We start from the raw sequence: 57,671 nt of genomic DNA on the forward strand, positions 1-57,671 counted from the left end.
CCAAAGTGTAGCAAATGGCAGGTCGCATGACAACGTAACTTGCCAGCACGTATTGCACTCAATATTGCCACTACAAAAAAATCAGAAGATCAGTTGCAAGTGCTTGATTTTGTTGAGGCCGGAGGCGAAAAAGGGCGAAAAATCGGGATTTGGTGTCGAACTCGGGCTTGCAGCTTTGCACGTCCTCAGACTCTCACTCTCGTTCGGTCCTTCACGGTCTCCATCCGGCCTTGTGGGCCTCGTACTGCCGCTACTACGACCTCTGCTGACTTCTCGCTCCGGCTCAAGCCGTCGCCCTTTCAGGCACAAGGCGAGATCTCCCCAGGTAAGGGTCGCACACCTTCATCGCACAACCGCCGCATTTACGCCACCTCGCCTTGGTCACAAGAGCTTTGCAGTAATGGGCCTGCTCGCCCTGCTTGGCAACGCCTTCTATACGGTTCTTGTTCATCGGCTCACGATTTACGCTCCACGCTTCCTTCCCACGCTCGGTCACCCTCACGCAGTTGCGCTTCGCTTTGCTCACTGTGACCAGCTCGCAGCGGGACTTGCACCCGCAGGTGTGCGCCCATGCTGGGCGCACCCCAAAAAGAAGACCCGCATACGCGGGTCTTCTTTTGTCATCTGCACACCGGTTTAAATGCCGATGGCACCCCCGTCTTTGCGTGTCACGATGAAGGTCGATGAACGAGGGCGCTTGGTCGAGCCTGTGGTTGTCTGGCTGTCAGGCCAGGCACTGGTCGGCGCAGCCAAACTGCCGTTTTCACCAGGGTGCTGCACGTTGCAGAACATGGTTTTACCGTCCGGCGTCACGGCCACACCCGTGATCTCGCAATCCTTGGGGCCGACCAGGAATCGGCGCACGGTGCTGTCTGTGGCGTTGGCACCTTTGATGGTGGCGGTACCGCCTGCTGCCGTGGCTTTACCGCCATCGCCCACTTTGCCCGGTACGGCGGCCAGCATCATGCAGTTGGTGACGTCGGTATAAGCCCCGTCATCGGTCTGGATCCAGAGCATGCCGCGTGGATCGAAGTACAAACCATCCGGGCTGGAAAAATCATTGACAGCCGTCAGGCCCGACAAGTTGACGTCTGCGGCTGCTTTTTCTTCGGCGGCAAACAGGTAGATGTCCCAGTCGAACTTGGTCGCGGCCACACTGCCTGCGTTCTCTTTCCAACGGATGATGTGACCGTGCGGGTTGCCCTTGTTGGTCTTGGTACTGCCATCGGCATTGGTGTATGTGTCGCTGTAGTAACGTGGGTTGGCAGCATCCGGCTTGAGCTGCACGCCCGTCGGGGTCGCTGCCGGGTCAATGCGGTTGCTGTTGTTGGTGAGGGTCATGTAGGCCTCGCCATTGAGAGGGTTCACGGCACCCCACTCAGGTCGGTCCATCTTGGTCGCGCCCAAGCTATCGGCCGCCAAGCGGGCGTTGATCACCACGTCGCCTTGGTTGGCAAAGGCATACAGGGCATTGGTGCTGTCCAGGCCGTTCTTGCCATGGGTCAACTCCAGCCAGGCACCCGTGCCATCGGCGTTGAACTTGGCCACGTACAAAGTGCCTTCGTCCAGGTATTTGGCGCCTGCAGCCAAGCCGCCATTGACATCGCTGGCGCTCCACAAGGCTTTGGAGACAAACTTGTAGATGTATTCGTTGCGCGCATCGTCGCCTTGGTACATCACGATGGGTTGTCCGACCACAGCGGGGGCAGGCCATGCGCCTTCGTGGTTGAAGCGGCCCAAAGCCGTGCGTTTGACGGGCACCGAGGTGTTGTTGAACGGATCGATTTCAACCACCCAGCCAAAGTTGTTGGCCGTGTTGCGGTAATCTTCTGCAGCGCTGGCACCCACTACAGACGAGGACCAGCGCACGAACAAGTCATCGCTACCTGCGGTGTCCCACTGGTAGGGGCTTTTGCGGTTTTCAGGCAAACCATAACGCTTGAGCGAGACCACATCCTTGGCGTCGCGCTTAACGTCATCACCAGCCGCCCGGCCCACCACGTTGAGCCAGTTTTCTTCGCAGGTCAAGTAGGTGCCCCAAGGCGTGTAGCCGTTGGCGCAGTTGTTGTTGGTGCCTCGGGTTTTGGTGCCATCAGCAGAAAATTTGGTTTTCAGCAGGTCATTGCCTTTGGCAGGGCCAGCAAACGCCATTTCGGTGGCCGATGTGATGCGGCGGTTGAATTTGGAGCCACGCACCATGCCCATGTCATTGCCAGTGGTGCGCTTGACTTCTGCCACGCTCACGCCGTGGGCATAGATTTCCTTTTCGACTTCACTGGGTACGCGAGCAGCACCAGCAGTCATGCCAGCCGGGTGCAGCGCATAGGGCTGAACCACATACTCATGGTTCACGCACAGCAAGCCACGATCCGATCGGTTGGCATCGAACTTGCCGTCTTCGGACAACCCAAAGAAATACATGCCATCGTGACCATCTCCGATGCGGCGGTTGTAAGAGTCGGCCGTTTCGCTGCCATCGTTTTTCCAAGATGCGTCGCCATAGTGCAACGGATCTCCCAACGAATGAAGAATGCTGACCTGGTAGCCCTCTGGCACGGTCACCACGTCATTTTTGTTCTTGGCCACAGCGGAAAAACCAAGTGCCAATGCCGAGGCAACGTCCGTGGCATCTGTACCGCCACAGGCGGTCAGACCGAACCCGCCCAGCAACGCGGTGGTGGTCACACCCACGCCACCTTTGAGCGCTTGGCGACGGCTGAGACGAACGGCCAACAAGTCATTCATGTGCAAGTTGGATGAAGCATTGACAACCGCGTTGTCGTCGTATTCGTTATGGTCGCTCATGAGCATTCCTTGAGTTGAAAAGATTAGATGATTGTGGAAATGCATGTTGTCATTGCTGTGAAAATCACATGAAGATTTCATGACACCCTTGGCCATCAGACGCGCTCACCACGCCCCCAAAGCACGGGCACAATGGCAACATGCAAAGACCCATTCCTTTCATTGCCCCTGAAGTGTTTGATGATGCCGATGCCGCCCTGCAGCGGGTGCAGGCCATATACGAGCAAAGCCTGAACCACCTGCGCGACGCGATGCGCCGCTATGTGGCGGGCGAGCCCATGGTGGACAAAATCCGCGCCTGCTACCCCTTTGTGCGGCTGCAAACCACCACCGGCTGGGTACCCCCCCAAAACCTGGAGGCCGAATGGTTGAGCTACGGCTTTGTGGCCACCGCAGGGCGCTACGAAACCACGCTGACGCGCCCCGACCTGTTTGCCGTGTACCTGCGCCAGCAGTTTGCATTGCTGCTGGCCAACCACGGCGTGGCACTCGAAGTGGGCACCAGCCAGTTGCCGATTCCGGTGCATTTTTCGTTTGCCGAGAACGACCACATTGAAGGCGAGATGAGCGCCGAGCGCCGCGCCCAGATGCGCGAGGTGTTTGACCTGCCCGATCTGACGGCCATGGACGACGGCATTGCCAACGGCACCTACGAGCCCGCGCCCGGCCAGTGCGCACCGCTGTCACTGTTCACCGCGCCGCGCATCGACTATTCACTGCACCGGCTGCGCCACTATTGCGGCACCAATCCGGCGCACTTTCAGAACTTTGTGCTGTTCACCAATTACCAGTTTTACATTGACGAGTTCATCGCACTGGGCCGCGCCGAGATGGCCAAGGCGGACAGCCCTTATGTGGCCTTTGTGGAGCCGGGCAACGTGGTCACGCGCCGCGTGGGCCTGAGCGCCCAAGCCGAAGACGCCTTGGGCGCGGCCCCGCCACGCCTGCCGCAAATGCCGGGCTACCACCTGGTGCGCGAAGACCACAGCGGCATCACCATGGTCAACATCGGGGTCGGCCCGGCCAACGCCAAGACCATCACCGACCACATCGCGGTGCTGCGACCGCACAGCTGGCTGATGCTGGGCCACTGCGCGGGTCTGCGCACCACGCAGCAGTTGGGCGACTACGTGCTGGCCCACGCCTATGTGCGCGAAGACCATGTGCTCGACGAAGAACTGCCGCTGTGGGTGCCGATCCCGGCACTGGCCGAGATTCAGGTCGCACTGGAGCGTGCAGTGTCCGAGGTCACGGGTTGTCATGGTGCGGACCTCAAACGACTCATGCGCACCGGCACCGTGGCCAGCACCGACAACCGCAACTGGGAACTGTTGCCCGACAACACACCGCAGCGCCGCTTCAGCCAGAGCCGAGCCGTCGCGCTCGACATGGAAAGCGCCACGATCGCCGCCAACGGGTTCCGCTTTCGGGTGCCCTATGGCACCTTGCTGTGCGTGAGCGACAAGCCGCTGCACGGCGAGATCAAGCTACCCGGCATGGCCAACCACTTTTACCGTGAGCGGGTGAACCAGCACCTGCAGATCGGCATCCGCGCATTGGAGTTGCTGCGCGCCGCAGGCCCGGCCCAACTGCACAGCCGCAAGCTGCGCAGCTTTGCCGAGGTGGCGTTTCAGTAAAACGTCTGCCGACTCTGCTCCCTCACCCCATCGCCAGACACCCGAAAGACAGCGGGGTCAAAGCCTCAACCCTACAATGGCATGATGAAAATCCTCTTCGTTGCCGACCCTCTTGAGTCCTTCAAAATTTACAAGGACACCACGTTTTCGATGATGCGCGAAGCGCAAAAGCGCGGCCACCAGGTCGTGGCTTGCGAGATGACCGATGTGCGCTGGCAGCAAGGCGAAGCGGTATCGGCGCAGGTGCGCGAAATTCGACTGACAGGCGACCCAACAACCTGGTTCACCGAAACGAGCACCGGCCGCGCCGCATTGAAAGAGTTTGATGCGGTGGTCATGCGCAAGGACCCGCCCTTTGACAGCGAATACTTTTACGCCACCCACCTGCTGGGTCAGGCCGAGCGCGAAGGCGCCAAGGTCTTCAACAGCCCGGCCGCGCTGCGCAACCACCCCGAAAAACTCGCCATCATGGAGTTTCCTCAATTCATTGCGCCGACCTTGGTCACGCGCAACGAGGCGGACATCCGCGAATTCCACGCCACGCACGGCGACATCATCCTCAAGCCCCTGGACGGCATGGGCGGCATGGGCATCTTCAAAGTCGGCGCAGACGGTCTGAACCTGGGCGCGATCATTGAAACGCTCAACCGGGATGGCGCGCAGACCGTGATGGTGCAAAAGTTTTTGCCTGGCATTGCACAAGGCGACAAGCGCGTGCTCTTGATTGGCGGCAAACCCGTGCCTTTTTGCCTGGCACGTATTCCGCAAGGCGGCGAGGTGCGTGGCAATTTGGCTGCGGGTGGCAAGGGCGTGGCCCAGCCGATTTCGGCACGCGACCGCGAAATCGCAGAAGCCTTGGGTCCGATCCTGTTTGCGCGCGGACTGATGCTGGTGGGCTTGGACATCATTGGCGACAGCCTGACCGAGATCAACGTGACCAGCCCGACCTGCTTTCAAGAAATCACAGACCAGATGGGTTGCGATGTGGCGGCGCTGTTCATGGACGCGGTGGAAGCTGCGCTTTAAGCGCTGCGCCTTGAAGCCCGGTCAACCCGTCTGTCGGACCTGAAGGTCCGACCTACCCTTTCAGATCGCCGTCTTCAAAGGTGTACAAGCGCCCTGGCTCAAAGGCCACCCAGGCTTCGTCGGTGGTCAGCGGGGCGGTGACCACCACCGCCACCCGATCGGTCTCACGGGTGTGATCGGCAAAATTCACACTCAAATCGTCATCACTCAACGTCGCCTGCGTGAATGGGTGTCTGCGCAACACATAGTGCAGGTTGGTGGTGGCATGCGCCCACAGCGCCTGCCCGTTGGACAACAAGAAATTGAAAGTGCCAAACCGGGCAATTTGCGGCACCAGCTCGCGCAAAGTCAATGACAACTCCGCCACGCTCGGCACGCTGGCGTGCGACTTGGCCAGCTCTTGCATAAGCCAGCAAAACGCACGTTCGCTGTCGGTCTGGCCCACGGGCTTGAAGCTGCCGTGCAGGCGCGGCGCGTAGTCCACCAGATTGCCGTTGTGCGCAAACACCCAGTATCGGCCCCAAAGTTCACGCACAAAGGGGTGGCAATTTTCCAGGCTCACCACGCCTTGCGTGGCCTTGCGGATGTGGGCAATGACGTTGCGGCTTTTGATCGGGTAACGGCGAATCAGCTCGGCAATGGGTGAGCTGCTGGCGCTTTGGTGGTCCACAAAGTGGCGCACACCCTGTCCTTCAAAAAAGGCGATGCCCCAGCCGTCGCCGTGGTGGTCGGTGTTGCCCCCGCGCTGCGCAAAGCCGCTGAAGCTGAAGGTCACATCGGTCGGGGTGTTGCAGTTCATGCCGAGCAGTTGGCACATGGTTCAGTCCTTGGCGGCCACAACCGTGGATTCGCCCATTTTCCACGCGGCCAGCAAGGCGAGCGCGGTGATCACAGCAAGGAATTCAAAGGTCTCGTTAAAGGCCCGCAGACCTGCTGCGCCGCCGGCCACGGACCCCACAGCCTGCTGCGAAGCGGCATGGACCGCCAAACGCCACTCCAGCACGATGGCGCAAATGCTCACACCGGCCGCGCCGCCCAGCATGCGGGCAAAACCGATCACGCTGGAAGCCTGCGGGATCAGATCCTTGGGCAAGCCACGCAAAGCGCCCAGATTGAGCGAAGGCAAGATGAAGCCCAGGCCAATGCGACCCAGGATCACCAAGAACCACAACAAGGTCAGGCCCGCCGCCGGGTGCACCAGCGGCATGAGCGCAAACGACAGCGCCAGCAAGGCCAGGCCCCAGCTCACCCAATGGGCCGGAGGAAAACGGTTGGACAAACGCCCCACCACCGCGATGGTCACGGCCAGCAAAATACCCGCCGGCAGCAAAGCCGCGCCAATGTAGGACGGCGACAAACCCAGGCCCATCTGCATGTAAACCGGCAGCAAATACGTGGAGCCAAACAGCGCGATGCCATAGGTGAAAGACACCAGCGACCCCATGGCGAAGTTACGGTGGCCAAACACCTGCAGGTTCATGAGTGGGCCGCGCGGCACCTGACGCACTGGCTGCGCTGTCATGCCCTGACGCGACGCTTTGTGTGCGGCAGTGCGACGGGCATGCCGGCGCGGCTGCAACAAATACCGCTGCCAGGCGACAAACACCGCCATGCCCACACCCGCCAGCGCCAGCAACACCACAGCCACCGTGTCGTCGTCACCGCGCAATTGCACCAAACCATTGAGCAGCATCAAGGTCGACGCGCTGGCCAGCGCCAGCCCGATCCAGTCCAGGCCCGGGCTGTCGGCATCGGCCTGCACACCGCCTGGGGCCGATGTGGGCACGTAGCGGCGCGACAGCCACAGCCCCACCATGGCCAGCGGTACCACCATGAAAAAGATCGAACGCCAGCCGAACACATCGACCAGCACGCCGCCAATGCTGGGGCCAATGGCCGGTGCCAGCACCACACCCATGCCAAACAAACTGCTGGCACGGCCCTGCTCTTCGGGTGCAAAAGCTCGCAAGATGATGATGGCGGGTATGGGTTGCACCACGCCTGCAGCCAAGCCCTCGGCCACGCGTGCGGCCATGACCAGCGGGAAATCGTTGGCAAAACCGCCCACCACGCCGCCGCCCAACAGCAGCCACATGCAGACCTCGTAAACCCGGCGATAGCCATAACGCGACAACAGCCAAGGGGTGGTCAGCATGGACACCGTCATCGCCACCATGAAGCCCGAGGTGACCCACTGCACCCGGCTTTGGCCCAGCGTGAAGTGCTGGCTCATGTCGGGAATGGCCACGTTCATGATGGTCGACGACATCACCGCCGCCATGGAGCCCAACATGACCGACAGCAGCAGCAACCAGCGATGGCGTTCGCCGTAGCGGGACCTGAGCGCCTGCAGGCTGTGGGGGTCTTGGGCCTGGGTCATGCGCCCTCGCCCTGGAGTTTGACTTTGGAGATGTCTTCGGATGCGGCCACACAAGCCGCGCAAATGCAGGCCTTGTGGCGCGCCTCTTCGGGCACTTGCTGGAGCAAATCGGCACTGAACTGCACGCGCGTGCACCAGCAGGGGGGCGCAGACGCGGCCTCGGCCTTGATCGTGGCGCTCGCCAATGCCATGGCACAAGCGTTGGACTGGCCACACAGGGGGCAGCGGCAAGGGTCAACAGCAGAACTTTGACGCATCATGGGCGTGGCACTCAATTTTTGCCCTGACGGCGACGCTGCGTATCACGCCAAAGGCGCGTCATCAACACCGCCATGGGCGCGTTGTGCAAGAAAAAATCAAAGATGTCGATGGGTCGGCTCAAGCCGCCTTCGGTGAGCATGCGCCACTTTTCGACCAGATGCGGCTCAGGCACAAAAGGTGCCCCTGCCAAATAAACAGCAATGGCCACCAACCACATCATGGGAATACGATCTATCCAGCGCATCGCGCCCTCCAAAAGCCCTATTTTCAGTCATCCTCGCTCAGCGGCTCAAGGCATCGGCAAAACATCGCCAGAAAGTACCGTAGCCGACCGCACACGGCTCCCGCAGGCCCATGCCGAATTGTTCATACGCCGAGCGGCGGTCGTTGCGCAGGCAGGTCTGGGGCAAGGCCGCCAGTTACAGCGCCGTCACGCGGTCCACCGCGTTGCGCGCCTGCTGGCGGTCGATCGTGATGAGGGTCACCGGGCCTTGCCGGGTCACCTGAACTTCGGTGGGTGTCATGGGCATGACTCAGGCGGGGTAAGCGCGTTGCAAGATGGCATCCACCGCCAGCGAATGGGTGTCGATGCTGCCCACCACGCGTCCCCATTGCGGATCGAAGCGCGTCTGGATGAAGGCATCGGCCACCGCCGTGGGCGCATGGCGCAACAACAAACAGGCTTGCGCAAGCAGCACCAGCCGCTCACAAAATCGGCGGCCCAGGGCTTCAAGCTGCTCGGGCGGCTCGCGCAGCATGGCCAGCAGGCTTTGCAGCGCCTCTCGCAAGCGCGTGTCGTCCCCCACACACTGCCCCAGGTCTAGCAGCAAGGCCTGGGCCAGATCAGGCTCCTTGCCAATGGCCCGCATCACGTCCAGACACATCACGTTGCCCGAGCCTTCCCAGATCGAATTGACCGGGGCCTCGCGGAACAGACGGCCCATGACACCGTCGTCCACATAGCCATTGCCGCCAAAGATTTCCATGGCCTCGCCAGTGATCTCCACCGCCCGCTTGCAGACCCAGAACTTGGCGGCGGGCGTCATCACCCGCTTCCAAGCTTTTTCTAGCGGGCTGTCATCGCGCTCGTAGGCCTGCGCCAGCCGCATCATCAGCACCATGTTGGCTTCGTTTTCCAGTGCCAGATCGGTGAGCACCGCACGCATCAGGGGCTGATCGACCAGCAGGCGGCCAAAGGCCTTGCGCTGGCGGGCATAGGCCAAGCCTTGCACCAGGCCCTGGCGCACCATGGCGGCGCTGCCGACCACGCAGTTCAGGCGCGTGTAGGTGGCCATCTCGATGATGGTGGGGATGCCGCGCCCCGGCTCACCCATCAGGATGCCGTGGGCATCCTTGAACTCGACTTCGCTGCTGGAGTTGCTGCGGTTGCCCACCTTGTTCTTGAGCCGCTGGATTTCAATCGGGTTCTTGCTGCCATCAGGCCGCCAGCGCGGCACGAAAAAGCAGCTGGGGCCGCCATCCGCCGTGCGCGCCACCACCAAGTGGGCGTCGCACATGGGGGCCGAAAAAAACCACTTGTGGCCGCGCAAAGTGAACTCGCGTTCGCCCTGACCTGTGGGCGTGGCGGTGGTGGTGTTGGCACGCACGTCGGAGCCGCCTTGTTTTTCCGTCATGCCCATGCCCACCCAGATGGATTTTTTGCGCTCCAGTGGCGCATCGCGTTCGTCGTGGTCGGGGCTGAGCAACTTGTCCTTCAGCGCGGCCCACAAGGCGGGTTCGCGCTGGACGAGGGGGATTACCGCCTGCGTCATGGTGGCAGGGCACAGCGTGCCCGCTTCCACCTGACCGTGCAGGTAAAAACCAGCGGCCCAGGCCGACCAACGCCCGGGGCGCTCGTCGGCAAAGGGCATGGCGATCAAGCCTTGACCCCGGTACAGCGCCATCAGCTGGTGCCAGGCGGGGTGGAACTCGACATGGTCCACGCGCCGCCCACGGGCGTCGAAGGATTTCAACTCAGGCGTGTGGCGGTTGGCCTGATCGGCCAGGGCATATGTCTCGGCTTGGCCCAGCGTGGCGCCATAGCGGTCCAGTTGGGGCACAAAAGCATCCGCCCCGGCCCGCGCCAGCGCTTCGCGCAAAGGCGTGTCGGTGGCCAGCAGGTTGTAGTTTTGCAGCTCGTCGAACTGGTTGGTGATCTCGTGGGTTTGCCAGGTCATGGGTTGCCTCCGTTGGGCCCTTGGGGCTTGTTTTGTGTGACGGTCAGTCTAGAGGAAACACCTGCGCACGGGGAGCGGGTTTTAACGGAGCGTGTGTGTGCCGATGCGCGCACCAAAGCGTCGGGGCTGAAGCCACCGACCTTTGGCCCGCCCTTGGCGTGAGCCCGCATTCACAAGGTTGATCTTTCGAGTTTTTATGCACACACACTTTCTTGGCATTGACATCGCCAAATCCAAGTTCGACTGCGCTTTGCTGCGCCCCGACGGCAAAGTTCGCAACAAAGTTTTATCCAACAACGCTCTGAGCTTTGCCCAATTGCTCGCCTGGCTCGATGCCCACGGCGTCCCCTCTGGCGAGCTGAGTCAGCTGCACGTTTGCATGGAAGCCACAGGCATCTATTGGGAGGCTTTGGCCGAGTTCCTGTGCGACCAGGGCATCGTTGTCAGCGTCATCAATCCTGCGCAAATCAAGGCTTACGGGGCCTCTCGCCTGATGCGCTCCAAGACAGACAAGATCGATGCGAACTTGATTGCCCACTTCGCCAAAGAGCGCACGCCTGCGCCTTGGGCGGCTGCCGCCCCGCATGAGCGGGTCCTGCGCAGCCTGGTGCTTCGCCTGGAAGCGCTGCAAAACATGCTTACCCAAGAGTGCAATCGGCTGCAAGTGGCCAACCCGGCCGTGCAGCCGCAAATTCAAAACCACATCGACTGGCTCAATGCCGAGATCAAGGCGCTGGCCAAGCTGATCAAAGACCATATCGACAAACACCCCGATTTGCGCCAAAAGCGGGACTTGCTGGACAGCATTCCCGGGATAGGAGAGCGCACTTTGGCCATCATGCTGGCCTACTTCGGCTCAGCGGAGCAATTTGACAATGCACGCAAGGCAGTGGCCTTTGTGGGGCTAGACCCCAGGCAGCACGAGTCTGGCTCCAGCGTCAAAGGCAAACCCCGAATGTCCAAGGTCGGTCATGCCTTTGTCCGAAAAGCCTTGTACATGCCTGCCATGGCTGCTTTGTACAAAACGGACTGGGGCAAGCGTTTCAGAGAACGCTTGGCCAGCGCAGGCAAACCGCCCAAACTGATCATTGGAGCCATGATGCGCAAGCTCATTCATGTGGCTGTTGGTGTGCTCAAGTCGAACAAACCGTTCAACTCGGCACTTCACGGCGCTTGACACGCATCACAGTATCTACAAACTGCCTTGTAGGTCGACGGCTTCAGCCCCGACAAGCTGGCCTCAATGATCGAGGAAAGATCAGGCCGCTTTGACCTTCAAACGCCAAGCGTGCAGCAAAGGTTCGGTGTAGCCGCTGGGTTGCGCCTTGCCTTTGAAGACCAGGTCACAAGCGGCTTTGTAAGCCGCTGACTTGGCGAAGTTGCCGGCCATCTTTTTGTACTCGGGGTCTCCAGCGTTCTGGCCGTCGACCACGGCGGCCATGCGCTCCATGGTGGCTTTGACCTGCTTTTCGGTCACCACGCCGTGGTGCAACCAGTTCGCCATGTGCTGGCTGGAAATGCGCAGCGTGGCGCGGTCTTCCATCAGGCCCACGCCGTTGATGTCGGGCACCTTGGAGCAGCCCACGCCCTGGTCAACCCAGCGCACCACATAACCCAGGATGCCTTGGGCGTTGTTGTCGAGTTCTTTTTGCTTGTCTTCTTCAGACCAGTTGGCGGCGTCTTTGGCGACCACAGGGAACTGCAACAAAGCGTTGAGCGTGTCTTCGCGCAGTTCTTTGGGGTCTTGCTTGGCGACAGCCTTTTCCATCTGCTTTTGCAGCGCAGGCACGTCCACTTGGTGGTAGTGCATGGCGTGCAAGGTGGCGGCGGTGGGGCTGGGTACCCAGGCGGTGTTGGCACCGGCCAGGGGGTGACCGATTTTGGCCTTGAGCATGTCGGCCATCAGGTCGGGCATGGCCCACATGCCTTTGCCGATCTGGGCACGGCCGCGCAGGCCGCAGGCCAGGCCCACGTTGACGTTGTTCTTCTCGTAAGCGCCCAGCCAAGTGCTGTTCTTGATGTCGCCCTTGCGCATGACGGGGCCGGCCAACATGCAGGTGTGCATTTCGTCGCCCGTGCGGTCGAGGAAGCCGGTGTTGATGAAGGCCACGCGGCTCTTGGCAGCGGCAATGCAGGCCTTGAGGTTGGCGCTGGTGCGGCGCTCTTCGTCCATGATGCCCAGCTTGACGGTGGAGGGCTTCATGCCGATGACTTTTTCGACACGGCCAAACAACTCGTCGGCAAAGGCCACTTCGGCGGGGCCGTGCATCTTGGGCTTGACGATGTAGACGCTGCCGGTGCGGCTGTTGCGCAGGGGGTGCGAAGACTTTTTCTGCAAGTCGACCAAGGCGCAGGTCACGGTGACCATGGCGTCCAGGATGCCCTCGGGGATCTCTTTGGTGCTGCCGTCAGCGGCTTTGTAGAGGATGGCGGGGTTGGTCATCAGGTGACCGACGTTGCGCACAAACATGAGCGAACGGCCGTGCAATTTCACGGTGCCTTTGCCCGTGGGCTTGGTGTATTCGCGGTCACCGTTCATGGTGCGGGTGAAAGTCTTGCCGCCCTTTTGCACTTCTTCGCTCAGGGTGCCTTGCAAAATGCCCAACCAGTTGGCATAGGCCAGCACTTTGTCGTCGGCGTCCACCGCAGCCACCGAGTCTTCGAGGTCGAGGATGGTGGACAAAGCGCTTTCAGCGATCAGGTCGGACACGCCAGCCGGGTCGGTCTTGCCGATAGGGGTAGTCTTGTTGATTTGCAGGTCGAGGTGGATGCCGTTGTGCACGAACAGCACCGAGGCGGGGGCCTTGGCGTCACCGGTGTAACCGACAAACTGCTTGGCATCGGCCAGGGTGGAATTTTTGCCATTGGCCAGGGTCACGACCAGCTTGCCCGCTTTGACGGCGTAGCCCTTGCTGCCCACATGCGAGCCGGTCTTCAGAGGTGCAGTGCGGTCGAGCACGTTGCGGCAGTAGTCGATGACTTTGGCGCCGCGCTGGGGGTTGTAGCCCGAGCCTTTTTCGCAGCCGTCGGCTTCGCTGATGGCGTCGGTGCCATACAGCGCGTCGTACAAGCTGCCCCAACGGGCATTGGCGGCGTTCAGGGCGTAACGGGCGTTCAAGATCGGCACGACCAACTGAGGGCCTGCCAACTTGGCGAGCTCGGCGTCCACGTTGGCGGTGGTGGCTTGGGCGTTGCGGGGCTCGGGTACCAAGTAGCCGATTTGGCTCAGGTATTTGCGGTAGGCCTTCATGGCTTTGGCATCGCTGACCGGACCGGGGTTGGCGGTGTGCCACGCGTCCATGGCGGTCTGGATGCGGTCACGCTCGGCCAGCAGGGCGATGTTTTTCGGGGCCAAGTCGGCCACGATGTCGTTGAAGCCTTTCCAGAACTTGTCTTGGTCCACGCCGGTGGCGGGCAGCATCTGGTCGTTGATGAAACTCAGCAAGGGATTGGCCACTTGCAGGTTATGGATCGCGGTGCGTGCAGTCATGGAAACCTCTGGGGTCAAGTCAAAAAAATCGGGCATGGCCGGGGTGCGCAACAGGCAAGCCGCACGACGACCAACATGGTGAAACACTCTATTCTAAATTTAGACGCAGATAAACCCGCCCAAAATTCATAGACCCATGACTTTTAAGCACAAATGCAGGTTTGGAATTCTGGGGTCTGGCCCTCACCGAAGACCAGAAGGCCCTGCGTCTCGGGTCGGACCATCGGCTGCGTGCTGCGGTTTAATTCACCCATGACACGCCACCCCACCCCCGAAGTTTTGATCAGCGAAGTTGGCCCGCGCGATGGCCTGCAATCGGTCCAGGCCACGATGGCCACCGCCGACAAGCTGCGCTGGATCGACGCACTGGCGGCGGCTGGCTTGCGAGAGATCGAAGTGGCTTCTTTCGTGCCCGCTCAACGGCTGCCGCAAATGGCCGATGCAGCGCAGGTGGTGCAGCATGCGCTGCGTCACACGGGCGTGCGCATCATGGCCCTGGTGCCAAATGTACGCGGCGCGCAGGCCGCGCTGGTCGCCGGCGCACAAAAGCTGACCTTGCCGGTGTCGGCCAGCCCCGCCCATTCGATGGCCAATGTGCGCAAAACGCCTGAGGCCATGGTCGCAGAGGTGCGCGCGGTGTTGCGGCTGCGCGACGAGATGGCGCCCGGCGTGCCGGTCGAAGTCGGCATGTCCACCGCCTTTGGCTGCACCTTGCAAGGCCTGGTGCCCGAAGACGATGTGCTGCGCTTGGCCGTGCAACTGGCCGAGGCAGGCATAGACGAAATTGGCCTGTCGGACACCACCGGCATGGGTAACCCGGCGCAGGTCAGCCGCTTGTTCAAAGCACTGCAGCGCGAAATCGGTGCACTTGCAGGGGCCGCCCACATGCACAACACCCGGGGCCTGGGCCTGGCCAATTGTCTGGCCGCTTACGACGCCGGCGTGCGCACGTTTGACAGCTCGCTCGGTGGCCTGGGGGGCTGCCCTTACGCCCCGGGCGCTTCGGGCAATGTGGTGACCGAAGACCTGGTCTTCATGTTCGAGGCCATGGGCGTGAGCACAGGCATTGACCTGGACAAACTCATGGCCGCACGCGAGCCCCTGGAAACCGGACTGCCCGGCGAGCCGCTGTATGGCATGACACCCGAGGCGGGACTGCCCAAGGGCTGGTCAAACCGCTGAGTTGGCCCTTTCCCCTGCCCTTGCCCTGGCCTTTGCATAACGGCCGCATGTGGCGCTACCGCTCTCAGCGCGCTCTGTGCACAGCGCCAGCAAAACACATGGATTTGCGCACCAATCACCGGTCATTTCGCCAAAATTCCAAACCTGAACCCGCATAATCGGGTCGCATGGACAAGCTCAAAGCCTTCGAAACCTTTGTCTCGGTTGCCACCAAAGGCAGCCTGACCGCTGCAGCCCGGGCCGAGGGGGTGGCCCCGGCCATCATCGGCCGCAGGCTCGATGCGCTGGAAGAAAGCCTGGGCGTGAAGCTGCTGGTGCGCACCACCCGGCGCATCACCCTAACCCACGAAGGCAGCGCTTTTCTGGAAGATTGTCAGCGCTTGCTCTCTGATGTGGCCAATGCGGAGGCCAGCGTGTCGGCGGGTGGCGTCAAAGCCAGCGGGCATTTGCGCATCACCGCCCCGGCCGGATTCGGCCGCCGCCATGTGGCCCCGCTGGTGCCGCGCTTTCGCGAGCTGCACCCCGATGTGTCGATTTCGCTGAACCTGAGCGACCGGGTGGTGGACCTCGCGGCCGAAGGTTTTGACTGCGCGGTGCGCGTGGGCGATCTGCCCGATTCATCACTGGTGAGCGTGCGCATGGCCGACAACCGGCGGTTGTGTGTGGCCACGCCGGACTATCTGGCAAAACGGGGCACCCCTTTGCAGCCCTCAGACCTGCTGCAACACGACTGCCTGACGCTGTCGAGCGATGCCTCGCAAACCCGGGGCTGGGCCTTTCGCAACCCGAGCGACGGCGGCCACGACGTGGTGCACCTGCGCCCGGGCGGGCCTCTCGATTGCTCGGACGGCCAAGTGCTGCACGACTGGTGCCTAGCGGGCTACGGCATCGCCTGGCGCAGCACCTGGGAAGTGGAAAGCGAAATCCGCTCGGGCCAGCTGGTGGCGGTGCTGGAAGACTTTGCCGCACCCCCGAACGGGATTTTTGTGGTGTTCCCCCAGCGCAAGCACCTGCCGCTGCGGGTGCGGCTGTGGATCGACCACCTCAAACACCACTACGCCCAGCCCGGTTACTGGCAGGCTCAGGTGACGCAAAGCTGAATGCGCCAGCCAAGACTCCGTTATTGCGGCATTCACTGCTGCGCGACACCGAAATCCTGAGCAACCATGAATTGGCAGCTGCAGCGTGGGCCGGTTCACAAACGCAGGCAAACACTCACATCCGCATGGCCAAGAGGGCAAAGAAGGCCAAAACCCTCAGCGCACAAAAAAGCCCGGACATGTCCGGGCCGATGGTCTGAGGGGCGCTGACGCGATCAATGCCTTGAGGCATTCGACCACGCCAGGTGCCAGGCGCGTCACTTTTTCAGGCATTCAGACATGAAGGCCTTGCGCTCATCGCCTTTTTTACCGGCCGCGTCGGCGTTGCAGGTTTTCATCTTGTTTTGCTGCTTTTCCTGCTTGTTGGCGCTCAGGCAGTCTTTCATGAAGGCCTTGCGCTCATCGCCCTTTTTGCCTTCGGCTTCCTTGTTGCAGGTCGCCATTTTGTTTTGTTGCGGGGTTTTTTCAGCTGCTGGCGACGAGGCCGCCGCCGCAGGAGCGGCTGCTGGCTTGACGGGATCGGCCGCAAAAGCCATGCCAGAGAACAGGGCCAAGCCCAGCGCAACGGTTGTGATGGAATGACGCATGAATGAACTCCAAAAAAATGATCAACAGACAAAGGACACTGCAAACAGGTGCAGGCTCCCGATTAACGCGCCAAATCGCAGGCCTGTCGACACCAGTTGTGACCAACTGTAATAGCCGCACATAAATCCGCCTTGACACTGTACTCCCGCCCGGATACTTAGCCCGGCCCCGTAAAATCGCGCCCTATGCTTTCTGCCAAACAACATTTGCTCACGGCCCTGGCCGCCGAGCTGGAAAAACTCCAAACCGGTGCGGGTGCGCGCGCGGCCTTCGAATCGCCCAAAGTGGCCGCCCATGGCGACCTGGCCTGCACCGCCGCGATGCAGCTGGCCAAAGCCCTGAAGCAAAACCCCCGGCAGCTGTCCGAAACCCTGCGCAGCGCCTTGCTGGCCACCCCCGCTTTCGAGCGCTGGGTGGACGCGATAGAGATTGCCGGGCCCGGCTTCATCAACATCCGTCTGAAAGACGCGGCCAAACAGGCCGTGGTGCACGAAGTTCTGCAAGCGGCCGAATGCTTTGGCGATCAGCCCGCCAAGGCCGACAAAGTGCTGGTCGAGTTCGTCTCGGCCAACCCCACCGGCCCCTTGCATGTGGGCCACGGCCGCCAAGCAGCCCTGGGCGACGCCATTTGCAACCTGCTCGCCACACAAGGCCAACAGGTTTACCGCGAGTTTTATTACAACGACGCGGGGGTGCAGATCGGCACGCTGGCCAACTCCACCCAGCTGCGCGCCAAGGGCTTCAAGCCGGGCGATGCCGAGTGGCCCAGTGGCGAAAATGCACCGGCGTACAACGGCGACTACATCCAGGACATCGCCAACGACTTTCTGGCGAAGAAAACCGTCAAGTCGGACGACCGCGAGTTCACGGGCAGCGGCGATGTGAACGATCTGGACGGCATGCGCCAGTTCGCCGTGGCCTACCTGCGCCACGAGCAGGACCTGGACTTGAAGGCCTTCGACGTCCAGTTCGACAACTATTACCTGGAGTCGAGCCTCTACACCAGCGGCAAGGTGGATGCCGCCGTGCAAAAACTGCGCGAAGCCGGCAAGACCTACGAGCAAGACGGCGCGCTGTGGCTGAAATCCACCGATTACGGCGACGACAAAGACCGCGTGATGCGCAAGGGCGACGGCAGCTACACCTACTTTGTGCCCGATGTGGCCTACCACATCACCAAGTGGGAGCGCGGCTTCACCCGCGTGGTCAACATCCAGGGCACCGACCACCACGGCACCATTGCCCGCGTGCGCGCAGGCCTGCAAGCGGCCAACGTCGGCATCCCCGAGGGCTACCCAGACTATGTGCTGCACACCATGGTGCGCGTGATGCGCGGAGGTGAAGAGGTCAAGATCTCCAAGCGCGCGGGCAGCTACGTCACGCTGCGCGACCTGATCGAGTGGACCAGCAAGGACGCGGTGCGTTTCTTCCTGCTCTCGCGCAAGCCCGACACCGAATACATCTTCGACATCGACTTGGCGCTGGCGCAAAACAACGACAACCCGGTGTACTACGTGCAGTACGCGCATGCGCGCATCTGCTCGGTGTTGGCGGCCTGGAAAGACAAGGACGGGGGCGATGTGTCCACACTGGCCAACGCCGACTTGTCGCCACTGCAAAGCCCGCAGGCCCACGCCCTGATGCTGGCCCTGGCCAAGTACCCCGAGATGCTGACGTCTGCGGCCACCGACTTTGCGCCGCACGATGTGACCTTCTACCTGCGCGACCTGGCTTCGCTGTACCACAGCTACTACGATGCCGAGCGCATCTTGGTGGACGACGAAGCGGTCAAAAAAGCCCGCCTGGCCTTGGTGGCTGCCACGGCACAAGTGCTGCGCAACGGCTTGAAGGTGTTGGGCGTTGGCGCACCGCAAAAAATGTGAATGGATCGGCCATGACCTTGAAATCTCAACGCGGGGGCACATTTTTGGGCTTCATCATCGGCTTGGTGCTGGGGCTGGCTGTGGCGTTGGCCGTGGCCATTTACGTGACCAAAGTGCCCACGCCTTTTTCCAACAAAAATCAGCCTCGCAGCAGCGCACAAGATGTTCAGGAAAGCCAGAAGAACAAGGACTGGAATCCGAACGGGGTGCTGCAGCCCAAGGCCCCGGCAGAGGCACCGGCCCTGCCTGAACCGAAAGCAGCGGCCTTGGACGACAAACCCAAAGAAAAAACCGCAGAAAAAGCCCTCGACAAACCGCCTTCGGAACCGGCCCGCCCGGAGCCTCGCCCCGCCGTGACCGCTGACCCGCTGGGGGAACTGGCCAAATCCAAATCTGCCTTGGCGACACCGGCCACGCCCAGCAGCGCAAGCGATCCTTTTGACTACGTGATCCAGGCGGGTGCCTACCGCACCAACGCCGATGCCGACGCGCAAAAAGCCAAACTGGCCCTGATGGGCTTGGACGCCAGAGTTTCTGAGCGAGATCAAGCCGGTCGCATCGTCTACCGCGTACGCTTGGGTCCGTTTGAAGACAAGAATGTGGCCGAACGCATCCGGACCAAACTCGAAGCCAGCGGCGTCGAAAACACGCTGGTTCGCGTGCAACGCTGAATTTTCAATCTTCACCGCGCCCGCATGGGCATTGCCAAACCCTGGAGCACTTATGAAACGCCGTTTATTTGCAACCACCTTGCTCAGCGCTGGTGCCGGACTGAGCAGCCTGTCCGCTTGGGCACAACAAGCCTTCAAGGCGGGCAAGGATTACATCGCCCTGGAGCGCCCTCTGGCCACCGAAGCAGGCACAGGCAAGACGGAGGTACTGGAGTTTTTCTGGTACAGCTGCCCGCACTGCAATGCCTTCGAGCCCGCCTTTGCCCAATGGGTGAAAAATGCCCCCAAAGACGTGGTGGTACGACGAGTGCCTGTTGCCTTCCGCGATGACTTCGTTCCGCAACAGCGCCTTTACTACACGCTCGAGGCGATGGATCTGGTTGAAAAAATGCACGGCCGCGTCTTCACCGCCATCCACGGTGAAAAACTCATGCTCAATACCGATGCCGCCATTTTGGCTTGGGCCGAAAAACAGGGCATTGACAAAGCCAAGTTCACAGAAACCTACAAATCTTTTGGCGTGGCCACCAAAATCAAACGGGCGGTTCAGTTGCAAAACGATTTCAAGATCGAAGGTGTGCCCTCTTTTGGTGTCGCGGGCCGTTACTACGTTGATGGCACTTTGGCCGGCAGCATGGACCGCGCAGTGAAAGTGGTCGAGTCGCTGATTGCCCAAAGCCGCCAAGCCCGCTGAAGCGAGCACCCGCTCGCTGACCCAGCGGCAAAAAGCCCGCCCTGTTGGCGGGCTTTTTTCTGCCAGCGACCGCTATTTCGGCCTCGCAAGCAGACCGACCGATGGCACTTGCACCTACAATCAGAATGTTTCACAGCAAGATTCATGCCCTCCAAACCATTCCCACCCCTTCGATTGGCTGCACAGCTGCTTTTGGCACTGAGCGCGTGCCTGTTGGCCCTGCCCAGCCTGGCAGAAAAAGCCGATCGCGACAAACCCATGCAGATCGAAGCCGACAGCATGCGCCACGACGAGGCCAAGCTGTTGACCCAATTCTCGGGGCAAGTGGTCGCCACCAAAGGCACCTTGGTGTTGCGCGCAGCACGCATGGATGTGCAGCAAGACGCGCAAGGCAGGCAAGTGGCCAAACTCTGGGCCACACCCCCGGCACGGGTGTTCTTCCGACAAAAACGTGAAGGCCTGGACGAATACACCGAAGGCGAGGCCGAGTCGGTGACCTATGACAGCCAGGCGGACATGGTCACCTTGAGCCAGCGGGCCGAAGTGCGGATTTTGCGTGCGCGCCAAGTGGCAGACCAACTGCAAGGCCACACCATCGTGTTCAACAACACCACCGAAGTGATGACGGTCGATGGGCAGACGCCCGGCACATCACCCGCCCGCGATCAACGGGTTCGGGCCATCCTGACACCGCGCACAAAACCACCCGCCACCCCGGACGCGACGCCCGCAACCACGTTGCGCAGCAGCCCTCAGCTGGCACCCCAAGCCAAACCATGACCGAAACCGTCCCTCTGAGCCGACTGCAAGCGCGGCATCTGAAAAAAGCCTATGGCAGTCGCAAAGTAGTGCACGACGTGTCGGTCCAAGTGGACAAGGGCGAAGTCGTGGGTTTGCTTGGTCCCAACGGCGCAGGCAAAACCACATCGTTCTACATGATCGTGGGCCTGGTGCGGGCCGATGGGGGGCAGATCCTGATCGACGGCCAGGACGTCACGCGCATGCCGATCCACAAGCGCTCGCGCATGGGCTTGTCCTACCTGCCGCAAGAAGCCTCGATTTTTCGCAAGCTGTCGGTGGCCGACAACGTGCGGGCCATTTTGGAGTTGCAGACCGATGCGGATGGAGCGGCGCTCAAAAGCGCCGAGGTGGAAAAACGCCTGACCGAATTGCTGAACGATTTGCGCGTCGAACATTTGCGCGACTCGCCTTCCGTGGCCTTGTCAGGCGGCGAACGCCGCCGCGTGGAAATTGCCCGCGCCTTGGCCACCGACCCGCGCTTCATTTTGTTGGACGAGCCCTTTGCCGGCATCGACCCGATTGCCGTGATCGAGATCCAGCGCATCATCGCCTTCCTCAAGCAGCGCGGCATTGGCGTGCTGATCACCGACCACAATGTGCGCGAGACGCTGGGCATTTGCGACCACGCTTACATCATCAGCGAAGGCCGTGTGCTGGCCCAGGGCACGCCCGACGAGATCGTGGCCAACGCCGATGTGCGCCGGGTGTACCTGGGCGAACACTTCAGGATGTGATGAGCAAATCCCGCGTATTTGACATGAAAGCACGGCAATGAGACCCGGTCTGTCGCTGCGCATGTCCCAGCACCTGGCGCTCACGCCCCAGTTGCAACAGTCGATCCGCCTTCTGCAGCTGTCCACCCTCGAGTTGTCGCAAGAAGTCGATCAGATGCTGGACGACAACCCCTTTCTGGAACGCGCCGAAGAAGAAGCGCCTGCCGAGGCCTTTGGCCTGGAGCAGGCCGACACCCACGTCAGCCTGGGCGACCGGGTCAGCGAAAGTGCCAGCACATCCAGCAGCAGCGAGGACAACGCCAGCGAAACCCGCGACGAAGCGGTGACCGATGTGGCCGAAAGCTGGGACGGTGACGGCAGCGTGGACATGCGCCCCGACGACAGCGAATGGGGCGGCGACGCCACCCCGCGCCAAAACAACGGAGAAGAAACCGCCGACGCCATCGACCTGGCCCGCAGCAGCGGATCGCTGACCGACTTTTTGCACCGACAGGCCTTGTCGCTGCGCCTTTCTGAGGTGGACCGTGCAGCCCTGCGCTTTCTGATCGAGTCGCTCAACGACGACGGCTACCTGACCGACACCTTGCCCGAGCTGGCCGCCGGTCTGGCGGGCAGCGATGACTACGAACAAATCGACGAGTTGGTGCACCGCTTCACGGTGGCGCTGGGCTTGCTGCAGTCGCTCGAACCGGTGGGGGTGGGAGCGCGCAATCTGGCCGAATGCCTGCGCATCCAGATCAAGGCGCATCTGCAGGACGCACCCGGCGACGATGTAGCGCAGGCGGCGCTGGCCATTTGCGCCCAGCCGCTGGAGATGCTGGCCAAGCGCGACTACAAACGTTTGGCGGTGGCCTGTGGCCTGAGCGAAGCCGTGGTCAAAGCCGCGATCCCCTTCATCGCCCGGCTCGAACCCAAGCCCGGTCGCCCCTTTGTGCAGGCCGAGCAAAACATCATCATTCCCGACGTGCTGGTGGTGAACACCAGCAAGACGGCCACGCCCAAATTCCGCATCCAGCTCAACCCCGACGTGATGCCCAAGCTGCGCGTACACGACATCTATGCCAACGCCTTACGCGGCGGCAAAGGGGATAACCACGCGGGCCTGCAGCAACGCCTGCAAGAAGCCCGCTGGTTCATCAAGAACATCCAGCAGCGCTTTGACACCATCTTGCGCGTGTCCACCGCCATCGTGGAGCGGCAGAAAAACTTCCTCACGCACGGCGAACTGGCCATGCGCCCGCTGGTGCTGCGCGAGATCGCGGACGAGCTGGGCATGCACGAGTCCACCATCAGCCGCGTGACCACGGCCAAATACATGTCCACGCCGCAAGGCACGTTTGAGCTGAAGTATTTCTTTGGCTCGGGCCTGGGCACCGACAGCGGCAGCGCGGCGTCGAGCACCGCCGTGCGGGCGCTCATCAAGCAGTTTGTCGCCGCTGAAAAACCCACCAAGCCCCTGTCAGACAACCAGATTTCCGAGATGCTGAAAGAGCAAGGCATCGACTGCGCCCGCCGCACGGTGGCCAAGTACCGCGAAGCCCTGAAGATCGCGCCCGCCAACCTGCGCAAAACCCTTTGAGAGTATTTGAGTGAATTCATTGAACCTGTTCATGCCCTGCGCCGCTGGCGTTGAGGGCTTTTTGGCCGACGAGGTCCACGCCATCACGGGCCTGACGGGCCACGACCTGCTCACGGGTCGTGGCGGCGTGATGGCCCGCGCATCCTGGCGCGACGCCATGCGCATCAACCTGCACAGCCGCCTGACCCAGCGCGTGCTGGTGCAGCTGTCGGTCACCGACTACCGCAACGAAAACGACCTGTACAACGCCGCCAGCGAAGTGGCCTGGGAAATCTGGTTCACCCCCAAGCAAACCTTCAAGATCGACATCACCGCGCAGCACAGCCCGCTGACCAGCCTGAACTTTGCCGCGCTCAAAATCAAAGACGCGGTGGCCGATCGCTTTCGCGCCAAACGCGGCGAGCGCCCCAGCGTGGACACCAGCTGGCCCGACGTGCGCATCTACGCACACCTGACGCCAGAAACGGCCACGCTCTACATCGACACCTCGGGCGAGCCCTTGTTCAAGCGCGGCTGGCGCACCGACAAGGGCGACGCGCCTTTGAAGGAAACGCTGGCCGCCGCCATGATCGCGGCCAGTGGCTGGGACGCCACCGTGCCCCTGTACGACCCCTGCTGCGGCAGCGGCACCATCCCGATCGAAGCGGCGCAAATCGCCTGCGGCATCGCGCCTGGTTTGCAGCGCCGCTTTGGTTTCGAGAAATTGTTGCCTTTCCAAAACCACGTCTGGCAAGGCCTGATCGAAGAAGCCCGCGACCACGAACACGAACCGACCGCGCCGGTTTTTGGCAGCGATGTGGCCTTCCGCATGGTCGACTTTGCCGAGCGCAACGCCGAGCGCGCAGGCGTGTCGGGCGTGATCGAGTTCCGGGGCGGCGACGCACTGCAACGCATGCCCCCGAGCGAGACGCCCGGCGTCATGCTGCTCAACCCGCCTTATGGCGAGCGCATTGCCGCAGCAGGTGTGGCCGGGCGTGGGCGCGACAGCTTTCAACCCGGAGCCTTGGCCGATGCACGTTCAAGTACGCGTGCCGCCGACCAAAGCCACCACCGCGAAACCGCCCAAACCCAAGACGGCGACGACAGCGTCGACTTCTTTTCTCAACTGGCCAGCCACTGGAAGAAAAACTACAGCGGCTGGAGCGCCTGGATGCTCACACCCGACCTGAAGCTGCCCAGCAAAATGCGCCTGAAAGAATCGCGCCGCGTGCCCATGTGGAACGGCCCCATCGAATGCCGCTTGTTCCGCTTTGACATGGTCAAGGGCAGCTTGAAGCGCACGCCAAGTGACGCCTCAGTCCAGGGCTCGGTGGACGGCTCTGACATCAACACGGCTGGCACACCCGGCACTTCTGCCCCATGAGTTTGGAGGGGCGCATTGAGGTCGGTCTTGAGGTGGGCACGGTTCTGAGCGAGAGTCCGAGCGCAAGCTTGCTTCATGCCCCGGCACGCCGCGTGCTGGACACCAACATCGTGCTCGACCTGTGGGTGTTTGACGAACCCCAAGCCGAAGCGCTGCGCACCAGCGTGGAGAGCGGCAGCACGCAGTGGTTGGCCACCGCCACCATGCGCGAAGAGCTGGCCCGTGTACTGGCCTACCCACAAATCGCCAAACGCCTGACGCACCGCCAACTGCCCGCCAGCGCCGTGCTGGGCCACTTTGACCGCTGGGCCCAACTGCAACCCGACGCGCCCAAAGCCCCCTACGCCTGCAAAGACGCCGACGACCAAAAATTCATCGACCTGGCCGTGCAACACACCGCAGCCCTGCACAGCAAAGACGCGCAAGTGCTCTGCATGAAAAAGCGCTTGGAGCGCTGCGGCGTGGCGTTGAACCCTAACGCGACCTGAACCTGCCGCTGTCCCTTTGCAGGAGGCCGCCCATGCGTCAAGTTTTCTCGCCGCAAAACCGCTACCCGCCTCAAGAAAACCCTGCCATATTCCAAAATTCACGATACTTCATTCCCGAATTTACGCATAAATTTTCCTAAATTTCCGATAGCATCAGGCCATGACTGATCCTGAAATTTTCCCGCGACTCATCGCGCCGCACCTCCTTGAAGCCATGAGCGACACGCCAGTGGTTCTCCTGGCCGGTCCACGGCAGGCAGGCAAAACGACACTGGTCAAGCAAATCGCTGGCCACAGCGGCGAATTTCGTTATCTGACCCTGGATGACGCGCTCACCCTGTTGTCGGCCCAAGAAGATCCGGTGGGCATGATCCGCAGCTTGGACCGTGCGGTGATCGACGAGATTCAACGCGCCCCAGGTTTGTTGCTGGCGATCAAGAAAAGCGTCGACGAAGACCGCCGCCCAGGGCGTTTTTTGCTCACAGGCTCAGCCAACTTGATGGCCTTGCCCACTGTGGCCGATTCTTTGGCGGGGCGCATGGAGACTTTGCCACTGCTGCCATTGTCACAAAGCGAGATTTCTGGTCAGACTGCCAACTGGCTGGATCGTGCGTTTGCTGGCCACCTTCCTCAAGCAGGCTCATCTGCCCGCGACGATGACTTGGTGGCCCGTGTGCTGCGCGGCGGCTACCCGGAGGCACTGACGCGATCAACCGACAGGCGTCGCACAACTTGGGCGCGTCAATACCTCGCGGCCATGGTGGAGCGCGATGTTTGCGACATCGCCAACATTGACAAGTTGGATCAACTGCCGCGGTTTTTGCGTGCCCTGGCTCAGATGGCCGGGCAGATGTGCAACTACTCTCAACTCGGCGGCCAAGTGGGCATCGACAACAAGACAGCCGCCAAATATCTCGGCATCTTTGAGCAAATGTATTTGCTCCAACGCGTGGATGTATGGGCGCGCAATCGCCTCAAGCGCATGGTCAAAATGCCCAAACTTCAATTCATCGATGCAGGTCTGCTGGCCACCCTCTTGGACTTGACCACTGAAGAAACCCAAAAAGACAAAACACGCTTTGGCCATGTGCTGGAAACCTTTGTCTATTCCGAATTGCTCAAGCATGCCAGCACCGCTGAGGGCAATTACCAACTGCTTTACTACCGGGATGCCGACCAAGTGGAAGTGGATGTGGTGGTTGAAAACGCCGCAGGCCAGGTGGTCGGGGTTGAAGTCAAGTCATCGGCCACCGTCAAAGAAAGCGACCTGCGCGGACTGCGAAAGCTCGCCGGACTGGCAGGGGCTGATTTCAAAATGGGTGTGCTGCTTTATGACGGCGATGAAACCCTGCCGCTGGGCAACAACATCTGGGCGGCCCCGTTGTCGACACTTTGGGGCAAGTGATATTTCGCAGCCACCCGTGGCAAATCCTTCGCGAGCAGGGGCTCGCGCCCACTGGGTAGACAAGCACAGTGGCGTCAGACAAGCACAGGCGTTTCTGGCCACTGCCCCTTCTACAATCCCCCCATTCAAAAAGGAACACCCCATGAACACGACCGCTGGCTTGGAAGCCGAAGACTTTGACACCCTGGACAACATCCTGGACGACCTGCGCGAGCGCTTTGAAGAGACGCCGCAGTGGGAGTTTTGCGAGGGTTTTATGGCGGCGCTCGTGTGCTGCCGCCGCGCCATTCCCGACAGCGAGTGGCTGCCCATGCTGCTGGGCATTGACCCGGACGAGGCCGAGGGCGGCAGCTTTGCCGACGACGCCCAGCGCCAGCAGTTCATGGCTTTGTGGCAGCGCCGTTTTGACGAGATCAAGCTCGCGCTGGACACCCCAGTGGAAGCGCTGGACGACGACAAGGCCTATGCGCCCGAGGTGATGGATGTGCGCGGCGCGATTGCGTCTTTGCCGCCGGAAGAGCGTGAAGAGATTGACGACAGCGAGATCCCGTCGTTTGCGCAAGTGTGGGCGCTGGGCTTCATGTTCGCGGTGGAAAATTGGCCTGAGGAGTGGGCTGCCCCCAAAGACAAAGACGCCACCAAGTGGCACGACCTGTCGCTTGAAGCCGTTGTGGCCTTGACCGAAGACGACACCGATGTGCCCACCTTGTCAGCGCTGTCGGAAGACGGCCCACCCAGCGTGAGTGAAAACCGCTTGAACGCCTATGGCGAGGCGCTGTGGGCGGTGTATGACCTGCGCGAGATCTGGCGCAACATCGGCCCCCGCGTGGCGCAAGTGATCAAGGAAGCCACGCCAGGCCGCAACGATGCTTGCAGCTGCGGCAGCGGGAAAAAATACAAAAAGTGCTGCGGGGCTTGACGGCCTCCCAGCGCCAAGAGGGCTGGCGATTTGCGAATGCTGTGGTCTGCGGGCGTTTATCGCCAGCAGGCTGGCTCCTACAAAGTCGAAACAGCCTCGTCGCGAGAAGCATAGGCCCTGGGGTTTTGTAGGAGCTTGCCTGCAAGCGATGGTTTGTGAACCTGCGGGCGTTTTTTCGCCAGCGGGCTGGCCCCGACCCAAACCGGGCTTCACGCTCGGATTGATGAACCGTCAAAGGTCGCCATCAAACCATCCACTGGGCCAGCGCATCGCTGGTGGCCTCGGGCAACTCTTCCGGAATGAAATGCCCAGAAGGCATGACCTGGCCTGACACATGGCCCGCACACTGCGCCTGCCACAGATCGACCGGTTTGAACATGCGGTTGACCACGCCACGGCTGCCCCACAGGACCAAGGTGTCGCAAGCGATTTTGTCGCCGCGTTCTCGGCCTTCGCGGTCGTGCTGCAGGTCGATGCCTGCACTGGCGCGGTAGTCTTCGGCCGCGCTGTGGATCGCAGCTGACCAGCCCTTGTCATTGAGGGCCGGGTTGCAAAAGGCGCGTTCGTATTCGGCCAAGGCTTCAGGCTCGATGTAGCCCATGTTTTGGCTGCCCCAGCCGCCAAGCTTGGCGTGCAGATAGGCCTTGGGGTTGCCGCCGATCATGAACTCGGGTAAGGGCGCGGGTTGCGTGAGGTGAAACCAGTGGTAATAGGCCTGTGCAAACGCAAAGTACGGGTCGGCTACGTGGCCAGAGACCTCCGGGGTTTTGCCCGGCAATGTCCCCCAGTGACCGCTGTACATGTCGAAGGTAGGCGCGATGTCGATGACGCACAACTTCTTGACGCGCGGGGCGTGGTCGAGCGCCAAACGGTGCGCCACGCGCCCGCCACGGTCGTGACCGCACAAAAAGAAGTCACCTACGCCCAAGGCATCGAGCAAACCCACAACCTCTTGCGCCATGGCGCGTTTGCTGTAGTGCGCATGCTCGGTGTCGCTCACGGCGTGCGACGAATCGCCGTAGCCCCTCAGGTCCGGCATGACCAAGCGGTATCGGCCACGCAAGTTTTGCGCGACGCGGTGCCACATGACATGGGTTTGCGGAAAGCCGTGCAGCAAGACCAGCACGGGCAGATGAGATTGCGCAGCCCAATCGGCCGATTGCCGAAAGCAAACTGGCAAGCCCGCCACCGTGAGCGTTTGCCGCTCGAAGCCTTCAAACCAGGCCATCAGTCGACCTTGGCGCCCGAGGCCTTGACGACTTCGGCCCACTTCTTGTGCTCAGCGTCAATCAGGGCCGAAAACTGTGCAGGCGTGTTGCCGCTGGGGATCGCGCCCAGCGTGGCCAGGCGCTCTTTCATGGCGGGGGTGGCAAGGGACTTGGCCACTTCCTGCTGAATGCGGCTGACCACATCGGCAGGCGTGCCTGCCGGTGCCAGCAAGCCAAACCAGCTGCTGGCTTCAAAACCTTTGAGCCCTGCGGCCTCTTCCACGGTGGGCAAGTCAGGCAAAGCAGCCGAGCGTTGGGCGCTGGTCACGGCCAGGGCTTTGAGTTTGCCCGCCTTGATGAGTTGCATGGCCGAGGGCAGGTTGTCGAACATCACGTCCATGCTGCCGCCAGCCAAATCGAGCAAGGCCGGACCGGAGCCACGGTAAGGGATGTGGGCCATGAAGGTGCCGGTTTGCGACTTGAACAACTCGCCCGCCAAGTGGATGGACGTGCCATTGCCGCTGGAGGCCATGTTCAGTTTGCCTGGGTTGGCTTTGGCATAACGGATAAAGTCGTTGACGGTGTTGATCTTGTTGGCTGCCGCTTTATCGGTGTTGACCACCATCACGTTGGGCACGCCTGCCACCAGTGTGATGGGCACAAAGTCTTTGAAGGGGTCGTAGGGCAGCTTGGCATACAGGGCGCGGTTGATGCCGTGTGTGCCCACGGTGCCCATGAGCAGGGTATAGCCATCGCCTGCCGACTTGGCCACTTGCTCGGCACCCAAGTTGCCACCCGCACCGCCCTTGTTTTCGACCACAAACTGCTGACCGAACGCTTTGCCCAAGTCGGGGGCAATGGCACGGGCCAGGATGTCGGTGGTGCCGCCGGGTGCGAAGGGCACGACGATCTTGACCGGCTTGTTGGGCCAGGCGGTTTGCGCCCACGCCATCGACGTGGTTGACAACAACACCGCAGCGGCCATGCCCAGGACCGGGCGGCGGGAAAGGGAACCGGGAAGGGATCGAGAAAGGGAACGTGAAAAATGGACCATGTTTGTCTCCGGGCAATGTGTACAAAACATGATGCCACTCACCCGCGAATACCTTGTCGCACAGGCGAAGAAAAGGTCCTGTTTTAAGGGTTTGTCCCGGTCAAAAGGGCCTGCAAAGCGGGCTTTTGCACCTTGCCCAAGGCGCTCTTAGGCAGGCTGTCCATGAAGACCACGCGGCGCGGCAGCTTGAAGCGAGCGATGCGCGACTGCAGGTGGGCCAGCACGGCTTCGGCGCTCAGGGCTTGCCCTGCTGCGTCAGGGCTGCGCACCAGCACCGCCACGGGCACTTCGCCCCAGCGTGCATCGGTCACGCCGACCACCGCGTTCTCGGCCACACCGGGCAAAGTGACGAGCTGGTTTTCGATTTCGGCCGGGTAGATGTTTTCACCGCCTGAGATGATCATGTCTCTGCTGCGGCCCACGATGGTGATGCAGCCGTCTTCGGCGCGCTGGCCCAGGTCACCGGAGTGGAACCAGCCGTCGTGCAAGCCGATGCCGGTCACGCCTTGCGCGCTCCAATAGCCGCGCATCAGGTTGGCGGCGCGGATGCAGACTTCGCCCGTTTCACCGGGGCCAACTTCCTGGCCTTGGGCGTCGATCAGTTTGACCTGCGCCTCCGGGTGCGGCCAGCCCGACGCGCCCACGCGGGCCATGGCCTCGGGCAGGCGCAGCACGATGGACACGGGGCCGGTTTCGGTGGTGCCATAGACCTGCCCTACGGGCACCCCGCGAGCGTGCAGGGTTTCGAGGTAAGCCACAGGCACGGTGGACGAGCCGGTCATGATGCCGCGCAGGCAGGCGAGCGAGGTGTCGGCCCAGCGCGGGTGTTCAAACAGGGCGCGCATGGTGGCGGGCACCAAGAGCGACAGCGTGGGGCGGCTCGTGTGCATTTCATCCAACCAAGCGGTCGGGTCAAAGCGCGGGTGCAAGACCACCTCCACCCCCGCCAGCAGCGCGGGCAAGGTCTGGATGCACAGACCGCCCACATGGAACATCGGCAGCGTGGACAGCACCTTGTCGCCGGGCGCAAAGTCATGCGCCCAAGCACTGGCACGGGCATTGGCCAACAGCGCCGCTTGCGTGTGCACTGCGCCCTTGGGCACGCCCGTGGTGCCCGAGGTGTAGACCAACAGCAGCGGCAGCTCACTGTGCACAGTGGGCAACGGCAGGCCACGAGGCGAAGCGTTGGCGATCAGGGTGTCGTTGTGCGTGTGCTGCAGGTCAGCGCCTTGCAGCGCACGGGCAGTATCGGCATGGTGGTTGTCGTGCACCAGCAGGCGCGGCTGAGCGTCTTGCATGACCTGCTGCAACTCGGGCACCGCCAAGCGAAAGTTGAGCGGCAAGAACACCGCGCCCAAACGGGCGCAGGCCACCAACGTGACCAGTTGCAGCTCGTGGTTGAAGCCGAGCCAGGCCACACGGTCACCCGGCTGCACGCCCCAGGTGGACTGCAGGTGGGCGGTGACACGCTCCACGCGCCGCCACAATTTGGCGAAGTCGCAGTCGAAGGTGTGACCGGGTTTGCGCTCATCACCCCGGAAAGTCATGGCCGGCTGCGTGCCGCAGTCCTGCGCCAGCTGCGCAAAGCGGGCCGCGAGGGGGCTGGTTTCTTCGCCCACCATCACTCGTCTTTTTCGCCGGGTTCGTACAGGGCTTCGCGGCCAATGCGGTCCAGGCACAGCTCGGCTGTCCAAGGCAGCATGAGCGAGCCGCAGCGTGCATCGCGGTACAGGCGCTCCAGCGGCAGGCTTTTGAGCATGGACTGGCCGCCGCAAGTGCGGATCGCCAGACGGGCGATGTCTTGCGCGTTTTCCATGATGGTGTACTGCGCGGCATAGGCCCGCAGTCGGGTGGATTTGCTCGGGTCCACTTTGGCGTCTTCAATGGCGCGCAAAAACAGGTTGCGGGTTTGTTCGAGCTTGATGAACATCTCGGCCACGGCGATCTGCTTGGTCGCGAACTGGCGGCGCTTGACGGGGCCCGTGCCCGCAATCTCGCCACGCAAATAGGCCACCGTGAAGTCGTACGCCGCTTGCGCGATGCCCATGTAAGTGGGCGAAAGCGTCATGAACATGTGCGGCCAGCGGCTGGCCGCCTGGAAGTACAGGCCTTGCGGCATGAGGGCCGCGTCGTCGGGCACGAACACGTCTTTGAAAATCAGGTTGCGTGACACGGTGGCGCGCATGCCCAGCGGGTCCCAGTCGCCTTCGATCGTCAGGCCCGGCGCGGTGCGGGGGATGGCCAGGTACAAGGTGTCCCGGCGTGAGAGGTCAGCGCCCTCTTTTTTCTCGGTACAGAGCACGCCAAAATAATCGGCAGCGTCTGACAGGGAAGCGAAGATTTTTTTACCGTTGATCTTCCAGCCACCATCGACCTTGACAGCGAGGGTGCCGAAGGGCTGAGCGCCTGAGGCCGCAGCGCCACCTTCAGAAAAAGGTTGCGCGTAAATCGCGCCGTCTTTCACCACCCGCGCAAAGTGCGTGGCTTGGTGCTGGCGGTGTGAGGCGCGCTGCTCGGGCGTCATCTCCAGGTCTTCAGACAACAAGCCGCTCCAAAGCATGGTGCAGACGTGCATGTTGAAGGTGAGCGCGGTGGCACCGCAGTAGCGACCGATCTCGGCCGAGACCATGGCATACGTCGCGTAATCGGCCCCTTGGCCGCCATGCGCTTCGGGCACGCACAACGCCAGCAGGCCCGAGTCGCGCATGTCGTCGTAGTTGGCAAACGGGAACTGTGCGTCGCGGTCGAGCTGCGCAGCACGCGGGGCGAATTTGTCGCGGCCCAGCTGGCGGGCCAAGGCCATCAGCTTTTGCTGCTTCTCGGTCAGGGGGTAGTCATCACCACAAATCGGCATGACGGTGGGCATTGTGTGGGGGATCGTTTTGTCTTGCACGTCGCTCATGGTTTCACGTCCTTCAGGAATTTTTCGAGTTCGGCGTTGAATGCCTCGGGCTGTTCGTAATGCAGCAAATGCCCTGCCCCGGCCAGGCAGGCATAGCGCGCACCGGGAATCTTTTGCGCCATGCGTTCCATCACGTTGGGCGGGGCGGTGCGGTCATGTTCTGCGGCCAGGCACAGCACGGGCACGGTGAGGGTGGGCAAAGCGGCGCGTTGCTCAAACTGCACCAGCGCATGCAATGCGGCGCGGTAGGTGGCGGGCGGCACGGCCGACATGCTTTGGTGCGCCGACATCAGCTTGGCAGGGATCGTGTGGGCGGCATCGCCACCGGGTGCGGCCATGGTGGGGATCAGCTTGTCGGCGATGTCGCCCATGTTTTTGCCAGCCTCTAGCGGGGCCAGGCGCTGCGCCAAAAACTGCTTTTGAAAATCGCCGTCGCTGTTGCCAAAAGCCGGGCTGCTGGCCGCCAGCAGCAGGCCACGGATGCGCTCTGGCTTTTGCGTCCAGGCTTGCAGTGCAACCATGGCCCCCATGCTGTGGCCGACCAAGACGGCTTGGTCGACGTGCGCCGCATCCAGCATCTGCCAGAGGGCTTGCGCCAGGTGCGCAAAGTCATAGGGGTTGACCATGGGGCTGTCGCCATAACCGGGCATGTCCCAGGCCAAGCTGCGCCAGCCCAATGCGGCCACATGCGCTTGTTGCGCTGCCCAGCCGTGTCGGCCACCGCCCACGCCGTGCAAAAACACCACCGCGGATTGAGTGGGCACGCCCACGTCGGTGAATGCAGGCGTACTCATCAGAAGTACCGCCTGAAAATCTGCCGCGTTGCAGCTTTGATGTGGGAGGCCGCCCCTGCGGCCGAATGTTTAAAGTGGCTCCGCCCTCCATTCGCGAGCAGGGGCTCGCTCCCACATTGATTAAGCAGTGCGCGTACGTGCAGCCTCATGAAAGTGCATCCGTTTGAACCACTCCCGCATCGACCACCACCGTGTCGTCGAGCCGAATGGTGCAGCCGCGCATGGGCAAGTCAAAGTGGCCCAGCGTGTGGCGGCCCGCGACTTCGTTGGCCCCGGTCGAGTACAAAAAGTTGCCTGCAAATGCGCGCAGCTCGGTGCCGTTGCAGTCGCGCTTGTCGTAGAACGCCATGGCATCCCAGCGTGCCGCCGGGTTCAGGCCAAAGCCCACATGCGAGACGGCATAAGCGGCGCGGTGGCCCTCGGCGTCTTCCCAGGCTTTCCAGTAGCCGCGCATCATGTCCACATCCACGCCCTGCCCCTCGATGGCGACCACGCTGTCGTTCTCGATGGTCAGGCGGATCGTGTCGCGCAAATAGCTTTTGAAGGTCAGGTTCACATCACCCGGGGCCATGACCAGCGAGCCGTTGACACTGCCCGCTGCGGGGAACGCCAGCGCCAGCCCAGCGGGCCAGTGCGACACCATGCCCGGCTTGGGGCAAAAGCCCCACACGCCGCCGACCACCGCTTGTTTGTCGCCATGTTTCAGGTTCACACGCAGGTCGGTGCCTGCGGCAGACGTGACGTGCATTTGTTGCGCGCCACGCAGTTTTTTCATGGCGGCACGCACCACGCCTTCAAGCGCCGGATCGGGCACGGTGCGCTCCAAAATTTCAGGGTGCTCGTTGGACACCATGAGCAGACGCGGCATGTGGCCGTCCACGCCTTTCATGATGGTCGGCAACTCGGGGGCGTGCAGCAGGCCTTCGACGGTGCAGTCCACCACCATGTCGGCGCGGGCCAATGCAGCCACCACGGGGCCGAGCTGGCCAATCGCGTCGCTTGCGCCTGTGGAGCGCACGGGCGCGGGGGCGGTGAGTGCAGGCGTCGTCAACGTCACCTCGAACACGCGTGCACCCATGGCCTCCAGCGCGAGGCGGGCCAAGTCCACGTTGACCCGGCGTGATTGGGTTTCGGCCAAAATGGCCACCACCTCACCAGGCTGCACCTTGCACAGCGTGAAGGTGCGGGTAAACGCCGCAAGCCACCTGTTTTCGATTCGTTCCACCAGCATGCTTGTCTCCTTGACGGACAGGTTCAGCGCACGACGCACTCGACCTCATGCCAAACAGTTTATATGAATATTCATGTAAATTCATCCATAATGACCCTATGCGCCCCAACCCACCTCCGACCATTCAGCCGCTGACCCCTGACTTTGAGCCTGCCCACTTCAGGCAGGCCCTGTCGCGCTTCGCCACGGGCGTGACCGTCATCACCACCTTTGCGCCAGATGCGCAAAAAGGCGACACGGCCAGCAGCAGCTTTGTGGGCATCACGGCCAGCTCCTTCAATTCGGTGTCGCTCACGCCGCCGCTCGTGCTGTGGAGCTTGGGCCACCGGGCCAGCAGCTTGCCGCTGTTCCATGCGGGCACGCACTATGTGGTGAATGTGCTGGCCGCAGACCAGCTCGACTTGTGCAACCGCTTTGCTTACGGCAAAGGCGACCGCTTTGCCGACACCGCCTACACCCTGGGACAAGCCGGATTACCCATTTTGAAAGGCGCTCTGGCCTGGTTTGAATGCCACAACCGCAGCCGCCACGAAGAGGGCGACCATGTGATTTTTGTGGGCGAAGTAGAACGCTGTGGCTTCAGCGATGGCTCGGCCCCGCTCGTTTACCAGGGCGGTCAGTTCAGCACCACCACGCCACTGGCATGAGCAACTCCGCAGGCTTTGTCGACGACTACCTGGCCTATTTGCTGGCCCGCGCCAGCCATTTGATTTCGAGCGAATTTCATGCCGTGGTCGAAGCCAGCGGCCTGAGCCTCATGGAGTGGCGCGTCATGGCCAGCCTGTCGGGCAAAGACAGTTTGAGCATCAACGAACTCGCCAGCATCGTGCTGGCCAAACAACCCACCGTGACCAAGTTGGTGGGCCGCATGCAAGACGCCGGGTGGGTCCAGCGTTGCGACTCCGCACACGACAAACGGCAAAGCCTGGTCAGCCTAACAGCCGCAGGTAGGCGCAAAGTGCAGCCTCTGCTGAAGCAAGCCAAAGCGCACGAAGCGCAGGTGGTGTCTGCTTTGGGTGCAGACCCAGCGCATCAACTTAAGCTCATGTTGGAGAGCTTGATTGCCGCGCACAGCGGTGCCTGAGGGTGCAACGATGCAGCTAAAGTTTTGGCTATAGGTTGGGAATAGTCATCCATTGCGGGTCTTTGAGGCAAATTGTGATCTGAGACTCAATGCCGGTTTTGCTGCGGTTGCCGCCGTTGCAAGCTACAAAGCGAGCGAGTGGCCTCAGCCAGTTTGCGTCCTCTGAGGTCTCTGTCGCTGGTGTGGCGCGAACGACCGGACTGAGGTGCGCTGCTTCGGCCCAGCATCTTCGCTCGACGATCCTGAGAATCTGACGATGCTGCGCGCCCTGGGTCGACACACGTCGTGCCGGACTCGTCGCCGAACTGCTGTCGTTCACCTCAACGACTATGGAATGCAAGTTGCGCTATCAAACCGACATCCACTATGCGATGGCCCGCAGTCAGGCTGCGAAGCGGTGCCAGGCTTCCTGTTGCCACACATCCACAAAGCAAATGAAGGCGAAGAGCCAACAATGGTTTGCTCTAAGTCCGGTCTGCATCACGCACAGGGCACGCCCCGATTTGGCCGCTGATCCTATTTTTCCTCCCTGCACAAAGGAGTCTTAATCAAGGACAGCAAATGGCCTAGGTCGGGACCCTGCGGAAACACCCTACGACAAAGTAGCTGCCCCCTGTCGCCTCAATTGTCGTCGTCAAAACCCAGGTCATCCTCTGAGTTTTTCGCCACGTACAGACGGTGCAGCTCCACCCGACCCAACACTTGCGGATTGCCGTTGGCGAATGCGAGCTTCTCGGGTGAATCAAAGCCCCGACGGACCGCCGCAGCAAGGCTCTGCACAACCAGAGAAGCCTCAGGGTCTACATCCAACGTGAGGTCCATGTCCAAGACCATTCGTGCCACCACACCAGCAATAAAGGACAAGCCACGCACGACGAACGTCGAGGCCAGCTCACGCGCACGCGGGCAAATCGCCTTTGTCGGCGCCTTCGCATCTGGATCGCCCTTTAGGATGCGCTCGATGGCATTAAGAGGCTCTCCATGTAGCCAAGCTATCACAGCAGGCTCGATATCCACCAGTGTTGACTTCATGAGCTTGCCAGTAGTAGCCGCGCCGGTTGCCTTGAGCGCTGCCTCCCGCACACCAGCCAGGAGGTGATCACGGGCGGCTACGTCCTCCTGCAGCCACCCGAAGATGAAGTGCACCCAACCGACCACCGACGTCGGCAGGTCCGCAGCCGCAGCATCCAGCTTATTGCGGAGGCGCTCCAGCAGGTCAAGCGGCAGGCCTGTCTTAGACGCCAACCCTACTACCACTGAGTCCCATTCATCCTCTGCCGCTTCCTGGACCTCAGTCCACAAGCCTAGAACCTTTTCCAGGTAGGCATCTTCCTGCTGAAGCTGGCGGGCCTTGTATGCTCCAAAACTCCGTGCCATCAGCGCATCCATCTGGCTCGGATCTCCGTCGACGCTGGCCAGCGTGGCCAGGCGGTTGACGGTGTACCGCACCTCCGTGTCATCGGTCTCGCCTTCAGCGATGCGGTCCAGGATGCGTTCAAGAGGATCGGTTATTGTCACGCACCGGTCGTCCTCGGGAAGGACTGAACTCAACTTCGCCAACAGCGGGGAGTCATTGAGCGCGGAGTTGCGGAAAGTCACCAGTGGCTCCGGCACCAGGAGGACAACCCCATTGGCCAGATGGCCCGCACGTCCGGCACGCGCAGCCGCGTTTAACAGTTCATGGGCCTGAAGATCTTCTCTACCGTTCCCCTCGTCGGCTGCTCGCTTATCGCCGGCGAGCACCGCGATCTGCGCCGGAAGGTTCAAGCCCTGTGCAAGGGTCGGCGTCGCGACGATGGCCATCGCACCATCGGAACGCTTGTACAGCCGCTCGGACAGCATACGCTCTATACGCAGCATCGCCGCATTGTGCGGCACCGCACCGAAAGCGCCATTTCCGAAGACCGAGTGCCTCGCATGTCCCAGCTCGGTCTGGATTGTGGACCATAGGGCGGCCTCTCTCTCGTTAAGAACCACATCCATCGCAAGTTGCTCTGCGATATCTTTGGCGGTGCTGACCGATACGGGCTTGGTGTTGACGAAGATGATGGACTTCGCGCCGGTACCTGCGGCCGCCACAGCAATACGGGCAGCAGTCTCGTTAGCATTAGGCAACGCGACAACGCCACGATTGCTGAGCTTTCCAGAGAGCGCAAATGTCTCGGTTGACAAGGCGGTTAATGCGCGCGCATCGGGTACGGCAGCCCAGTTGTGGCGCAATCCCCAAACCACAAAAGGCTGCGCCGTTAGGGCCCGTTTCGCCGCAACACGCAGCCCCGTGGCAGCCTTTCCTCCCTCTTCGTCCATCGCCAACTGAATGGACAGAGACTCTGCTTCCACCGTGCTGATATCGCTACGTCGGTACACCACTACACCGCGGGCCTGACGGCTGGGTTTCCATAACAACTCCACAACGGCACAGACGCGTCCCGTCAGTGATGTGATCCAGTCACCGAAATCCTGCGCATTCTTCAGCATGGCCGAGAGGAAAAGCAGGTCGGCATTGGGAGCCTGCTCACAGAATTCCAGTAGGCACAACATCCCGTCCAGTGCGCGCCCTATCTTGTGTGTCTGTGGACTCAACAAGTGACACTCGTCGAAAACCAGCAGCCCGACGTCGCTAAAAGACTCTGGCGAATACGACAGCATCGCCAGGCACTGCTCGGGGGTCATCACCTCGATGTTTTGTAGTGTGCTGCCTTCCAGCAATAGCGAATCAAATTCCCCGGATACCTTCATGCCGAACCTGTCGGCCGGGAAGAGGCCCTGAAGGTCATCGGCAACCTGTTCTGCAAGAGCATGAGTCGGGGCCAGGAAGATCACCTTCCTGCCGCTGGCAAGCGTGCTGGCAATCTTCAGAGTGGACACGGTGGTCTTGCCTGCGCCTGTGGGCAGCACGAGCACCGCGTTGCGGCCAACCTGGTGAAAATCCTCGGCGATGGCCTCTCGGTGGTTCTGCCACACATAGGGATTACTCTGCGCCCTGAACCGTAACCAGCCCTTCCAGAAATCTTCATCGGATCCAGCTGGCGGCGGTAAACGCGTCAGAGATGCACCCGCGAGCCCACCGCTGGCAGCCAACAGAAGTGCGGCGAGCTGTGCTGGCCCGGGGTAGGACGTACGAAGCACACCGGCAAATCCCCTCCAGCTCGCTTCATTGCTAGAAAGCCGGAACACCTGCTTAAAGTCCCGCTGCGCCTGCTGCCGGTGTCCAATGGGACCGTCCACGGGTTCAGACAATACGTAACGGGCCAAGTGCTCGATGCCATCGGCCAGGGTGGCAGCAAGCCGGTTGAAGGCGCGTTCCTCGATGCACCCTTCCAACACAGGCCTGTCGCCGTCCAGTTGTGCAGATCGGCCGAGGATGGCCTCTACCCGGCCGCACACGAGATCACGGATATGCGATGCCAAACGCCGGACTTCAGCACTGCCAATTCTGGTATTGATCAGCCCGCCGGCCTCGTAGGCATCGGCATACTGCTCGGCAATGAAGAACAGTAACGCTGCGGACAGTGTGGCGCTGACCTGGTCGCGGCCGACTGCGGCCACGGGATCGCCCACTGGCTCTCTAAGTTCGGACTCCCGCGCGAGGATCTGCTGTGCGGTGCCTGCCACGAACGCGGCTGGACGGCGCACCTCTGGGTCATCGCTCACCGTCGCCATGATTTCGTTGACGTCCGCAACGCGCTCAAGCGGCCAGTCCGTGCCTTCATCGTCGTCCCGCTGGGCACCACGCAAGCGGCGCGCTACCAGCTGGGCGAAGTGGCGGGTGAGTAGTTGGGGCAGCTGCGCCGGATCCAGGCCGGGAACCGCTGGTGCGGCCTCCAGGAGTTCGGCAGTCTGTACATCAAACACTTTTGACCTTCCCGCTTTTGATTGCCGCGATCACAGCGTCCGCCAACTGTTGAAACCACGGTCGCAGGTCCCCGCTCATTACGAAGGTGGCACCTATTCGCTGAGACTGCTCGATACCTGCCAGTCCGTTGTAGCCTTTAAACAGGTTGCCCCGCTTTTCCGGAGTAACGATAGTGGTGTCCACGGTCAAGGCAGCACGGTAATGGCGGCAGTCCAGCTCCATTACTCTTTGGGCGGCAAGCAATGCCTCCGTGCCGTTGGTGAACTTGGACTTGATGATGTCCACCGCCGTCGCGAGCAACTCGCGTCCACGCACCTTATTTCCGTGGTGCTCCGTGAATGTAGGCATCACTTCGTCGCGGAATTTATCCCGTGGGTAGTCTGTGCACTTGTCTTCGCAGATCGTCACCGTCTTGATTTGTGCCTTCATCGGTTCAAGCTCAACTACTAATCCGTCGAGACCTTGCGAAGTCGCACTTATGTGGGGATCTTTCTGAAAGATTCGGTCATTCGCACCTTGGCGTGTTGCGATCCAGGAAATGCACTCGAACAGAAAACCATCTCTGTGGGCGCGCGCCGCGATCTCTTGCGCTGGATTCAGACCCGACTTGATGGTCAGTTGTTCACACGCAGCCTCGTTCAACTGCGGAATCGAAAGCGCTGGTGTATTTTGCTCAAGCTGATCTAGGATCCGCGCGGCATGTACGACCTGACCGACTGCTATTACGGCCACAATCTTCGCCAGTTCCTGAAAGTCCGCCACCTCCCAATTCAAACCTGAGACATCCTTGTCGATCTCGACAGGACTCGATTTAATCAAGGCGTTCTCCCATTAAGATTATTTTTAGCGCGTGCAGCCAGTAAGACAACGGCTCATCCGAGTCCTAAAGTCTAACTTGCATTTCGCAAGTAAATTCTTTGTGATTTATTTATTCGCAATGCACTTTGGGATGCTGGCGTACTCGTCCGGGATCCGCTCGTGGAACAAGTCCGACATCGAATTCATGAAGTAGGTCGTCGGCTTCGCTTGACCGAGTCTTCAAGCCGCCACGGCAACATCTTCAACGCGAACCAGTTCTCGTATCCGGGAGTTCTCTTGGCCTGTAACCGCTTGAATATTCCCTCTGAATAGCAGTACTTGAAGCCAGTGTCGCGCTGACTCAGTCGCTCAAGGAAGATCGTGTATGTCGATGGCGGGCGTATGCCGGCGTGCACCCACATTGAAGCAGGTTTTCCTATAGCTCACGCCCACGTCTTTGGGACGGGGCGCTTGCCCTTGGGCGGCTCTGAACATACGCCAGCTTTTAGCGGGAACAAGGGCCGCTTCGAGCGCGAAGTACAAGTTCGCGAGTCGCGCCACCTGCCGTTCGAACGATCTAGCGACGAGCTTTCGCTAACTGACCGGGTCCGGGGGTACGGCAGACCAACGAACTAACCGGGCATGTATGGCGGGTTTCGCAAGTTGCGGTCACTCAGCCCTGAAGTCTCAAGGTCCGTAACCAGCCTATACCCGCGCCTCGATCCAGGACCTCTGTAGCCTCTCCCGCAGGATTAACCACTCACTCCGACACCACCGCCGTGACCTCAATCTCCACCAGCGCCCGGTCTTCCACCAGGTCGGCCACTTGCACCAGCGTCATGGCCGGATAGTTCTTGCCGATCACTTCCTGATAGACCTTGCCCAACTCGCGACCACGGGCCAGGTATTCCTTCTTGTCTTTGACGTACCAGGTCATGCGGGCCATGTGCTGTGGGCCTGCGCCTGCGCACGCCAGCGTGTCGACGATGTTTTGCAGGGCCTGGCGGCACTGGGCCACAAAGTCGTCGGTCTCGAACTGGGCTTGGCCGTTCCAGCCGATCATGCCCGCGACGAACACCATGCGGCCACGCGCTTCGATGCCGTTGGCATAGCCTTTGGCGGGTGCCCAGCCTTCGGGTTGCAAGACGTTGAACATGCTTTCTCCTTGGTTGGGGACAGAGCTAAAGATCTGTCCCGCAAAGTTATTTCTTGACTGAAATTTGACGCAGCTTGAAGCGCTGCAGTTTGCCGGTTTCGGTGCGGGGCAAAGCGTCCAAAAAGATCACTTTGCGCGGGTACTTGAACGGGGCGATGGTTTGCTTGACGTGTTCTTGCAAGGCTTTCTCCATGGCCGCATCGCCCGTGTGGCCGGGCTTGAGCACCACATAGGCCTGCACGATGTGGCCACGGTCTTCGTCGGGCATGCCGACCACGCCGCATTCGGCCACGGCCGGGTGTTGCAGCAAAGCGCCTTCCACCTCGGGGCCTGCGATGTTGTAGCCCGCCGAGATGATCATGTCGTCGTTGCGCGCCTGGTAGCTGAAGTAGCCATCGGCGTCCATGACGAAGGTGTCGCCGGGCAGGTTCCAGCCGTCTTTCACATAGTCTTGCTGGCGCGGGTCGGCCAGGTATTTGCAGCCTGTGGGGCCGCGCACGGCCAGGCGCCCCACGATGCCGGGCGGCACGGGTTGCATGTCGTCGCCCACGATCTGCGCCACATAGCCGGGCACCACTTGGCCGATGCTGCCGGGGCGTACTTGCGCGCCCGCACTCGAGATGTAGATGTGGATCACTTCGGTGCCGCCAATGCCGTCGGTCATCTCGATGCCTGTGGCCTGCTTCCACAGCTGGCGGGTGGCGTCGGGCAAGGCCTCGCCTGCCGAGACAGGGTGCTTGAGGCTCGACAGATCAACGCCTTTGGCCAGCGTCGCCATCTGGCGGTACATGGTGGGCGCGGTGTAGCACTGCGTGGCGCGGTACTTGGCAATGGTCTGCATCAAGGTCTCGGGCGTGTGCTTTTCGAGCAGCACGGTGCTCGCGCCACAACGCAGCGGAAACGCCAAGAGACCACCCAAGCCGAAAGTGAAGGCGATGGGCGGCGTGCCGCACACCACATCGTTCTCGTTCATTTGCAGGATGTGGCGCGGGAACAAGTCGCACATGGCCAGCACATCGCGGTGGAAGTGCATGGTGCCCTTGGGCTTGCCCGTGGTGCCGCTGGTGAACGCGATCAGGCACACGTCGTCGCGGCTGGTGGCGTGCGGCGTGTACGAGCCACTTTGCTGCGCCATGCGCTGCTCCAAGCCATCAGGGGCGTCGCTGCGAAACTGCACCAATTGCTGCAAGCTGGCCATGTGGCTGGCGTGCCCGGGTGTCATGCAGTGCTGCAGTTCATCGGCCAGCAGGCTGTCGCACAGCGCGGCGCTGACCTGCGCTTTGTCGATGATCTGCGCCAACTCGCCCGCACGCAGCAGCGGCATGGTGGGCACCGCCACCAGGCCCGCCTTGAGCGCGCCCAGCAAACAAGCGGCCATCATGGGGCTGTTGCCACCGCGCAGCAAAATGCGGTTGCCGGGCACGAGGCCCATGTCTTGCGTCAGCACCTGGGCGATGCGGTTGCTCTTGTCTTGCAACTGCGCATACGTCCAACTGAAGTCGCCACCGCCCTTGTTGAAGTCGCTCACGCCATGCAGCGCGATGCGATCGCCTCGGCCTTCGCTCACATGCCGGTCCACCAATTCCACCGCGCAGTTAATCAGGTCCGGGTATTTCAGCTCGGGCCGGTCAGCCATGAAAACGGGCAGCTGGTCTTTGGGCGGCAGCCGGTCGCGGGCAAAGGTGTCGGTGTGGCTGCTGGGCAGCAGTTGGTTCCAGTCGCTCATGTCAAGCTTTCAACATGTCTTTGCCGATGATCAGCTGCTGCACTTCGGTGGCGCCTTCGTAAATCCGAAGCGCTCGGATCTCGCGGTACAGCGACTCGACCATCACGCCTTTTTTGACGCCCATGCCGCCGTGCATCTGCACCGCCATGTCGATGATCTGCTGGGCGTTTTCGGTGGCGGTCATCTTGGCCATGGCCGCTTCGCGGGTGATGCGCCCGCCTTGGTCGCGCAGCCATGCAGCGCGGTAGGTCAAGAGCGTGGCGGCATCGAGCATCGTCGCCATCTGGGCGATCTTGGTCTGGGTGATCTGGAAGTCGCCCAAGGTTTGGCCAAACATCTTGCGCGAACGCGCCCAAGCAATGGACTCGTGCAACGCACGTCGCCCAAAACCCAAAGCGGCCGCCGCGACCGAGGTGCGGAACACATCGAGCGTGGCCATGGCGACTTTGAAGCCTTGGCCTGCTTCGCCAATGCGCTGGTTGGCAGCGACCTTGCAGTTGTCAAACTTGAGCGTGGCCAACGGGTGCGGCGCGACCACGTCGATGCGCTCTTCAATCGACAGACCGGGCGTATCCGCATCGACAATGAAAGCCGTGATGCCGCGTGCGCCGGGCGCTTCGCCTGTGCGGGCGAACACCACATAAAAGTCGGCGATGCCGCCATTGCTGATCCAGGTCTTGCGGCCGTTCAGCACATAGCCGTCTGCCGTGGCCGTGGCGCTGCACTGCATGGCGGCCACGTCTGAGCCCGCATCGGGTTCGCTCAAGGCAAAGGCGCTCAAGGCCTGACCCGACGCCACACGCGGCAGGTAGCGCTGTTTTTGATCGGCTGTGCCCATGAGGCTGATGGCGCCTGTGCCCAAGCCCTGCATGGCAAACGCGAAGTCAGACAAGCCGTTGTGAAAGGCCAGTGTTTCGCGCAGCAGGCACAGCTGGCGGGTGTCGATCACGTCCGATGCTGCGCCATAGGCTGTGCCGGACACTGCATGCTTGAGCCAACCGCCACTGCCCAGCAGGCGCACCAGACGGATGCATTCGGCGTCCACCGCGTCGCGGCTTTCGTCGTGGTGCGCGTGGGCAAGGTGCTCTTGGCACCAAGCGTCCAGGCGCACTTTGAAGTCGCGGTGGCTGTTGTCAAAGAAAGGCCAGTCGAGTTCTGGCGGGTGATTGGTTGGGTGGTCTGACATGGCTCAGTCCCCTTCAAAAACGGGCGTTTGCTTGGCCACAAAGGCGTGGTACGCCCGGTGGAAGTCGTTGGTGGCCATGCAAATGGCTTGGGCCTGGGCTTCGGCCTCGATGGCTTCGTCCACGCCCATGTTCCATTCTTGTTGCAGCATTTTTTTGGTGATGCCGTTGGCAAAGGTGGGGCCTGCCACCAGCTGGGCGGCGATAGCCTGCGCATCGGCCAGCACGGTGCCTGCCTCACACACGCGGTTGTAAAACCCCCAGCGCTCAGCCTCCAGCGCGCCCAGGCCGCGCCCGGTGAACAGCAACTCGCTCGCACGGCCTTGGCCAATGATGCGCGGCAAAAGCGCACACGCGCCCATGTCGCATCCGGCCAAGCCGACCTTGTTGAACAGGAAATAAGTCTTGCTGCGCTCGGTGCCGTAGCGCAGGTCAGACGCCATGGCCAGGATGGCGCCTGCACCCGCGCACACGCCGTCGATCGCCGCGATGATGGGTTGTGGGCAGGCGCGCATGGCCTTGACCAAGTCGCCCGTCATGCGGGTGAAGGCCAAGAGGCCGGGCATGTCGAGTTGGGTGAGCGGCCCGATGATTTCGTGCACATCGCCACCCGAGCAGAAGTTGCCGCCCTCACCCGTGATGACCACGGCGTGGATGTCGGGTGCGTAGGGCAAGGCCCGGAAAAAGTCACGAAGCTCAGCGTACGAGTCAAACGACAGCGGGTTCTTGCGCTCGGGGCGGTTCAGGCTCACCGTGGCTACACCGTCTTTGACGGACAGCAGGAAGTGTTCTGGCTGGTAGCCCGCCATGGGCTGGTTGTGGCGGGGCAGCTGGTGGGGCTGGCCGAGCAGGTAGCGTTGGCTCATGTCTTCTCCTCTTGTTTTGTGGGGGTGCCGGACTTCAATGTGCCCAGCAATTGATGCAGTTGTGTTTGTTCGCGCTCAGCCAGCGGCGACAGCAGCTCGACGACCCAGCCCTCATGCGCTTGGGCCATGGCGGCAAATGCTTTGCAGCCAGCCTCGGTCAGGCTGACGGTGAAGGAGCGGCGGTCTGTAGCTTGCATTTGCCGCTGCACCAGTTGTTCTTTTTCCAGCTGGTCCACGATGCTGGTGACGTTGCCACCCGTGACCATCATGCGACGCGACAACTCGCTCATCGACAAGCCTTGCGGCTCGCGCTCGAGCTGCGCCATCAGGTCAAAGCGCGGCAGCGTGATGTCAAACTGCTCGCGCAGGCGCTGGCGGATCGTGTCTTCGATGCGGGTGGTGGCCGAGAGCAGTCGCAACCACAAGCGCAGCGAAGCGTGGTGATCGGCGTGCGCGCGCACTTCCATATCCGTGTCTTGTCGTGCGCTCATGACACCAGCTCCCCACCATCGATGGCAATCGATTGACCGTTGATCGCATCGCTGCCCGCTGCGCACAACCACAACACGCTTTGCGCCACTTCGTGCGGCTGCACCAGACGCTGCTGCGGGTTGCTGGCGGCCAAGGCTTGGCGCGCTTCGGCTTCGCTCTTACCCGTTTTGCTCACGATTTTTTGCACCGCTTCGCGCACGATGTCGGTCTCGGTGTAACCGGGGCAAATCGCGTTCACGGTCACGCCTTTGCGGGCCAATTCGAGGGCCAGCGCTTTGGTCAGGCCCACCACGCCGTGCTTGGCAGCGACATAGGCGCTCACATAGGCATAGCCTTTGAGGCCTGCTGTGCTGGCGATGTTGACGATGCGCCCGGGCGTGCCCGCCTTCGCCGCTTCGAGCATGCCGGGCAGCACGGCTTGGATGCAGTGGTAAGTGCCCGTCAGGTTGACGTTCAGCATCTGTTGCCACAGCGCGGCATCGGTCTTGGCAAAAGGTGCGCTGTGCGCCTGGCCCGCGTTGTTGACCAAGATGTTCACCGGGCCAAAACGGGCCTGCGCCTGCTGCACCGCCGCTTGCACGGCGTGTTCATCGGCCACATCCATGGGCGCAATCAGCACCGCCACATCGGGCACTTGCGCACGCAGCGCCTCGGCTTGTGCCTGCAGCTTGTCTTGTGATCGGCCACAGAGCGTTAGGCGGCAACCCGCTTGCGCGAGCTGCAATGCGATGGCCGCGCCAATGCCTGCGCCCGCGCCTGTGATGAGGGCATGGCGGTTGCTCAGCATGCGTTGCACCCTGTAGGAGCGGCGCCCTCGCTGCGATGGGAAATTATTGGAGCCACCTCGCCTTGATTGGTTTCTGTGGGAGCGGCGCCCTCGCCGCGATGGACGCCCATTCGCGACGAGGGCGTCGCTCCCACAAATTCAAATTGCAAGGAAGTTGAAGTCCCCCCAAGAGCATTCAACATCTCAATCCCCCTTAGTCACAGCCTGCTGGGCACGCTCGCGGGCAAAACCGGCTTCGAGCTGCGGCTTGCCCGAAACGTAAGCACGCGGCCAAGCGATGTCTTTGAAGCCAATGCGTGCTGCTTCTGTCAAGGTCCAAGCCGGGTTGGCCAAGTGCGGGCGAGCCACGGCGCACAGGTCGGCGCGGCCTGCGGCCAGGATGCTGTTGACGTGGTCGGCCTCAGATATGGCACCCACCGCGATGGTGGCGATGCCGGCCTCTTGACGGATGCGGTCGGCAAACGGGGTTTGGTACATGCGGCCGTAAGTGGGCTTTTGCTGTGCACTGACCTGGCCTGACGAGCAGTCGATCATGTCGGCGCCTGCGGCCTTGAAGGCACGGGCGATCTCAACCGCATCGGTGGGTGTGATGCCACCCTCAACCCAGTCGTGCGCCGAGATGCGCACCGACATCGGCAAATCTTTTGGCCAGACGGCGCGCACAGCGGCAAACACTTCGAGCGGGTAACGCAAACGGTTTTCGAGCGAGCCGCCGTATTCGTCGGTGCGCTGATTGGTGAGTGGGCTGATGAAGCTTGACAGTAGATAGCCGTGGGCGCAATGCAATTCCAGCCAGTCAAACCGGGCTTGGGCAGCGCGTTGGGTGCAGGCCACAAAGTCGGCCGTGACGCGGGCCATGTCGTCGCGGGTCATGGCTCGGGGCACATCGCCATGGGGAAAATAGGGCATGGGCGACGCGGCGATCAGCGGCCAGTTGCCTTCTGCGTCATCAGCGGGCACAGGCTGGTCCATCCCCGCGCCTTGCCAAGGGCGGCAGGTCGAGCCTTTGGGCCCGGCGTGGCCGATCTGCAGGCCGATCTTGGCGTCAGATTTGGCATGTAGCCAGTCCACTATTCTTGCAAAGTCGGTGGTCTGCTGGTCATTCCACAAACCCGGGCAGCCGTGCGTGATGCGGCCGTCGGCGCTGGGCGCGGTCATCTCGACCATCACCAGCCCGGCGCCGCCCACGGCGCGTGCGCCCAGGTGCACCAGGTGGTCGTCGCCCACGCGACCGTCCACCGCCATGTACTGCGCCATCGGTGACACCACCACACGGTTCTTGAGCGTGACCGAGCGCTGGGTGTACGGCGTGAACATGGGCGGGCGAATGCCCGGCGTGGCCGTGCGCCCTGCAAACCAGGCCTCGTAGCCTTCCAGCCAAGCTTTGTCACGCAGGCGCAAATTCTCGTGGCTGATGCGCTGGCTGCGGGTGAGCATGGAGTACATGAATTGCTCAGGTTCGAGCTGGTCACAGTAGCGCTCGCCACACACCTCGAACCATTCCATCGCGTTCCAGGCGGCGTTTTGCAGACGGATCACGTCGATCTCGCGCACTGCTTGGTAATGTTTGAGTACCTCAGGAATGCGGTCTGCGGTGTCGCCCAGCGCCTTGAACTGACGCACCAACTCAATGGCGTCTTCGAGCGCGAGCTTGGTGCCCGAGCCGATGGCAAAGTGCGCGGTGTGCACCGCGTCGCCCATCAGCACCACATGGCTGTTGCCGTTGAAGTGTGACCAGTTGGCGCACTTGACACGCTGGAAGTTGAGCCACGCCGAACCACGCAGATGGCGGGCGTTGGTCATCAGCTTTTCACCTTGCAGATTTTTGGCAAAGAGTTTTTCACAGAAGGCGATCGACGCGTCTTGGTCAGCTTTGTCCAGGCCGTGCGCTAACCAGACGTGCTCAGGGCATTCGACAATGAAGGTGGAGGTCTGGTTATCGAATTTGTAGACGTGCGCCTGGAACCAACCGTGCTCGGTCTTCTCGAACAAAAAGGTGAAGGCGTCGTATTGGCGGTTGGTGCCCAGCCAGATGAAGCGGTTGGGACGGGTGACGATGTCGGGTTTGAATATTTCTGGTGTACGGCTGCGCACACGCGAGTTGACGCCATCGCTGGCAATGATGAGATCGGCATCAGGAAAGTCCAAATCCGAGTTCACGTCCTGCTCGAACATGAGTTTGACGCCGACTTGTTCGCATCGGTCTTGCAAAATGTTGAGTAATTTTTTACGGCCAATTCCCACAAAGCCGTGACCGCCCGAGCGGATCACTTCGTTCTTGAAGTGCAACTCGATGTCATCCCAGTGGTTGAAGGCCTGCTCCACTTCGACTGCAGTCTCGATGTCCCACTGTCGCATGTTCTCCAGCGTCTGATCTGAAAACACCACGCCCCAGCCAAAGGTGTCGTAAGGCTTGTTACGCTCCACCACGGTGATGTCGTGGTGTGGGCCAAGCTTTTTCATCAGCAACGCAAAGTACAAACCCGAAGGACCACCACCAATACACACAATTTTCATGTTCGTTCTCTTTGCTATAGACCGCAAAGGCCATTGATTAAAACCTATATATTTCAAACCTCAAGTATTAAGGCAAATGAAGAATCGGTCAATCAGGGAGTAACCCGTAGAAAGCGAAAGAAAAAAAGGGAATGTGCGGTTGAAGAAATGCTTTGCACAAAGCAAAACGCCCCACCGAACGGTGGGGCGTTTTGGGCTGTTAGAAGCCTGACGATGTCCTACTTTCACACGGGAATCCGCACTATCATCGGCGCTAAGTCGTTTCACGGTCCTGTTCGAGATGGGAAGGAGTGGTACCAACTTGCTATGGTCATCAGGCATAACTTGTTGTCATCTTGACCAAGTCAAGACAACGAATTCATAGAGTTTCGAATCAGATTTTGGCTTTTCAGCCCAGCCTTTCAGCCTTTTTTGAATGCGTCAACTTGGCATAACTTCCCTGACCAATGCACACCTTGCGGCGTGTGGTCAAAGTTATAGGGTCAAGCCGCACGAGCAATTAGTATCAGTTAGCTTAACGCATTACTGCGCTTCCACACCTGACCTATCAACGTCCTGGTCTTGAACGACTCTTTAGGGGGCTCAAGGCCCCGGCAGATCTCATCTTGAAACGAGTTTCCCGCTTAGATGCTTTCAGCGGTTATCTCTTCCACACTTAGCTACTCGGCAATGCCACTGGCGTGACAACCGATACACCAGAGGTGTGTCCACTCCGGTCCTCTCGTACTAGGAGCAGGCTTCCTCAAATCTGCAGCGCCCACGGAAGATAGGGACCAAACTGTCTCACGACGTTTTAAACCCAGCTCACGTACCTCTTTAAATGGCGAACAGCCATACCCTTGGGACCGGCTACAGCCCCAGGATGAGATGAGCCGACATCGAGGTGCCAAACACCGCCGTCGATATGAACTCTTGGGCGGTATCAGCCTGTTATCCCCAGAGTACCTTTTATCCGTTGAGCGATGGCCCTTCCATACAGAACCACCGGATCACTATGTCCTACTTTCGTATCTGCTCGACTTGTCAGTCTCGCAGTTAAGCACGCTTATGCCATTGCACTATTATCACGATGTCCGACCGTAACTAGCGTACCTTCGAACTCCTCCGTTACGCTTTGGGAGGAGACCGCCCCAGTCAAACTGCCTACCATGCACTGTCCCCGATCCAGATAATGGACCTAGGTTAGAACCTCAAACACACCAGGGTGGTATTTCAACGTCGGCTCCACCGAGACTAGCGTCCCGGCTTCAAAGCCTCCCACCTATCCTACACAGATCTGTTCAAAGTCCAATACAAAGCTACAGTAAAGGTTCATGGGGTCTTTCCGTCTTTCCGCGGGGAGATTGCATCATCACAAACATTTCAACTTCGCTGAGTCTCAGGAGGAGACAGTGTGGCCATCGTTACGCCATTCGTGCAGGTCGGAACTTACCCGACAAGGAATTTCGCTACCTTAGGACCGTTATAGTTACGGCCGCCGTTTACTGGGACTTCAATCAAGAGCTTGCACCCCATCATTTAATCTTCCAGCACCGGGCAGGCGTCACACCCTATACGTCCACTTTCGTGTTTGCAGAGTGCTGTGTTTTTATTAAACAGTCGCAGCCACCGATTTTTTGCAACCCCGTTCGGCTCCCTTTGTTCAAGTTCACCTAATAGGGGCATACCTTCTCCCGAAGTTACGGTATCAATTTGCCGAGTTCCTTCTCCTGAGTTCTCTCAAGCGCCTTAGAATACTCATCTCGCGCACCAGTGTCGGTTTGCGGTACGGTCAATTACAAGCTGAAGCTTAGTGGCTTTTCCTGGAAGCAGGGTATCACTCACTTCGTGTGCAAGCACACTCGTTATCACCCCTCATCTAAGCCCGGCGGATTTGCCTACCAGGCACGACTACAGGCTTGAACCAACATATCCAACAGTTGGCTGAGCTAACCTTCTCCGTCCCCACATCGCACTTGTAATCGGTACAGGAATATTGACCTGTTTCCCATCAGCTACGCATCTCTGCCTCGCCTTAGGGGCCGACTCACTCTACGCCGATGAACGTTGCGTAGAAAACCTTGCGCTTACGGCGAGGGGGCTTTTCACCCCCTTTAACGCTACTCATGTCAGCATTCGCACTTCTGATACCTCCAGCAGGGTTTACACCACCACCTTCACAGGCCTACAGAACGCTCTCCTACCACTTGCAATAAATTGCAAATCCGCAGCTTCGGTAACTGGCTTAGCCCCGTTACATCTTCCGCGCAGGACGACTCGATCAGTGAGCTATTACGCTTTCTTTAAATGATGGCTGCTTCTAAGCCAACATCCTGACTGTTTTAGCCTTCCCACTTCGTTTCCCACTTAGCCAATTTTAGGGACCTTAGCTGGCGGTCTGGGTTGTTTCCCTCTTGAGTCCGGACGTTAGCACCCGGTGCTCTGTCTCCCAAGCTGTACTCATCGGTATTCGGAGTTTGCCTTGGTTTGGTAAGTCGCCATGACCCCCTAGCCAAAACAGTGCTCTACCCCCGATGGTAATACTTGAGGCACTACCTAAATAGTTTTCGGAGAGAACCAGCTATTTCCAAGTTTGTTTAGCCTTTCACCCCTATCCACAGGTCATCCGCTAATTTTGCAACATTAGTCGGTTCGGACCTCCAGTACCTGTTACGGCACCTTCATCCTGCCCATGGATAGATCACTTGGTTTCGGGTCTACACCCAGCGACTGATCGCCCTATTCGGACTCGATTTCTCTACGGCTTCCCTATTCGGTTAACCTTGCCACTGAATGTAAGTCGCTGACCCATTATACAAAAGGTACGCAGTCACCCCTTTCGAGGCTCCTACTTTTTGTAAGCATGCGGTTTCAGGATCTATTTCACTCCCCTCCCGGGGTTCTTTTCGCCTTTCCCTCACGGTACTTGTTCACTATCGGTCAATGATGAGTATTTAGCCTTGGAGGATGGTCCCCCCATATTCAGACAGGATTTCTCGTGTCCCGCCCTACTTGTCGTTAGCTCAGTACCACACATTTGTTTTCGCATACGGGACTATCACCCACTATGGTCGGCCTTTCCATGCCGCTTTGCTAACAATTGTGCTATCACTAACAGGCTCTTCCGATTTCGCTCGCCACTACTTTCGGAATCTCGGTTGATGTCTTTTCCTCGAGCTACTGAGATGTTTCAGTTCACCCGGTTCGCCTCGCATGACTATGTATTCATCATGCGATACCCCTAAGGGTGGGTTTCCCCATTCAGAAATCTCCGGATCAAAGCTTATTTGCCAGCTCCCCGAAGCTTATCGCAGGCTTTCACGTCTTTCGTCGCCTATCATTGCCAAGGCATCCACCACATGCTCTTATTCACTTGACCCTATAACTTTGAACTCTCTTGCGAGACCTCATCGTTATTTTCAAGGAATGTCTGTCAGGTCTTTCACCTGACGCGTTATGCCGTAAATGAATAATTCCTCAACACAGGATGTTTCCATCCAATATCAAAAGAACAATTCGTCTTTACTTGAATTTCAAACGTCGTTTGAATATTCGTTTTGACGCAATCAAAAATTGTCACCAGGGGCACGGTCCGCACTAAACCTTTACGAATGTGCGGTTTCCCCTGGCAACTCTGATTCGACTCTATGAATTTTTAAAGAACAGCCGTGTGTCTTGCGACACTTGTCAATCGATCAATATCAATCAACACAAAAGCAGCCTTTACAAACTTCTTGCAAAGCAACTTTTGTTTTGAATGAATAACCATCAGAATCTTTTAAGACCCATGAACATTCGATAAGTGATGGTGGAGGATGACGGGATCGAACCGACGACCCCCTGCTTGCAAAGCAGGTGCTCTCCCAGCTGAGCTAATCCCCCGTTGTCTTACCCTTGGCACCTTTCAGCACCTGTCTTCAGAAGGATTGGTGGGTCTGGTTGGTCTCGAACCAACGACCCCTGCGTTATCAACACAGTGCTCTAACCAACTGAGCTACAGACCCAAGCCGGTCACCAATGACTCGAGGCTTGCGCCACAGTCGTCAGCGACAACCTTCCAACAACCGATAAGTGTGAGCGTTCAATTTAGATTGCAGTTTCCAGAAAGGAGGTGATCCAGCCGCACCTTCCGATACGGCTACCTTGTTACGACTTCACCCCAGTCACGAACCCCGCCGTGGTAATCGCCCTCCTTACGGTTAGGCTAACTACTTCTGGCGAGACCCGCTCCCATGGTGTGACGGGCGGTGTGTACAAGACCCGGGAACGTATTCACCGTGACATTCTGATCCACGATTACTAGCGATTCCGACTTCACGCAGTCGAGTTGCAGACTGCGATCCGGACTACGACTGGTTTTATGGGATTAGCTCCCCCTCGCGGGTTGGCAACCCTTTGTACCAGCCATTGTATGACGTGTGTAGCCCCACCTATAAGGGCCATGAGGACTTGACGTCATCCCCACCTTCCTCCGGTTTGTCACCGGCAGTCTCATTAGAGTGCCCAACTGAATGTAGCAACTAATGACAAGGGTTGCGCTCGTTGCGGGACTTAACCCAACATCTCACGACACGAGCTGACGACAGCCATGCAGCACCTGTGTTACGGCTCTCTTTCGAGCACGAAGCTATCTCTAGCGACTTCCGTACATGTCAAAGGTGGGTAAGGTTTTTCGCGTTGCATCGAATTAAACCACATCATCCACCGCTTGTGCGGGTCCCCGTCAATTCCTTTGAGTTTCAACCTTGCGGCCGTACTCCCCAGGCGGTCAACTTCACGCGTTAGCTTCGTTACTGAGTCAGTGAAGACCCAACAACCAGTTGACATCGTTTAGGGCGTGGACTACCAGGGTATCTAATCCTGTTTGCTCCCCACGCTTTCGTGCATGAGCGTCAGTACAGGTCCAGGGGATTGCCTTCGCCATCGGTGTTCCTCCGCATATCTACGCATTTCACTGCTACACGCGGAATTCCATCCCCCTCTACCGTACTCTAGCTATGCAGTCACAAAGGCAGTTCCCAGGTTGAGCCCGGGGATTTCACCTCTGTCTTACATAACCGCCTGCGCACGCTTTACGCCCAGTAATTCCGATTAACGCTTGCACCCTACGTATTACCGCGGCTGCTGGCACGTAGTTAGCCGGTGCTTATTCTTACGGTACCGTCATGAGCTCCTAGTATTAATAGAAACCTTTTCGTTCCGTACAAAAGCAGTTTACAACCCGAGGGCCTTCATCCTGCACGCGGAATGGCTGGATCAGACTTTCGTCCATTGTCCAAAATTCCCCACTGCTGCCTCCCGTAGGAGTCTGGACCGTGTCTCAGTTCCAGTGTGGCTGGTCGTCCTCTCAGACCAGCTACAGATCGTTGGCTTGGTGAGCCTTTACCCCACCAACTACCTAATCTGATATCGGCCGCTCCAATCGCGCGAGGCTCTTGCGAGTCCCCCGCTTTCATCCTTAGATCGTATGCGGTATTAGCGTAACTTTCGCTACGTTATCCCCCACGACTGGGCACGTTCCGATATATTACTCACCCGTTCGCCACTCTCGAGGGGTTGCCCCCTCTACCGTTCGACTTGCATGTGTAAAGCATTCCGCCAGCGTTCAATCTGAGCCAGGATCAAACTCTATAGTTCGATCTTGATTTTTTTCGCTCTCGACCTTAACAGTCTCAAGCAACTCATAAATTGGAATCGACGTGGTCACCATCTCTGATTTCCACATCTTTTTTACTTCATGAGCGTTTGTTAGCTAATTAAAGCTAAGTTCCGAAGAACTTGGCAATCACCATCAAACGCCCACGCTTATCGGCTGTATATTTTTAAAGAACCCAGGCAACTTTCATCACCTTGTTTTGCTTCGCCGCGATCAGCGAAGCCTTGAATTATAACACGCTTTTTGGCGTTTTGTTTAGAAGACGCTTCATCTTCTAAACAAAACGCCCCACCGAACGGTGGGGCGTTTTGGGCTGTTAGAAGCCTGACGATGTCCTACTTTCACACGGGAATCCGCACTATCATCGGCGCTAAGTCGTTTCACGGTCCTGTTCGAGATGGGAAGGAGTGGTACCAACTTGCTATGGTCATCAGGCATAACTTGTTGTCATCTTGACCAAGTCAAGACAACGAATTCATAGAGTTTCGAATCAGATTTTGGCTTTTCAGCCCAGCCTTTCAGCCTTTTTTGAATGCGTCAACTTGGCATAACTTCCCTGACCAATGCACACCTTGCGGCGTGTGGTCAAAGTTATAGGGTCAAGCCGCACGAGCAATTAGTATCAGTTAGCTTAACGCATTACTGCGCTTCCACACCTGACCTATCAACGTCCTGGTCTTGAACGACTCTTTAGGGGGCTCAAGGCCCCGGCAGATCTCATCTTGAAACGAGTTTCCCGCTTAGATGCTTTCAGCGGTTATCTCTTCCACACTTAGCTACTCGGCAATGCCACTGGCGTGACAACCGATACACCAGAGGTGTGTCCACTCCGGTCCTCTCGTACTAGGAGCAGGCTTCCTCAAATCTGCAGCGCCCACGGAAGATAGGGACCAAACTGTCTCACGACGTTTTAAACCCAGCTCACGTACCTCTTTAAATGGCGAACAGCCATACCCTTGGGACCGGCTACAGCCCCAGGATGAGATGAGCCGACATCGAGGTGCCAAACACCGCCGTCGATATGAACTCTTGGGCGGTATCAGCCTGTTATCCCCAGAGTACCTTTTATCCGTTGAGCGATGGCCCTTCCATACAGAACCACCGGATCACTATGTCCTACTTTCGTATCTGCTCGACTTGTCAGTCTCGCAGTTAAGCACGCTTATGCCATTGCACTATTATCACGATGTCCGACCGTAACTAGCGTACCTTCGAACTCCTCCGTTACGCTTTGGGAGGAGACCGCCCCAGTCAAACTGCCTACCATGCACTGTCCCCGATCCAGATAATGGACCTAGGTTAGAACCTCAAACACACCAGGGTGGTATTTCAACGTCGGCTCCACCGAGACTAGCGTCCCGGCTTCAAAGCCTCCCACCTATCCTACACAGATCTGTTCAAAGTCCAATACAAAGCTACAGTAAAGGTTCATGGGGTCTTTCCGTCTTTCCGCGGGGAGATTGCATCATCACAAACATTTCAACTTCGCTGAGTCTCAGGAGGAGACAGTGTGGCCATCGTTACGCCATTCGTGCAGGTCGGAACTTACCCGACAAGGAATTTCGCTACCTTAGGACCGTTATAGTTACGGCCGCCGTTTACTGGGACTTCAATCAAGAGCTTGCACCCCATCATTTAATCTTCCAGCACCGGGCAGGCGTCACACCCTATACGTCCACTTTCGTGTTTGCAGAGTGCTGTGTTTTTATTAAACAGTCGCAGCCACCGATTTTTTGCAACCCCGTTCGGCTCCCTTTGTTCAAGTTCACCTAATAGGGGCATACCTTCTCCCGAAGTTACGGTATCAATTTGCCGAGTTCCTTCTCCTGAGTTCTCTCAAGCGCCTTAGAATACTCATCTCGCGCACCAGTGTCGGTTTGCGGTACGGTCAATTACAAGCTGAAGCTTAGTGGCTTTTCCTGGAAGCAGGGTATCACTCACTTCGTGTGCAAGCACACTCGTTATCACCCCTCATCTAAGCCCGGCGGATTTGCCTACCAGGCACGACTACAGGCTTGAACCAACATATCCAACAGTTGGCTGAGCTAACCTTCTCCGTCCCCACATCGCACTTGTAATCGGTACAGGAATATTGACCTGTTTCCCATCAGCTACGCATCTCTGCCTCGCCTTAGGGGCCGACTCACTCTACGCCGATGAACGTTGCGTAGAAAACCTTGCGCTTACGGCGAGGGGGCTTTTCACCCCCTTTAACGCTACTCATGTCAGCATTCGCACTTCTGATACCTCCAGCAGGGTTTACACCACCACCTTCACAGGCCTACAGAACGCTCTCCTACCACTTGCAATAAATTGCAAATCCGCAGCTTCGGTAACTGGCTTAGCCCCGTTACATCTTCCGCGCAGGACGACTCGATCAGTGAGCTATTACGCTTTCTTTAAATGATGGCTGCTTCTAAGCCAACATCCTGACTGTTTTAGCCTTCCCACTTCGTTTCCCACTTAGCCAATTTTAGGGACCTTAGCTGGCGGTCTGGGTTGTTTCCCTCTTGAGTCCGGACGTTAGCACCCGGTGCTCTGTCTCCCAAGCTGTACTCATCGGTATTCGGAGTTTGCCTTGGTTTGGTAAGTCGCCATGACCCCCTAGCCAAAACAGTGCTCTACCCCCGATGGTAATACTTGAGGCACTACCTAAATAGTTTTCGGAGAGAACCAGCTATTTCCAAGTTTGTTTAGCCTTTCACCCCTATCCACAGGTCATCCGCTAATTTTGCAACATTAGTCGGTTCGGACCTCCAGTACCTGTTACGGCACCTTCATCCTGCCCATGGATAGATCACTTGGTTTCGGGTCTACACCCAGCGACTGATCGCCCTATTCGGACTCGATTTCTCTACGGCTTCCCTATTCGGTTAACCTTGCCACTGAATGTAAGTCGCTGACCCATTATACAAAAGGTACGCAGTCACCCCTTTCGAGGCTCCTACTTTTTGTAAGCATGCGGTTTCAGGATCTATTTCACTCCCCTCCCGGGGTTCTTTTCGCCTTTCCCTCACGGTACTTGTTCACTATCGGTCAATGATGAGTATTTAGCCTTGGAGGATGGTCCCCCCATATTCAGACAGGATTTCTCGTGTCCCGCCCTACTTGTCGTTAGCTCAGTACCACACATTTGTTTTCGCATACGGGACTATCACCCACTATGGTCGGCCTTTCCATGCCGCTTTGCTAACAATT

The 57,671-nt window shown here is 59.8% G+C and carries 41 protein-coding genes, 2 tRNA genes and 5 rRNA genes (1 of these 48 running past the window's edge); 17 read left to right on the forward strand and 31 right to left on the reverse strand.

All coding sequences use genetic code 11. The annotated features are described in order from the left end of the window. Window positions 1-636: 636 nt before the first annotated feature. Complete coding sequence (locus B9Z47_RS15550) at window positions 637-2,805, reverse strand: PhoX family phosphatase (RefSeq protein WP_108332189.1); 2,169 nt, start codon at window positions 2,803-2,805, stop codon at window positions 637-639. Window positions 2,806-2,945: 140 nt separating this feature from the next. On the opposite strand from B9Z47_RS15550, the gene B9Z47_RS15555 reads away from it, so the two are divergent. Next, window positions 2,946-4,442, forward strand: a complete 1,497-nt coding sequence (locus tag B9Z47_RS15555; protein WP_108332146.1) for an AMP nucleosidase — start codon at window positions 2,946-2,948, stop codon at window positions 4,440-4,442. Window positions 4,443-4,526: 84 nt separating this feature from the next. Further along, window positions 4,527-5,468: a glutathione synthase gene (gene gshB, locus B9Z47_RS15560; RefSeq protein ID WP_108332190.1), complete on the forward strand. Its 942-nt coding sequence runs from the start codon at window positions 4,527-4,529 to the stop codon at window positions 5,466-5,468. Between the two features lie 52 nt (window positions 5,469-5,520). Here gshB and B9Z47_RS15565 read toward each other — a convergent pair whose 3' ends face one another. The 6 genes from B9Z47_RS15565 to B9Z47_RS15590 form a co-directional block, all read right to left on the reverse strand. Continuing rightward, window positions 5,521-6,285 carry a class II glutamine amidotransferase gene (locus B9Z47_RS15565; RefSeq protein ID WP_108332147.1) on the reverse strand — a complete coding sequence of 255 codons (765 nt, stop codon included), beginning with the start codon at window positions 6,283-6,285 and terminating at the stop codon, window positions 5,521-5,523. Between the two features lie 3 nt (window positions 6,286-6,288). After that, window positions 6,289-7,848, reverse strand: a complete 1,560-nt coding sequence (locus B9Z47_RS15570) for an MFS transporter (RefSeq protein WP_108332148.1) — start codon at window positions 7,846-7,848, stop codon at window positions 6,289-6,291. After that, window positions 7,845-8,105, reverse strand: a complete 261-nt coding sequence (locus B9Z47_RS15575; protein WP_108332191.1) for a cysteine-rich CWC family protein — start codon at window positions 8,103-8,105, stop codon at window positions 7,845-7,847. The genes B9Z47_RS15570 and B9Z47_RS15575 overlap by 4 nt, the downstream gene beginning before the upstream one ends. 14 nt (window positions 8,106-8,119) lie before the next feature. Next, on the reverse strand, window positions 8,120-8,353 hold the full coding sequence (locus B9Z47_RS15580; RefSeq protein WP_233253839.1) for a hypothetical protein: 234 nt from the start codon (window positions 8,351-8,353) through the stop codon (window positions 8,120-8,122). Window positions 8,354-8,390: 37 nt separating this feature from the next. Beyond that, window positions 8,391-8,519: a hypothetical protein gene (locus B9Z47_RS19135; RefSeq protein WP_255418474.1), complete on the reverse strand. Its 129-nt coding sequence runs from the start codon at window positions 8,517-8,519 to the stop codon at window positions 8,391-8,393. A gap of 123 nt (window positions 8,520-8,642) precedes the next feature. Further along, entirely contained in the window at window positions 8,643-10,286 is a 1,644-nt protein-coding gene (locus tag B9Z47_RS15590; RefSeq protein ID WP_108332150.1) for an acyl-CoA dehydrogenase family protein, read from the reverse strand. A gap of 196 nt (window positions 10,287-10,482) precedes the next feature. Here B9Z47_RS15590 and B9Z47_RS15595 point away from each other — a divergent pair, with 196 nt between their 5' ends. Next, entirely contained in the window at window positions 10,483-11,463 is a 981-nt protein-coding gene (locus tag B9Z47_RS15595) for an IS110 family transposase (protein ID WP_108332151.1), read from the forward strand. A gap of 81 nt (window positions 11,464-11,544) precedes the next feature. Here the strand turns inward: B9Z47_RS15595 and B9Z47_RS15600 are convergent, their stop codons facing one another. After that, window positions 11,545-13,776, reverse strand: a complete 2,232-nt coding sequence (locus B9Z47_RS15600) for a malate synthase G (protein ID WP_108332192.1) — start codon at window positions 13,774-13,776, stop codon at window positions 11,545-11,547. Window positions 13,777-14,028: 252 nt separating this feature from the next. Here B9Z47_RS15600 and B9Z47_RS15605 point away from each other — a divergent pair, with 252 nt between their 5' ends. Together B9Z47_RS15605 and B9Z47_RS15610 are read left to right on the forward strand one after the other, a co-directional pair. Beyond that, a complete protein-coding gene (locus tag B9Z47_RS15605; RefSeq protein WP_108332152.1) occupies window positions 14,029-14,958 on the forward strand; it encodes a hydroxymethylglutaryl-CoA lyase in 930 nt (309 codons plus the stop codon). Between the two features lie 167 nt (window positions 14,959-15,125). Further along, entirely contained in the window at window positions 15,126-16,058 is a 933-nt protein-coding gene (locus B9Z47_RS15610; RefSeq protein ID WP_108332153.1) for a LysR family transcriptional regulator, read from the forward strand. Between the two features lie 257 nt (window positions 16,059-16,315). Here the strand turns inward: B9Z47_RS15610 and B9Z47_RS15615 are convergent, their stop codons facing one another. Next, the gene (locus tag B9Z47_RS15615) at window positions 16,316-16,645 is read right to left on the reverse strand and encodes a PsiF family protein (RefSeq protein WP_108332154.1); all 330 of its coding nucleotides are present in this window, start codon (window positions 16,643-16,645) and stop codon (window positions 16,316-16,318) included. Between the two features lie 186 nt (window positions 16,646-16,831). Between B9Z47_RS15615 and argS the strand changes: the two genes are divergently transcribed. The 10 genes from argS (at window position 16,832) to B9Z47_RS15665 (ending at window position 27,183) form a co-directional block, all read left to right on the forward strand. Then, a complete protein-coding gene (gene argS / locus B9Z47_RS15620; RefSeq protein ID WP_108332155.1) occupies window positions 16,832-18,529 on the forward strand; it encodes an arginine--tRNA ligase in 1,698 nt (565 codons plus the stop codon). An 11-nt stretch (window positions 18,530-18,540) separates the two neighbouring features. Next, entirely contained in the window at window positions 18,541-19,200 is a 660-nt protein-coding gene (locus tag B9Z47_RS15625; protein ID WP_108332193.1) for an SPOR domain-containing protein, read from the forward strand. Window positions 19,201-19,252: 52 nt separating this feature from the next. Then, entirely contained in the window at window positions 19,253-19,894 is a 642-nt protein-coding gene (locus tag B9Z47_RS15630) for a thiol:disulfide interchange protein DsbA/DsbL (RefSeq protein WP_108332156.1), read from the forward strand. Between the two features lie 144 nt (window positions 19,895-20,038). After that, complete coding sequence (gene lptA / locus B9Z47_RS15635) at window positions 20,039-20,674, forward strand: lipopolysaccharide transport periplasmic protein LptA (RefSeq protein WP_108332157.1); 636 nt, start codon at window positions 20,039-20,041, stop codon at window positions 20,672-20,674. Continuing rightward, window positions 20,671-21,429, forward strand: a complete 759-nt coding sequence (lptB, locus tag B9Z47_RS15640) for an LPS export ABC transporter ATP-binding protein (RefSeq protein WP_108332158.1) — start codon at window positions 20,671-20,673, stop codon at window positions 21,427-21,429. The genes lptA and lptB overlap by 4 nt, the downstream gene beginning before the upstream one ends. Window positions 21,430-21,466: 37 nt before the next feature. Then, entirely contained in the window at window positions 21,467-23,008 is a 1,542-nt protein-coding gene (locus B9Z47_RS15645; RefSeq protein ID WP_108332159.1) for an RNA polymerase factor sigma-54, read from the forward strand. A gap of 10 nt (window positions 23,009-23,018) precedes the next feature. Beyond that, the gene (locus B9Z47_RS15650) at window positions 23,019-24,371 is read left to right on the forward strand and encodes a class I SAM-dependent RNA methyltransferase (protein ID WP_233253840.1); all 1,353 of its coding nucleotides are present in this window, start codon (window positions 23,019-23,021) and stop codon (window positions 24,369-24,371) included. Then, window positions 24,368-24,859 (forward strand): putative toxin-antitoxin system toxin component, PIN family, encoded by a 492-nt coding sequence (locus B9Z47_RS15655; RefSeq protein WP_369912454.1) that lies wholly within the window; start codon window positions 24,368-24,370, stop codon window positions 24,857-24,859. The genes B9Z47_RS15650 and B9Z47_RS15655 overlap by 4 nt, the downstream gene beginning before the upstream one ends. Window positions 24,860-25,019: 160 nt before the next feature. After that, window positions 25,020-26,264 (forward strand): ATP-binding protein, encoded by a 1,245-nt coding sequence (locus tag B9Z47_RS15660; RefSeq protein ID WP_108332160.1) that lies wholly within the window; start codon window positions 25,020-25,022, stop codon window positions 26,262-26,264. A 142-nt stretch (window positions 26,265-26,406) separates the two neighbouring features. Then, a complete protein-coding gene (locus tag B9Z47_RS15665) occupies window positions 26,407-27,183 on the forward strand; it encodes a YecA family protein (RefSeq protein WP_108332161.1) in 777 nt (258 codons plus the stop codon). 244 nt (window positions 27,184-27,427) lie between these two features. Here B9Z47_RS15665 and B9Z47_RS15670 read toward each other — a convergent pair whose 3' ends face one another. The 6 genes from B9Z47_RS15670 to B9Z47_RS15695 form a co-directional block, all read right to left on the reverse strand. After that, on the reverse strand, window positions 27,428-28,411 hold the full coding sequence (locus tag B9Z47_RS15670; RefSeq protein ID WP_108332162.1) for an alpha/beta fold hydrolase: 984 nt from the start codon (window positions 28,409-28,411) through the stop codon (window positions 27,428-27,430). Then, complete coding sequence (locus B9Z47_RS15675) at window positions 28,411-29,376, reverse strand: tripartite tricarboxylate transporter substrate binding protein (protein ID WP_108332163.1); 966 nt, start codon at window positions 29,374-29,376, stop codon at window positions 28,411-28,413. Before B9Z47_RS15675 ends, B9Z47_RS15670 begins: the two co-directional genes overlap by 1 nt. Before the next feature lie 152 nt (window positions 29,377-29,528). Continuing rightward, on the reverse strand, window positions 29,529-31,067 hold the full coding sequence (locus B9Z47_RS15680) for a class I adenylate-forming enzyme family protein (RefSeq protein WP_108332164.1): 1,539 nt from the start codon (window positions 31,065-31,067) through the stop codon (window positions 29,529-29,531). After that, entirely contained in the window at window positions 31,067-32,311 is a 1,245-nt protein-coding gene (locus tag B9Z47_RS15685) for an acyl-CoA dehydrogenase family protein (protein ID WP_108332195.1), read from the reverse strand. Before B9Z47_RS15685 ends, B9Z47_RS15680 begins: the two co-directional genes overlap by 1 nt. A 32-nt stretch (window positions 32,312-32,343) precedes the next feature. Continuing rightward, window positions 32,344-33,141: an alpha/beta fold hydrolase gene (locus tag B9Z47_RS15690; protein WP_108332165.1), complete on the reverse strand. Its 798-nt coding sequence runs from the start codon at window positions 33,139-33,141 to the stop codon at window positions 32,344-32,346. Window positions 33,142-33,286: 145 nt separating this feature from the next. Further along, complete coding sequence (locus B9Z47_RS15695; protein ID WP_108332196.1) at window positions 33,287-34,372, reverse strand: peptidase M29; 1,086 nt, start codon at window positions 34,370-34,372, stop codon at window positions 33,287-33,289. Between the two features lie 98 nt (window positions 34,373-34,470). Between B9Z47_RS15695 and B9Z47_RS15700 the strand changes: the two genes are divergently transcribed. Both B9Z47_RS15700 and B9Z47_RS15705 read left to right on the forward strand, forming a co-directional pair. Continuing rightward, the gene (locus tag B9Z47_RS15700) at window positions 34,471-35,019 is read left to right on the forward strand and encodes a flavin reductase family protein (RefSeq protein ID WP_108332166.1); all 549 of its coding nucleotides are present in this window, start codon (window positions 34,471-34,473) and stop codon (window positions 35,017-35,019) included. After that, window positions 35,016-35,456 (forward strand): MarR family winged helix-turn-helix transcriptional regulator, encoded by a 441-nt coding sequence (locus tag B9Z47_RS15705; RefSeq protein WP_108332167.1) that lies wholly within the window; start codon window positions 35,016-35,018, stop codon window positions 35,454-35,456. Before B9Z47_RS15700 ends, B9Z47_RS15705 begins: the two co-directional genes overlap by 4 nt. 621 nt (window positions 35,457-36,077) lie before the next feature. Here B9Z47_RS15705 and B9Z47_RS15710 read toward each other — a convergent pair. The 16 genes from B9Z47_RS15710 to B9Z47_RS15785 form a co-directional block, all read right to left on the reverse strand. After that, window positions 36,078-39,311 carry a DEAD/DEAH box helicase gene (locus tag B9Z47_RS15710; protein ID WP_108332168.1) on the reverse strand — a complete coding sequence of 1,078 codons (3,234 nt, stop codon included), beginning with the start codon at window positions 39,309-39,311 and terminating at the stop codon, window positions 36,078-36,080. Beyond that, window positions 39,304-40,131, reverse strand: coding sequence for a hypothetical protein (locus B9Z47_RS15715; RefSeq protein ID WP_108332169.1), 828 nt, complete (start codon window positions 40,129-40,131; stop codon window positions 39,304-39,306). Before B9Z47_RS15715 ends, B9Z47_RS15710 begins: the two co-directional genes overlap by 8 nt. Window positions 40,132-40,870: 739 nt before the next feature. Next, window positions 40,871-41,266 carry a RidA family protein gene (locus B9Z47_RS15720; protein ID WP_108332170.1) on the reverse strand — a complete coding sequence of 132 codons (396 nt, stop codon included), beginning with the start codon at window positions 41,264-41,266 and terminating at the stop codon, window positions 40,871-40,873. A gap of 46 nt (window positions 41,267-41,312) precedes the next feature. Further along, complete coding sequence (locus B9Z47_RS15725; RefSeq protein WP_108332171.1) at window positions 41,313-42,992, reverse strand: AMP-binding protein; 1,680 nt, start codon at window positions 42,990-42,992, stop codon at window positions 41,313-41,315. A gap of 1 nt (window position 42,993) precedes the next feature. Then, complete coding sequence (locus B9Z47_RS15730; protein ID WP_108332172.1) at window positions 42,994-44,178, reverse strand: acyl-CoA dehydrogenase family protein; 1,185 nt, start codon at window positions 44,176-44,178, stop codon at window positions 42,994-42,996. A 3-nt stretch (window positions 44,179-44,181) separates the two neighbouring features. Then, window positions 44,182-45,042 carry an enoyl-CoA hydratase family protein gene (locus tag B9Z47_RS15735; RefSeq protein ID WP_108332173.1) on the reverse strand — a complete coding sequence of 287 codons (861 nt, stop codon included), beginning with the start codon at window positions 45,040-45,042 and terminating at the stop codon, window positions 44,182-44,184. Next, the gene (locus B9Z47_RS15740; RefSeq protein WP_108332174.1) at window positions 45,039-45,533 is read right to left on the reverse strand and encodes a MarR family winged helix-turn-helix transcriptional regulator; all 495 of its coding nucleotides are present in this window, start codon (window positions 45,531-45,533) and stop codon (window positions 45,039-45,041) included. The genes B9Z47_RS15735 and B9Z47_RS15740 overlap by 4 nt, the downstream gene beginning before the upstream one ends. Then, window positions 45,530-46,321: an SDR family NAD(P)-dependent oxidoreductase gene (locus B9Z47_RS15745; RefSeq protein ID WP_108332197.1), complete on the reverse strand. Its 792-nt coding sequence runs from the start codon at window positions 46,319-46,321 to the stop codon at window positions 45,530-45,532. Before B9Z47_RS15745 ends, B9Z47_RS15740 begins: the two co-directional genes overlap by 4 nt. 183 nt (window positions 46,322-46,504) lie before the next feature. Then, entirely contained in the window at window positions 46,505-48,838 is a 2,334-nt protein-coding gene (locus B9Z47_RS15750) for a bifunctional salicylyl-CoA 5-hydroxylase/oxidoreductase (RefSeq protein WP_108332175.1), read from the reverse strand. Between the two features lie 205 nt (window positions 48,839-49,043). Then, window positions 49,044-49,156 (reverse strand): 5S ribosomal RNA (gene rrf / locus B9Z47_RS15755). Window positions 49,157-49,316: 160 nt separating this feature from the next. Beyond that, window positions 49,317-52,196: ribosomal RNA gene (locus B9Z47_RS15760) — 23S ribosomal RNA — on the reverse strand. 427 nt (window positions 52,197-52,623) lie between these two features. Next, window positions 52,624-52,699: transfer RNA gene (locus tag B9Z47_RS15765), tRNA-Ala, on the reverse strand. Window positions 52,700-52,744: 45 nt separating this feature from the next. Beyond that, window positions 52,745-52,821 (reverse strand) — tRNA-Ile (locus B9Z47_RS15770). A 100-nt stretch (window positions 52,822-52,921) separates the two neighbouring features. Continuing rightward, a 16S ribosomal RNA gene (locus tag B9Z47_RS15775) occupies window positions 52,922-54,454 on the reverse strand. Between the two features lie 341 nt (window positions 54,455-54,795). Continuing rightward, a 5S ribosomal RNA gene (gene rrf, locus B9Z47_RS15780) occupies window positions 54,796-54,908 on the reverse strand. 160 nt (window positions 54,909-55,068) lie between these two features. After that, window positions 55,069-57,671, reverse strand: a 23S ribosomal RNA gene (locus tag B9Z47_RS15785); it runs 277 nt beyond the window's last position. The 16S, 23S and 5S rRNA genes sit together here with 2 tRNA genes alongside, the layout of an rRNA operon.

The organism is Limnohabitans sp. 2KL-1 (assembly GCF_003063435.1).
GTDB lineage: Bacteria > Pseudomonadota > Gammaproteobacteria > Burkholderiales > Burkholderiaceae_C > Limnohabitans_A.

Excerpts from the sequence above, each read along its gene's own strand:
- B9Z47_RS15550 (WP_108332189.1), bottom strand. The coding sequence starts at position 2,805 with ATGAGCGACCATAACGAATACGACGACAACGCGGTTGTCAATGCTTCA.
- B9Z47_RS15555 (WP_108332146.1), top strand. The coding sequence starts at position 2,946 with ATGCAAAGACCCATTCCTTTCATTGCCCCTGAAGTGTTTGATGATGCC.
- gshB (WP_108332190.1), top strand. The coding sequence starts at position 4,527 with ATGAAAATCCTCTTCGTTGCCGACCCTCTTGAGTCCTTCAAAATTTAC.
- B9Z47_RS15565 (WP_108332147.1), bottom strand. The coding sequence starts at position 6,285 with ATGTGCCAACTGCTCGGCATGAACTGCAACACCCCGACCGATGTGACC.
- B9Z47_RS15570 (WP_108332148.1), bottom strand. The coding sequence starts at position 7,848 with ATGACCCAGGCCCAAGACCCCCACAGCCTGCAGGCGCTCAGGTCCCGC.
- B9Z47_RS15575 (WP_108332191.1), bottom strand. The coding sequence starts at position 8,105 with ATGCGTCAAAGTTCTGCTGTTGACCCTTGCCGCTGCCCCCTGTGTGGC.
- B9Z47_RS15580 (WP_233253839.1), bottom strand. The coding sequence starts at position 8,353 with ATGCGCTGGATAGATCGTATTCCCATGATGTGGTTGGTGGCCATTGCT.
- B9Z47_RS15590 (WP_108332150.1), bottom strand. The coding sequence starts at position 10,286 with ATGACCTGGCAAACCCACGAGATCACCAACCAGTTCGACGAGCTGCAA.
- B9Z47_RS15595 (WP_108332151.1), top strand. The coding sequence starts at position 10,483 with ATGCACACACACTTTCTTGGCATTGACATCGCCAAATCCAAGTTCGAC.
- B9Z47_RS15600 (WP_108332192.1), bottom strand. The coding sequence starts at position 13,776 with ATGACTGCACGCACCGCGATCCATAACCTGCAAGTGGCCAATCCCTTG.
- B9Z47_RS15605 (WP_108332152.1), top strand. The coding sequence starts at position 14,029 with ATGACACGCCACCCCACCCCCGAAGTTTTGATCAGCGAAGTTGGCCCG.
- B9Z47_RS15610 (WP_108332153.1), top strand. The coding sequence starts at position 15,126 with ATGGACAAGCTCAAAGCCTTCGAAACCTTTGTCTCGGTTGCCACCAAA.
- B9Z47_RS15615 (WP_108332154.1), bottom strand. The coding sequence starts at position 16,645 with ATGCGTCATTCCATCACAACCGTTGCGCTGGGCTTGGCCCTGTTCTCT.
- argS (WP_108332155.1), top strand. The coding sequence starts at position 16,832 with ATGCTTTCTGCCAAACAACATTTGCTCACGGCCCTGGCCGCCGAGCTG.
- B9Z47_RS15625 (WP_108332193.1), top strand. The coding sequence starts at position 18,541 with ATGACCTTGAAATCTCAACGCGGGGGCACATTTTTGGGCTTCATCATC.
- B9Z47_RS15630 (WP_108332156.1), top strand. The coding sequence starts at position 19,253 with ATGAAACGCCGTTTATTTGCAACCACCTTGCTCAGCGCTGGTGCCGGA.
- lptA (WP_108332157.1), top strand. The coding sequence starts at position 20,039 with ATGCCCTCCAAACCATTCCCACCCCTTCGATTGGCTGCACAGCTGCTT.
- lptB (WP_108332158.1), top strand. The coding sequence starts at position 20,671 with ATGACCGAAACCGTCCCTCTGAGCCGACTGCAAGCGCGGCATCTGAAA.
- B9Z47_RS15645 (WP_108332159.1), top strand. The coding sequence starts at position 21,467 with ATGAGACCCGGTCTGTCGCTGCGCATGTCCCAGCACCTGGCGCTCACG.
- B9Z47_RS15655 (WP_369912454.1), top strand. The coding sequence starts at position 24,368 with ATGAGTTTGGAGGGGCGCATTGAGGTCGGTCTTGAGGTGGGCACGGTT.
- B9Z47_RS15660 (WP_108332160.1), top strand. The coding sequence starts at position 25,020 with ATGACTGATCCTGAAATTTTCCCGCGACTCATCGCGCCGCACCTCCTT.
- B9Z47_RS15665 (WP_108332161.1), top strand. The coding sequence starts at position 26,407 with ATGAACACGACCGCTGGCTTGGAAGCCGAAGACTTTGACACCCTGGAC.
- B9Z47_RS15670 (WP_108332162.1), bottom strand. The coding sequence starts at position 28,411 with ATGGCCTGGTTTGAAGGCTTCGAGCGGCAAACGCTCACGGTGGCGGGC.
- B9Z47_RS15675 (WP_108332163.1), bottom strand. The coding sequence starts at position 29,376 with ATGGCCGCTGCGGTGTTGTTGTCAACCACGTCGATGGCGTGGGCGCAA.
- B9Z47_RS15680 (WP_108332164.1), bottom strand. The coding sequence starts at position 31,067 with ATGGTGGGCGAAGAAACCAGCCCCCTCGCGGCCCGCTTTGCGCAGCTG.
- B9Z47_RS15685 (WP_108332195.1), bottom strand. The coding sequence starts at position 32,311 with ATGCCCACCGTCATGCCGATTTGTGGTGATGACTACCCCCTGACCGAG.
- B9Z47_RS15690 (WP_108332165.1), bottom strand. The coding sequence starts at position 33,141 with ATGAGTACGCCTGCATTCACCGACGTGGGCGTGCCCACTCAATCCGCG.
- B9Z47_RS15695 (WP_108332196.1), bottom strand. The coding sequence starts at position 34,372 with ATGCTGGTGGAACGAATCGAAAACAGGTGGCTTGCGGCGTTTACCCGC.
- B9Z47_RS15700 (WP_108332166.1), top strand. The coding sequence starts at position 34,471 with ATGCGCCCCAACCCACCTCCGACCATTCAGCCGCTGACCCCTGACTTT.
- B9Z47_RS15705 (WP_108332167.1), top strand. The coding sequence starts at position 35,016 with ATGAGCAACTCCGCAGGCTTTGTCGACGACTACCTGGCCTATTTGCTG.
- B9Z47_RS15720 (WP_108332170.1), bottom strand. The coding sequence starts at position 41,266 with ATGTTCAACGTCTTGCAACCCGAAGGCTGGGCACCCGCCAAAGGCTAT.
- B9Z47_RS15725 (WP_108332171.1), bottom strand. The coding sequence starts at position 42,992 with ATGAGCGACTGGAACCAACTGCTGCCCAGCAGCCACACCGACACCTTT.
- B9Z47_RS15730 (WP_108332172.1), bottom strand. The coding sequence starts at position 44,178 with ATGTCAGACCACCCAACCAATCACCCGCCAGAACTCGACTGGCCTTTC.
- B9Z47_RS15735 (WP_108332173.1), bottom strand. The coding sequence starts at position 45,042 with ATGAGCCAACGCTACCTGCTCGGCCAGCCCCACCAGCTGCCCCGCCAC.
- B9Z47_RS15740 (WP_108332174.1), bottom strand. The coding sequence starts at position 45,533 with ATGAGCGCACGACAAGACACGGATATGGAAGTGCGCGCGCACGCCGAT.
- B9Z47_RS15745 (WP_108332197.1), bottom strand. The coding sequence starts at position 46,321 with ATGCTGAGCAACCGCCATGCCCTCATCACAGGCGCGGGCGCAGGCATT.
- B9Z47_RS15750 (WP_108332175.1), bottom strand. The coding sequence starts at position 48,838 with ATGAAAATTGTGTGTATTGGTGGTGGTCCTTCGGGTTTGTACTTTGCG.